Genomic DNA, 57,481 nt, shown 5'->3' on the forward strand with positions numbered 1-57,481 from the left:
CGGCGGGCGGACGCCCGGGGCCTGGTTTCGGTTTGGGGAGCAGGGGCTCAATCACAGCCCATTGTTCGTCTGTCAGCTCATGTCTCGTACTCATACTTCCATTTTACATTGGCAGATCATGTTTTTGAAATAGCTTGTAAACACATTCCATGAACAATTTGACGACCCTACGTTTTTTCCGCCGAGATGATCAAGAACATTGGTCTACGCCATTCGTCTTTCATTTCTGGTAGGCGCATCAACATTTTTTCAGGAGGCACAGGTTCCTTGACGGCACGAATGTTAAATCCTGAACGTATCAAGTCATTGATATACGTTGACACCGTTCGGTGATATTTGATCACGTTTTCAGTTAAGAAGGCAGTCTTGCGCATTCCTTCTGAATGGTAGTGGTCAACTGGCCAGTGCAGACGATTCCCGTGGTCGTCATAATACCAATCCTGTTCCTTGCGACAAGTGAAGATCGGATGTTCCACCGAAAAAACAAACGCGCCTCCGGTTTTTAAACAAGTAAAAACCTTTTGGCAAACCGCTTTGAAGGACTCTACGTAGTGCAGGGCTAAAGAGCTGATTACCACGTCAAATTGTTCTTTGGAGAAATTGATGTCTTCAATCGGCATTCTTATATAGGAAATGTAGGGGTCATTGGTCATTTCACGGGCTCTTTGAAGCATCTTTTCGGAGATGTCCACACCGACCACTTTACTCGCCTTTTGTTCACGGGCGTACCGGCAATGCCAGCCGAAACCGCAACCTAAATCAAGTACACTCTTGTTTCGAAGATCAGGGAGCAATGCTTTAAAGACATGCCATTCACCCGCACCTTCAAGTCCTTTGGCGGATCGAGGCATTTTTTCATATTCAGCAAAGAATTTTGGATCATCATATTTGTTCTGTTTCACCATTGCCCACCTCCTGTAAAAACTCCTACATATAGTTTCTGATTTTTGGCATAATCAAAAGTTCATAACGGTTGGGACGGTCCTGAGGATGATTCAAAAAACCTCGGTAAAATCCAATTTACCGGGGTAAAGGTTATCTGCCTGTTTGATGATGGACCGTCTGGTCACGAGGTTTGATCGTCGGGAGGAATCATTCTGATCCACCCGTTGGCGTTCAAGATCTTGAGGAACTGAACCAGTCTCGGCAGCACGGGTTCCGCCTTGGAGCCGAAGACCTGCTCCAGGGCGTCGGCCAGATCCTGCACGGAGCGGGTTCCGTCGCAACGGGACAGGACGAAGCTGCCCAGTTCATCCAACCGGACCCGGATCGCCTCCGGCTGGCCGAGCCACCGGATGGAGAGGCGTTCCAGCCATCCGGTTCGAGGAACCACCAGGGTGAGGCGCTCCTCCTCGCCGGGGGACGGCTCCAGGAGACAGCCCTCCCTGAGGATCGGTTTCAGGACGAGCATGTTTTTTCGCTTTTTCCTGCTGAACACCGGCATACACCCCATCAAGGGTTTGTGTGAAGGGCAGGGGAGGGGAGCCGTCCGTGGAACTCCTCTCCCTTGTTTTTCCCCGATTCGAAGGCGGAAATCAGCTTCGGCTTGACGCCTTGTCGGAGGATGCCCGGCGGGCGATGTACCACAGGAGCAAGGTGACGGCCAGGAACATGGCACAGGAGATCCATCCCTTTTCGCTGGCGGGACTTTCCGGAATCGGCACGCCGGCGACGATCAGGATGGCGATCACCACGCCGATCAGGGATTCGCCGGCGATCAGCCCGGAGGCGAAGAGGACGCCCGCGTCTTTGCGGAGCCGCCTGAGCCCCTCGTCCTTGGTGAAGAAATCGATCAGCCAGCGGACCGCACCGCCGATGATGATCGGGGTGCTCACGTGGACCGGCAGGTAGACGCCGACGGCCACCACCAGGGAATTGAGCCCCAAAAATTCGATGACGACGGCGATGGCCGCGCCGAGGAAGATCAGATCCCAGGCCATGCTGCCCTGCATCATGCCCTCGATGATGGTTTTCATCAGGACCGCCTTCGGTGCGAGAAGCTCCTTGGAACCCATTTCGTAGGCCTGATCCAGGATGACCAGGACCGCGCCGATCACGAGGCCGGAGGCGACGACGCCGATCATCATGGCCAGCTGCTGTTTCCAGGGCGTTCCGCCGACGAGATATCCCGTCTTCAGATCCTGGGAGATGTCCCCGGCCACGGCCAGGGCGGTGCAAACCACGGCCCCCACCGTCAGGGCGGCCACCATGCCTTCGACCCCGCTCATGCCGGAGATCTTAAACAGGAAGGTGACGATCAGGATGGTGGCGATCGTCATGCCCGAAACCGGCGAGGAGGAACTTCCGACGATCCCGACGATGCGGGAGGCGACGGCCACGAACAGGAAACCGAAAACGGTGATGGACAGGGCGCCGAGGATGCCCACGTTGGTGACGGGGGCGAAGGCCAAAACGATGACGACGACCAATGTGCCCAGTCCCACCCACTTCAGGGGGATATCCTGATCGGTCCGAGCCAGGGTTTGTCCGCTCAGACGGTATTCCCGGGCGCTCCGGGCGGTGTCCCGGATGGAGCGGATCAGGGTGGGCAGCGTTTTCACCATGGTGATCAGGCCCGCCATCGCCACGGCACCGGCTCCGATATAGGTGATGTAGCCCTGCCAGAGGCCCCAGGCATCCAATTCGGCGATGGGGGCCTCAGCGGGGAAAATCGTCTCTTTCGACCCGGCGCCGAAAAAGCTGATCATCGGGATGAGCACCAGCCAGCCGAGCAATCCGCCCGCCAGCATCTGTCCCGCGATGCGGGGACCGATGATGTAACCGACTCCCAAGAGGGCCGGATAGATGTCGATCCCGATCACGGCGTTTTTAAAGTTGGCGATCTGGGTTTCCACTTCCGTTTTGAACAGCTTGAACCCGTCGCCCAGGGCCTTCACCAGTCCTCCCGCCAGGAAGCCGCCGGCCACCAGGCGGGCATTTCTTCCCCCCGTGTCCCCGGTTTTCAACACTTCGGCGCAGGCCGTTCCCTCGGGATACGGCAGGGTGTGATGTTCGTTCACGATCAACAGGCGCCGGAGGGGAACCATCATAAACACGCCCAGAAATCCACCCGTCAGGACGATAAACACGATCATCGCCTGACTGGGAGAAAGGTCCCAGAGGAAGAGAGCGGGCAGGGTGAACACGGCCCCCGCGCCGATCGCTTCCCCGGCGGTGGTCATGGTCTGCACGATGTTGTTCTCCAGGATGGAATTCCGGCGGAAAAGGCCCCGAAGGATTCCCATCGAGATCACTGCGGCGGGGATCGATGCCGACACCGTCATCCCGATTTTCAAACCGAGATAGGCGTTCGCGGCGCCGAACACGATCGCGAGCAGGATTCCCAGGGCGCAGGCCAGCAGGGTCAGCTCCGGCAATGATTTTTCGGGTGATACATAGGGGACGAACTCTGTACTGCGAGGGTTGGATTCTTTCTTCATCGTCTGCTCCCTTCTTTCGAGAATCCGGAAAAACAACACAAAAGGGAAAGTCCACTGCGGCACCCCCAGGAACCGCAGGAACTTCCGCCGACAAATGAAAGGGATTTTTCATAATCAACAATAACTTTTTAAATATTTTAGATGTGAACGCAAACCGGAAAAGGATTTTTTCGAATCTTTTGTTGGTTGTTTTTCCGTGTATTATAGTACTATTCTAAAGGACTGCCGCAGGAGGAACAAATGAATAATTTCCCATATTTATATAACAGATTTAAATAATATGGACACTGGCGACGGGGTATGTCGTGTTCGCTCGCTTTTTTTGGGGAATGAGGGATAAGGAAATGTCAAGGAAAGGAGCGGGTTTCGGATGAAAGGAATTCGAATCGGTGAGGCCGAGATATGGCTGAAACAGGGGGATATCACGAAGGAGGAGGTGGATGCCATCGTCAACGCCGCCAACTCGGGGCTGCTGGGAGGAGGCGGTGTGGATGGCGCGATCCATCGGGCAGGCGGTCCTGAAATCATGGAGGAGTGCCGGCAAATCCGCGCCCGGGAAGGCGGATGTCCCACCGGAGGAGCGGTGGTGACCGGTGCGGGAAAACTGAAGGCACGTTATGTCATCCATGCGGTCGGTCCGGTGTGGCAGGGGGGTGGAAAGGGGGAGGAGGAGCTGCTCCGCAGCGCATACCGCAACAGTCTGCAGCGGGCGGCGGAACGGCGGCTTAGGGCGGTCGCCTTTCCATCGATCAGCACCGGCGCTTACGGATACCCGGTGGAAAAGGCGGCGCCGGCCGCCTTGTCGGAGGTGAAGCGGTTTTTGGAGGAGGAGCCGCATTCCCTTCGGGAAATCCGGTTCGTGCTGTTCAACGAGGAGACCTACCGGGCCTACGAGGAGGCGTTGGACCGCTTGAAGTCATAGCCAGCCGCTTTTTTTCGGAAAACAAACGAAGGTTCCGGGGGGATGCCCCAACCCTTCCCCGAGAAAGCCCCCGCGGAGGGACTACGAAGATGAAAAGGCCGCCGGAAGCATCTCCCGGCGGCCGGTTCGGTCACTCGCTATCGCGCCTCTCCTCCAACCTTCGCACGACGTCTTCGTCCGGTGTGACGTACAGCGTTTTCTGATGGTCGTAAATGACAAATCCGGGACGGGCCCCTGCGGGCTTCCGCACATGTTTGACCAGGGTGTAATCCACCGGCACCTGGCTGGACCGGCGCGCCTTGCTGAAATAAGCCGCCAGGATGGCCGCTTCCCTGAGGGTGGTCTCACCGAAGCGATTGGAGCGGATTACCGTGTGGGAACCGGGAATCTCCTTGGTGTGAAGCCAGGTATCGGTGGCGGAAGCCAACCGGTGGGTCAGATAGTCGTTCTGTTTGTTGTTTTTTCCGACCAGGATGGGGATACCCTCCGACGAACGGTAGACCGCCGGCTTGGGGGGCTCCTTTTTCTTTTTGCGGGGCGCAGCGGGGGAGGGGCGAAGCCACCCCTCTTCCTCCAGTTCCTCCCGGATCTGCGCCACCTCCGAAGGCGAGGCGTTTTCGAGGGAAGCGAGGACGGACTCCAGGTATTGGATGTCGGAGCGGGCCTTGGCGATCTGCTCTTCGCTCCATTTTTGCGCCGCCTTCAGCTTGTTGTATTTCTTGAAAAAGCGCTGGGCGTTCTCCGAGGGGGACAGATGGGGTTCCAGGGGAATGGTGACCGGGGGAGCGTCCGGTTCGTAGTAGTTGATGACCGTCACCGCCTCGTCACCGCTTTTCACCTCATGCATGTAAGCGGTGAGAAGTTCCCCCCAGATCCGGTAGGTGTTCGCCTCCTCGGCTTCCTGCGCCTCCCTTTTTAGGACTTCGATTTTCTTTTCGTTTTTTGCGATCTCGTTTTTCAGTTTGCGGATCAGATCCTGGGCCTGCTGCCGTACCCGGTCCCGTTCCGCCTTTCCGGCGAAGACCGCTTCCAGACACCCGCTGACGGAGGGAAAGGAGGTCCTTTTTCCATCCAGGTGGGTGAGCTCCACCACGGAGAAGAGGGTTTTTCCCTCTTGAACCACCTGATTGGGATGGTAGCGGTGGTTTTGGATGTCGGACATGACCCCGGAAAAGGCTTCCCACAGCCGGTCGCGGCTTCCGATTCCGGCGCGATGGACGATCTCCCGAGCGACGAGGGGGCCGAGGCCGGCGAAGCGTTCCACCAGCTGCTTGTCCATGCGGCCCCGGTTAAAATCGAGGACTTTGAAAAAGGTCTGGCGGTCGATGAAGAGCGGATGCCGCTTTTTCTGTTCGGGAGGCCTCCGGTACCGGGCGCCGGGTACCACCTGGCGGTATTGGCTGACGCTCGGAGTGACGCGGCGGACGGCGTCGAAAACGGTTTCCGCCTCGGGATCGATCAGGATCACATTGCTGTGGCGGCCCATGATTTCCACCACCAGCCGCCGGATCACCTCATCCCCCAGCTCGTTCCGGGTGCGGATGTCCACATGGACGATCCGGTCCATCTCCACCTGCTCCACCCGGTGGATGATGCCTCCCTCCAGGTGTTTGCGGAGGAGCATGCAAAACATGGGCGGCTCCTTGGGATTGTCTGTCCGCTCCCGGGTCAGGTGAAAGCGGGGGTAGGCGGGATGGGCGGACAGGATCAGCCGGTGGGTTTCTCCCTGGGAACGTATATGGAAGAGAAGTTCATATTCACCGGGTTGGTAAATTTTCGTCACCCGGCCGCCCGTCAGGGCGTCTTGCAGTTCGTGCACCACGGCGCGGGTGACCAATCCGTCGAAGGACATGAAAACCACCTCCTTGGGGAAGGCGGCCAGCCCCGGCGCCTCTCCGGGAAGGGGCTTTTCCTGCCCGTCGGAGAAGGTTCGCGGCCGCTGGTGTTTACGATACATGGAACGGGACGCTCGGTCAACCCGGGAGAAGGCCGCTGCGGCCGGATTATCCGTGCCGCTTTTCCATGACGTGGATCCCGATGCCCATCAGAATCACGCCCATGGCGACAAGCATCGTCATCGGTTCCGCCACCTCCCGCCATCCCCAGCCGTAGACGGCGACGCCCTTCAGCATCTCCATCGCATAGGTGATGGGCACCAGCTTGGAGAGAAACAGCAGGACGTCGTTGGAGACGATCTCGATGGGCCAGAAGGCCCCTCCCACCATGGCGGAACTGATCGCCAGCAGGGGGACGGCGGCATCCAGATGTTGAGGGGAACGGATGAAGGCGCACAGGCAGATGCCCAGGGCGATGGTGACGAAGACGTAGGGGATGCACAGCAGGAGCACCATGCCGAAGGATCCGCCGAAATCCATGCGAAACGCGGTCCGGAACAGGGTGAAGATGAGCGCGATCTCTCCGTATCCCAGCAGGAAACCGAAGAGGAGATAGGCGAAAAAGATCCGCGCCCTGCTGACCGGCGTGATGATCATCCGGTCCCAGATCCCCTCCTTTTTCCGCTGCAGAATGCGGCTGACGGTGTAGGTGATGGTGTAGATGGCGTAAAACAGCGTCATGCCGAAGACGGCTTGGGCCTGCGCATCATAGCGGAAGCCTTCTTCGGTGCGGAAGGTGGTGACCGACAGCATCAGGGGAGGTTGCTTCAGATATTCCGCCACCTCTTTTTCCACTTTCTCCGGCGGTTGATTCAGCTGTTCGGCAGCGCGTTTGATCCACCTCTGCTGTTCCAGCGTTCCGCGCACCAGCTGTTCCACCATCGACACATCCGTCGCCCGGTCGGTTGCCAGGAGCCGGTAGCCCTCTTCGGTCAGTTCCAGGGCGATGACCGATTCACCGGCGTCGATTTTCCGCAGGGCCTCGTCGGCTTCCACCGCTTCGAAGGAATCGGGTTTGTATCCGTTCAATCGCTCCACCAGCCGGTCCACTTCCTCCTGGTCCATTTCTTCGCTGAAGACGGGGATCGTCCAGTCCTGTGTCACCTTTTGGCCGAACGCGGCGGCAAAGAGCACGGTCAGAAGGAGCATCAACAGGTACATGGTCGGCCGCCTCAGCACCTGGCGGAACTCGGCCCACAGGATCGCCCTCATGGTACCCTCCCCCTTTCCGGTTTGAAACCGGCCGCTGCCAGGAGGAAAGCCGCCGTCCATCCGATCAGCACCGTCAGGGGCTCGATCAGGTCTTTCGGGGAGGAGCCTTGCATCGCGCCCAGGTAGGCGGTCAGCGCGGCACCGTTGGGGATCCATTCGCCCAGCCGGGCCAGCCACTCCGAAAGGATGTTCATTTTGAAGAAGCTGCCCCCGAGAAATCCGAGGATGACGACGATACTGGTGGAGAAGATTTCCACCACCCAGGACGTGTTGAAACGGAAGCTGAGGGCCATCAGAAACACCGCCAGGCTTCCCGCAACAAAGGCCAAAAGGAAGGTGACGACCAGGAAGGAGGCGGGATTCTTCCAGGTTACATCAAAGGCCAGGGCGGCATATCCGAACAGGGTGAAAAGTTGGATCAAGGCCAGCAGAAACGTGGCCAGCCACTTTCCGGCCCAAAAGCGCCACGCCGGAACTCCGGCCAATGCGATCCGGTCCAGGGCCCGGTTTTCCCTTTCCTCGGAGGCGATACGGGCGGTGAAGGCGGCGGTGTGGAGAAGAAACATGGTGCTTATCCCAACGGTAAAATATTCGAAGGAAGAAAGGGGTTTCCGCCCCTCCAGGGTGGTGATCTCCCCCCGGATGGATGGAGTCGGATCAGGGGCAAAGAAGTCCGGATCCAACTTTTTGGAACCGGCGAGTTCCAAGCTCCGATAAATGGCGCCGGACCGGTTGATCTGCTCCCGGAAGGATTCGACGGCGCTTTTCAGCCATTGTCCCTGAAGGAATCGGCTTTCATTCAGTTCCAATCTCAGGGAGACAGGGCTTTTCTCGCGGAGGAAAAGGGAGCGCCACAGGCTAAGGTCAAAATCCTTCGGGATGGTGAGGATGCCTGCGAAACGCTCGTCCCGAAGGACGGAATCCCGCTCCCCGGGGGAAATTTCCCGGACCGCAAAAGCCCTTTTCCCTTTTTCTCCCTGCAGCACCTTCCGGAGCAGAATATCCGAAGGGACAAAATGTTCCGCCTTATCCACCACCCATAAGCGCTCCTCCGGGGAGAGGGGCGAACGGGCCGCGTCCTTCTTGAATTGTTCCAACTCCTTTTTCACGTTCCCTTCCCGAATCACCGCCACCTGGGCGGTCAGGGGTTTCGGTTCCGGATTCATCACCCCTCCCAGGGCGTATCCCAAAATGGCGATCAAGACGGCCGGCATCACGAGCAGCGTCGACAGTTCCCTTTTCACCCGAATCAAGTGGAGCAAATCTTTCTTGATCAGTGCCCAGAGCATGCTCTCCCCCCCCTTTTTAATCCCGCAGGGCTTTCCCGGTGAGATGCAAAAAGACATCTTCCAGGGAAGGGGATTGAATGTTCACCGAGGTGACGGTGACGCCGTGTTCCCGGGCGAGCCGGAAGAGGTCGTCCAGGAGGTGGGCCGTTTTCGGCGCGATCAGGGTGACGGCTTGTCCCTCCGACGACAGCGAGCGGACGGTCGGCAACCGCCTCAGGGCTTCCACAAAGGAAGGGGGAAGAGATTCCGCTTTCAGTTCGATGGTATGATCCGAACTGAGGATCGATTTCAGCTCTTCCGGTGTTCCCGAGGCGATGATCCGCCCTTGGTCCATGATGTAGATGCGGTGGCAAAGCACTTCCGCCTCCTCCATGTAATGGCTGGTGTAGAGCACCGTCATCCCCTTTTCCCGGTTGAGGCGCCTTACCGTCTCCAGGATGTGGTGCCTGGATTGGGGGTCGATGCCCACCGTCGGTTCGTCCATGATGACAAACCGGGGCTCATGGAGGAGAGCCAGGCCGATGTTGAGCCGCCGCTGCATTCCTCCGGATAAGGTGCTCACCGGGCGGTGGGCTTTCGCTTCCAGCCCGACCAGTTCCAACACTTCGTCCACCCGGACCGCGAGGCTCTTCCCCTTCAGACCGTACAGACGGCCGAAAAATTGCAGATTTTCCCGGGCGGTCAGATCCGGGTACAGGGCCAGCTGTTGGGGGACCATGCCCAGTATTTGCCTTAAGGGAGCGGGGGAGGCGATCACGCTTTTTCCGTAAAGCAGCACCTCGCCCCGCGTCGGCGGTATCAGGGAGGCGATCATGGCGATGGCCGTGGTTTTTCCCGCGCCGTTGGGACCGAGCAGGCCGACAATCTCTCCCCGTTCGATGAACAGATTGATGCTGTCCACCGCTTTGACCTCCTTGAAGTGCTTGGTCAGATCCTGGGTTTCGAGCATGGGGCGCATCCTCCTTTCCGCAGTTTCAACCCCGGTTTTGTTTGGGCCGCGGCCGGAGGCCGGCCATGTGGAGCACATAGACCATGCTCAAGGGAATGACGCTCATGTTTTTCAAAAAGAACAGCAGGGCGTCATGGGCCGCGGAGCGGTCTTCCGTCTGGAGCCCCGGCAGCTGGATGACGGGATCCAGCAGCAGGCGGGTCGCCCACTGGAGGAGGAGGTTCATGAGTCCGTACAGGAGGACGATAAAAACCGCCAGCTGGGCGATGAACACGCCGGGCCAATCCCTGTTGAATTGGACGGAACACCGCTCGCCGAATTCGCTCCAGAAGTCTTTCCGGGAAAATTCCCGCAACGGGCGGTTCAACATCAGCGCGATCATGAGCAGAAACAGAAGGAGTCGGGCCGCCAGCACGGCGACTTCCATCCATGCCGGGGTTTGCAGATGGTTCCACATTTGGTAAAAGCGGAGGGAGGAAGGGACGAGCGAGAGAAGGATCAGGGACGGATGGCGGTAGAAAAAGGCGATGGAGGACGTGAACGTCCGAATTCCTGCCATTGCGAGCTTCATCAAGGGGGCCATCGGGTCATCTCCTCTTTTTTTCCCGTTTATTTTACCTTCCCCCTCCCTTTTTCAGATACTGCCTGCGGTCACAAACGGGGAAACACCCCGTGACTTCGGTCATGGTTCCGACGTCATCAAAAAAGGAAAACCTTGCCCGGGCATCAGGCAAGGTCGTTTTTCAGGGCATAGATGGCCAGTTGGGTCCGGTCGCGAAGTTCCAGTTTCTGCAGGATCTGGCTGATGTGATTTTTCACCGTTCCCACCGAGAGGCCGAGTTCGTCGGAGATTTCCCGATTGGACAGCCCTTCCCCCACCAAGCGGACGATGGTTCGCTCCCTGGGCGTCAGCGGGAGGTCCTGTGTTCGGGTCTCCGCTTTGGGCCGGGTCAGGAGGCGGGGCATCACTTTGGCGGCCACCGTGTCGTGAAGGATCATCCCGCCGCGTAACGCGCTGTGGATGGCGTCGATCAGTTTTCGGGGCTCCGCGTCCTTCAGCAGGTAGCCGCAGGCCCCGAGTTCAAGGGCTTTTAGGGCGTATTCGTCGTCGTTGAAGGTGGTCAGCACCAGGATTTTGGCGTCGGGACGGCGCGACCGGATTCGCCGGATCGCCTCCAGTCCGGAGAGGACCGGCATGCGGATGTCCATCAGGGTGATGTCGATCAGGTGTTTTTCAAACTGTCGAACCGCCTCTTCTCCGTTTTCCGCTTCCGCCGCCACCTTCAGCCGGGGATCCTGTTCAATGATCATCTTCAATCCCTGGCGCACCAAGTGCTGATCTTCCACCAACAGTACGTTGGGCATGGATATCCTCCTTTTCATCGAGGGGAATGATTCCCCGGACCGTGAACCGCTCCCGGGACGGGACGATTTCCACTCTTCCTCCCACTTGTTCCACCCGCTCCCGCAGGGCTTTCAATCCGAACCCTTCCCGGTAGGGCTTTGCTTCCCGGATGCGGTTGCTGACTTCGAAGCGGATGCTTTTTCCGCCGGGGAGGTCCAGGCTGACATCCACTTCCCGGGCAAAGGAGTGGCGCATGGCGTTGGTCAATCCCTCCTGAATGCCGCGGTAGATGGCCACGCATTTGTCAGCGGAGAGGGGGATGGACAGCGCTCCTTGTTTGGCGGTGAAGTTGACCCGGATTTGGCTGTCGGTTTCCAGCCGCCGGATCAGGTGAATGACGGAAGAAAGGCCCTGGATCTCCTTTTCATGCAGAGCCCGCACCGCTGTTCGGATTTCCTCCAGGCTTTTCTTGGCCAACGCCTTGATCAGGGCCAAGCGGTTTTCGTCCCGTCCGGACTGTTGCCGGAGGACCTCGATCTGGATCAGCAGGGCGGTCAAGTGATGTCCGACTGAGTCATGCATGTCCCGGGCGATGCGGTTGCGCTCTTCGATGCGCGCGCTCTGTTCCCCTTCGTAGGCCCGCCGTTTCAGCCGACGGTATTCGCCGGCGAGGCCGACATACATCTCGCGGCGCTCTTCCGCCGTTCTGCGCCATTCACTCCCCTTGATTCCGGCGAAGGCGAGGAGACACAGCAAAAAGAGGTGAAAAGTCAGCGGAAGTGCCTGCACCTTTCCCGCGTAGGGCAGAAGGGAAGCGAGGGCCACCCCGGACGCCGTCGGGGTTTTGTTCCGATCATCGGCCGCAAACAGGCATTCCAGCAGCAAAAGGTAATAGAGGAGAAAAGGGATCACGCTCTCCCCCGATGTGAACCACCGCTGGGCGGAGGCCGCGGCCAGGGCGGAGCCGATCAGGAGCAATCTCCCCCGGGAAAATAGAGGGGTGAGAAAATAAAAAGAGAAATACAGGGCACACGCGGCCAAAAGCCAGGGACGGCTTTCCGCGTTTTCGGCTTCGCTGGTCAAAAGGCCGATCCAGAGGAAAACCTGCGCCCCGATCCGGATCAGGAACCCTGCGATTTCCCTTCCCATCGGTCAGCTCCTTCCGATTTTGTCAATATTATTATACGAGAAATTGAAAAGGAGGGAAGAAGGCGACGAGCCGCCGGAAGGTTTTTGAAAGAAGACGAGGAGGGGCACGCGCAACAGAAGGCGCATGCCCCTTACCTGTTCTGTCGCGCATTTTCCCGGTCTTGTCGGCGGGATTCATCTTTTACGGCCTGTCTGAATAGAAGTAGAGAGGAGAGGTTGGACAAAGGGGGCGTCGATGTGTCGGAGAAAAGTCGCTGGGTGGAGTGGGAAGCCGACCGGGTGGCGGCCCACTTTGAAGTGGATCCCGCCGTCGGCCTGGACAGGGGGGAAGCCGAGAGAAGGCTGAAGGCGGTGGGACCCAACCGGTTGAGCGAGGGGGAGAAGATCTCTCCCTTCATCGTGTTTCTCAATCAGTTCAAGGATTTCATGGTGCTCGTCCTGCTGGCCGCCACCCTCATCTCGGGGCTTCTGGGCGAATATCTGGATGCGGCGGCCATCATCGCCATCGTCTTTTTAAACGCCATCCTCGGCTTTGTGCAGGAGGTGCGGGCGGAGCGGTCCCTGACCGCGCTCAAGGAGCTGTCCGCCCCGACGGCCCGGGTGCTGCGCGGAGGGGTGTGGGAGCGGGTTCCCGCCGCCGACCTGGTGCCGGGGGACATCGTTGCCCTGGAGAGCGGGGATCGCATCCCGGCGGATGTGCGCCTGATCCGGGCCGAAAGTTTGTACGTGGAGGAGTCGGCGCTGACGGGAGAATCCGTTCCCGTGAGCAAATCGGCGGAGCGCCTTCCCCGGGCGGACGTGCCCCTGGGGGACCGGAAGAACATGGGTTACATGGGGACGATGGTGGTCCGGGGGAGCGGAACGGGGATCGTCGTCCACACCGGGATGGGAACGGAGATGGGGAGGATCGCCCACCTGATCCAGACGGCGGAGCAGATGGAGACGCCGCTGCAGCGCCGACTGGAACAGCTGGGGAAAGTGCTGATCGTCGTGGCGCTGTTTTTGACGGGCATGGTGGTGGTGGCCGGAGTGCTCCACGGCCATGAGCTTTATGAGATGTTTTTGGCGGGGGTCAGCCTGGCGGTGGCGGCCATCCCCGAGGGGTTGCCGGCGATCGTGACGATCGCGCTGGCGCTGGGGGTGCAGCGGATGATCCGGCGGAAGGCGATCGTGCGCCGGTTGCCGTCGGTGGAGACCCTGGGCTGCGCTTCGGTGATTTGCTCGGATAAGACGGGGACCTTGACCCAGAACAAGATGACGGTCACCCGGGTGTGGGCGGACGGTCGGCTCTATGAGGTGACGGGAACCGGCTACGACCCGTCGGGAAGGTTCCTGCTGGAGAAGCGGGAGGCGTCCCCCCGCCGGTCGGAGGCCCTGCGGCGGCTGCTGGAGATCGGAGTGTTGTGCAACAACGCCTCCCTGGTGCGGGAGGAGGGAGGCGGCATGCTCCGCCGGAAAAAAGAAGGGTGGCGCATCGACGGAGATCCCACGGAGGGAGCCCTGCTGGTGGTCGGAGCCAAAGGGGGCATCCGTCGGGAGGAGATCGACCGTCGTTGGAAGCGGGTGAAGGAGTACCCCTTCGACTCGGAACGGAAGAGGATGTCCGTCTTGGTGGAAGGGCCGGGGGGCGAGCGGATGCTGCTCGTCAAGGGGGCCCGGATGTGCTGCTGGACCGGTGCACCCACATTCTCCGGAATGGGAAGGCGGTGCCCCTCAGCCAGACGCAGCGGGATGAAGCCCTGCGGATGAACTCGCAGCTGGCGGCGATGGCCCTGCGGAACCTGGCCTTCGCCTACCGGGAATTTCCGGCGGGGAAGGACCCCGGGCCCGAGGAGAGGGCGGAGCGGAATCTGGTGTTCGTCGGCTTGGCGGGAATGATCGATCCGCCGCGGGATGAGGTGAAGGAGGCGATCCGCCTCTGCCGGCAGGCGGGCATCAAGCCGGTGATGATCACCGGGGACCACAAGGGGACGGCGGTGGCCATCGCCCGGCAGCTGGGCATCCTGAACGAAGGGGGTCTGGCCGTCGAAGGGCGGGAGCTGGACCGCATGGGCGAGTCCGAGCTGCAGGAGAAGGTCAGCCGCATCGACGTCTATGCCCGGGTTTCCCCGGAGCACAAGCTGCGCATCGTGAAGGCCCTGCAGAAGGAAGGGCACGTGGTGGCGATGACCGGGGACGGGGTGAACGACGCGCCGGCGATCAAGGCGGCGGACATCGGCATCGCCATGGGGATCACGGGGACCGACGTGTCCAAGGAAGCCTCCTCCCTGGTATTGGCCGACGACAATTTTGCCACGATCGTGGCCGCGGTCGAAGAGGGGAGGAGCATCTACGACAACATCCGCAAGTTCATCAGCTATCTTTTGGCGAGCAACGTGGGAGAGATCCTGGTGATGTTTCTGGCCATGCTGGCGGGCCTGCCCCTGCCGCTGGTGCCGATCCAGATTTTGTGGGTCAATCTGGTGACGGACGGATTGCCGGCGATGGCCCTGGGGGTGGATCCGGCGGAGGAGGATACGATGCGCCGTCCGCCGCGGGACAGCCGGGAGAGCATCTTTGCCCGGGGAGTGGGCTGGAAGATCGTATCCCGGGGGCTGCTGATCGGTCTGGCCACCCTGGGGGCGTTCTGGGTGGCCTACTGGGAGTCGCCCGACGACCTGACGCGGGCCCAGACGGTGGCCTTCAGCACGCTGGTGATGGCGCAGCTGGTCTACGTCTTCGACTGCCGGAGCAGCAAGTCCATCTTCCACCGGAACCCCCTGGAGAACCGCTCCCTGGTGCTGGCGGTGCTGTCTTCCGTCCTTCTCCTGCTCGGCGTGATCTATTACGAGCCCCTGCAGCCCATCTTCCACACCGTGGCCATCGGCGTCCGGGAATGGATGCTGATCATCGCCGCATCTTCCCTGCCGACCCTGCTGGCGGGATGGTTGGATTCGTTGCAGCCGTCGCGCCGCACGGTCCCCGTTCGGTGGTCCGCGTACGGGGAAAAGTGATTCGCAGGCCGGAGGAGCGTTCTCCTCACGGCTTTTTCTTTGTGGCGCTTTTCTGCGATTCCGCAAAAAAATGATGCCGTTCTGACACACTTTTTCCATCGAATGGTATGTTATAGTGAAACCGGGAGCAAGAAAAGGAAGTGGAAGTGCCATCGTACAGAGGATGCGGACCGGATGCGGCAAAGAGGGGGCGTCGATGTGTCGGAGAAGAGTCGCTGGGTGGATTGGGAGGCCGACCGGGTGGCGGCTCACTTTGAGGTGGATCCCGCCGTCGGCCTGGACAAGGGGGAGGCCGAAAGACGGCTGAAGGCGGTGGGCCCCAACCGGTTGAGCGAGGGGGAGAAGATCTCTCCCTTCATCGTGTTTCTCAATCAGTTCAAGGATTTCATGGTGCTCGTCCTGCTGGCCGCCACCCTCATCTCGGGGCTTCTGGGCGAATATCTGGATGCGGCGGCCATCATCGCCATCGTCTTTTTAAACGCCATCCTCGGCTTTGTGCAGGAGGTGCGGGCGGAGCGGTCCCTGACCGCGCTCAAGGAGCTGTCCGCCCCGACGGCCCGGGTGCTGCGCGGAGGGGTGTGGGAGCGGGTTCCCGCCGCCGACCTGGTGCCGGGGGACATCGTTGCCCTGGAGAGCGGGGATCGCATCCCGGCGGATGTGCGCCTGATCCGGGCCGAAAGTTTGTACGTGGAGGAGTCGGCGATGACGGGAGAATCCGTTCCCGTGAGCAAATCGGCGGAGCGCCTTCCCCGGGCGGACGTGCCCCTGGGGGACCGGAAGAACATGGGTTACATGGGGACGATGGTGGTCCGGGGGAGCGGAACGGGGATCGTCGTCCACACCGGGATGGGAACGGAGATGGGGAGGATCGCCCACCTGATCCAGACGGCGGAGCAGATGGAGACGCCGCTGCAGCGCCGACTGGAACAGCTGGGGAAAGTGCTGATCGTCGTGGCGCTGTTTTTGACGGGCATGGTGGTGGTGGCCGGAGTGCTCCACGGCCATGAGCTTTATGAGATGTTTTTGGCGGGGGTCAGCCTGGCGGTGGCGGCCATCCCCGAGGGGTTGCCGGCGATCGTGACGATCGCGCTGGCGCTGGGGGTGCAGCGGATGATCCGGCGGAAGGCGATCGTGCGCCGGTTGCCGTCGGTGGAGACCCTGGGCTGCGCTTCGGTGATTTGCTCGGATAAGACGGGGACCTTGACCCAGAACAAGATGACGGTCACCCGGGTGTGGGCGGACGGTCGGCTCTATGAGGTGACGGGAACCGGCTACGACCCGTCGGGAAGGTTCCTGCTGGAGAAGCGGGAGGCGTCCCCCCGCCGGTCGGAGGCCCTGCGGCGGCTGCTGGAGATCGGAGTGTTGTGCAACAACGCCTCCCTGGTGCGGGAGGAGGGAGGCGGCATGCTCCGCCGGAAAAAAGAAGGGTGGCGCATCGACGGAGATCCCACGGAGGGAGCCCTGCTGGTGGTCGGAGCCAAAGGGGGCATCCGTCGGGAGGAGATCGACCGTCGTTGGAAGCGGGTGAAGGAGTACCCCTTCGACTCGGAACGGAAGAGGATGTCCGTCTTGGTGGAAGGGCCGGGGGGCGAGCGGATGCTGCTCGTCAAGGGGGCCCGGATGTGCTGCTGGACCGGTGCACCCACATTCTCCGGAATGGGAAGGCGGTGCCCCTCAGCCAGACGCAGCGGGATGAAGCCCTGCGGATGAACTCGCAGCTGGCGGCGATGGCCCTGCGGAACCTGGCCTTCGCCTACCGGGAATTTCCGGCGGGGAAGGACCCCGGGCCCGAGGAGAGGGCGGAGCGGAATCTGGTGTTCGTCGGCTTGGCGGGAATGATCGATCCGCCGCGGGATGAGGTGAAGGAGGCGATCCGCCTCTGCCGGCAGGCGGGCATCAAGCCGGTGATGATCACCGGGGACCACAAGGGGACGGCGGTGGCCATCGCCCGGCAGCTGGGCATCCTGAACGAAGGGGGTCTGGCCGTCGAAGGGCGGGAGCTGGACCGCATGGGCGAGTCCGAGCTGCAGGAGAAGGTCAGCCGCATCGACGTCTATGCCCGGGTTTCCCCGGAGCACAAGCTGCGCATCGTGAAGGCCCTGCAGAAGGAAGGGCACGTGGTGGCGATGACCGGGGACGGGGTGAACGACGCGCCGGCGATCAAGGCGGCGGACATCGGCATCGCCATGGGGATCACGGGGACCGACGTGTCCAAGGAAGCCTCCTCCCTGGTATTGGCCGACGACAATTTTGCCACGATCGTGGCCGCGGTCGAAGAGGGGAGGAGCATCTACGACAACATCCGCAAGTTCATCAGCTATCTTTTGGCGAGCAACGTGGGAGAGATCCTGGTGATGTTTCTGGCCATGCTGGCGGGCCTGCCCCTGCCGCTGGTGCCGATCCAGATTTTGTGGGTCAATCTGGTGACGGACGGATTGCCGGCGATGGCCCTGGGGGTGGATCCGGCGGAGGAGGATACGATGCGCCGTCCGCCGCGGGACAGCCGGGAGAGCATCTTTGCCCGGGGAGTGGGCTGGAAGATCGTATCCCGGGGGCTGCTGATCGGTCTGGCCACCCTGGGGGCGTTCTGGGTGGCCTACTGGGAGTCGCCCGACGACCTGACGCGGGCCCAGACGGTGGCCTTCAGCACGCTGGTGATGGCGCAGCTGATCTACGTCTTCGACTGCCGGAGCAGCAAGTCCATCTTCCACCGGAACCCCCTGGAGAACCGCTCCCTGGTGCTGGCGGTGTTGTCTTCCGTCCTGATCCTCTTTATCATAATTTATTGTGCGCCCCTGCAGCCCATCTTCCACACCGTGGCCATCGGCGTCCGGGAATGGATGCTGATCATCGCCGTGTCGACCCTTCCCTTCCTGCTGGCCGGGGGAGTCGATGCCGTCAGAGGGATGAGGCATGCGGTGCGCAAATAGGGAAAAAACGATGTGAGGAGTTTGTGAGATGACCTGGACCTTCACCAAAATGCAGGGGCTGGGCAATGATTTTGTCGTGGTTTCCCGTTCCGCCCTGCCGGAGGATGCGCCGGAAAGGGCCCGCGCTCTCTGCGACCGCCATTTCGGCGTCGGCGCCGACGGGCTGGTCTTCGTGTTGCCCTCGGAAAAGGCCGACGTGGCCATGCGCATCTTCAATCCGGACGGGACGGAGGCGGAACAGTGCGGGAATGCGGTTCGCTGTGTGGCCAGATATTTTTTTGAACGGATCTCGGGAGAGAAACGGGAGCTGACGGTGGAGACGCGGGCGGGACTGCAACGCGTGGAGCTGGAGGTTTCGAAAGGACGTGTAGTCGCCGTTTGCGTCGACATGGGGCGGCCGATTCTGCAGGGGCGGGAGATTCCCACTGCCGTCGACCGGGAGAGGGTGGTGGAGGAGCCGCTGGAGGTGGACGGCGCCCGATTCCGGTTTACCGCCGTTTCCATGGGAAATCCCCACGCCGTCGTCCAGGTGGAGGATGCGCCGTCCTTTCCGGTGGAGGAGTGGGGCCCCCGGTTGGAAACCCATCCGCTCTTTCCCCGGAAAACCAACGTGGAATTTATCACGGTCCGCTCTCCCCGGGAGATCGACATGCGCGTGTGGGAGCGGGGGGTCGGCCAGACGTTGGCCTGCGGCTCCGGCGCCTGCGCCGCCGTGGTGGCCGCCGTCCTGACGGGAAAGGCCGAACGGGAGGCCACCGTCCATCTTCTTGGCGGGGATTTGCACATCCGGTGGGACGAGAAAAGCGATCGTGTCTTCATGACCGGTCCGGCCGAGTTTGTGTTTGAAGGCGAATGGCCCGGCTTTGAATGATAAGGCGTGCCGGGAGGTTCTGATCGGCCGGGAAAAGACGGCTTTTGCGGGTCGTGCCTACGATGCCTCGCCTTCAGGCGCGGTGGGCCGGAGTTTTTCCGAATCTGAAGGCGTCGGCGCCGAAATTTCGGCGCCATTTTCTTTTTTCGCCGACGATCTGAACAGGTCTGTCGGTTTGAGCGGGAAACCCTTTTGGGTGGATGCGCCTTCGTGCTGTTCAGGCCGATTCGAAAAAAATTTTGTTTAATTGTGAGTTCCCATCGAAGGAGTTTGATGGCCTCAATCCCCATTTCCTTGACAAGGATTCGAAAAAATGGGATTAACACAAAAGTTGACGTTTCCGTAAACGTTAAAATAGAATAAAAAAAGAAGATTGCGTCTTGGAGGAGGACGATGTCCGAATATACCATCTCCGACCTGGCTCAGATGTACGATACCACCACCCGAACGATCCGCTACTATGAGGAGTTGGGCCTCCTCCAGCCGAAGCGGATCGGTGCCCGCCGGATCTATTCGGATCGGGACCGGGTGCGGCTGAAGTTGATTTTGAGGGGACGGCGACTCGGTTTTCGCCTGGATGAGATTCGGGAGATGCTGGAATGGTATGACCTCGATCCCACGGAAGTGTATCAGCTGCGGGAGGTGATCCGGAAGGGAGACGAAAAACTGGCCCAGATCGAGGAGCAGATACGGGATTTGCAGGCCGTCCGTGAGGAGCTACTGGAACTTCGCGCGCAGATGCAGCAGCTTCTTGAAGAAAAAACCCGGGGAGGAAGGGAATCATGAAATTTCAATCCTACGCGTACGGTCAAAATCATTGGCTGAAGGACCGCGATTTACAGGTGATCCTTTCCCGCTACTGGCCCGCCTGGCGGGAGCATGCCGAGGAACTGGAATCATACGGCCTGCTTGCCGGAACCGAAATCTATGAAGCCGTGTACCACATCGATCACGATGCGCCGCCGGTGCTGGTGATGCACGACTTGGACGGAAACCGGGTGGATCGCGTCCGATTGAGCCCCGTGGAATCCCGGCTGCTCAAACGGATTGCGCCGATGAACCGGCCTCCCTATGAAGGAGGAAGCTGGCACCACCATTTCGCCCTGGGCTATCTCGTCGCCGATCCGGGGCTGTATTGCGTCATCACCATCACCGGACAGACGGCCTATGCGATTCACAAGTACGCTCCGGAGCACGCGGAATGGAAGGAGAAATTGCTGTCCGGTGAAGCCTTCGGGGCGACCTGGATGACGGAGAGCCAGGGGGGGAGCGACCTCGGTGCCAACCAGACGGTGGCGCGCTTCGACGGGGAGGTGTGGCGCCTCACCGGAGACAAATATTTTGCCAGCGGCGCCGGCCTGACGGATATGGCCATCGTGACGGCCCGGCCGGAAGGCGCGCAGGCGGGTCCCAAGGGATTGGCGCTGTTTCTCGTGCCGCGCCTCAATCGCGGCGGGGAACTGAACTATCGGGTGCGCCGCCTGAAGGACAAGAGCGCCACGCGGGCGGTTCCTTCGGGGGAGGCGGAACTGGAGAACAGCGAGGCTTATCTGGTGGGACGGGCGGAGGAAGGCATCTATTACACCCTGGAAAATCTCACCGTTTCCCGCCTGGCCAATGCCATCGGGGCCATGGGGGTTGCCAAGAAGGCGCATCTGGAAGTGGAGGAGCGGGTTCGCCGGCGCAGTTCCTTCGGACGGAAGCTTGAGGACCATCCCCTGATCCGGAGGGATTTGGTCGATTTGGCGGTGCGGATGGCCGGGGGAACCGCGTTGGCCTTCCACGCCATCGACGCCTTCGACCGCTCCTGGCATGAGCGCCCCCCCTACTCGGCGTCCTATCATTATGCCCGTTTTCTCAGCCATATGGCGAAAAACCGGACCGCTGACCACTCGGCGGAGATCACCCGGATGGCCATGGAATTGTTTGGCGGCCTGGGATTCCTGGAGGAATATGCGGTGGCCAGGTGGCACCGGGAGGCCCTGATCACGCCGATTTGGGAAGGACCGAGCAACATCCAGGCGCTGGATCTGTTGGAAGCGGTGCAGAAGAAGCGGGCCCACGAAGGGTTTTTGGCCGAATTCATCCCTCTCCTGGATCGGATCGGAACCCCTGAAGCGAAGCTGGCGAAGGAGACGATCGAAGGGGTGTTTGAGCAGGCTGCGGGGGTTTCGCCGGAGGCGGCCCAGTGGTACGCGAAACATTGGGTGGTTCGCCTGTCCGATGCCGCCCAGGTGGCCTTGCTCTACGACCTGGCGGATCACGGCGGGGACCGGTACGCCCGATTGGCCGAGCTGTATGCCCGGCGTTTTCTCCGAGGGGAGGAATATCCCGACTGGGCGATGCAGGAGCCTCAAGTATGGGGAGGAGAGATGATCGATGAAAAAGTTCGTCGTGCATGAGCTCTTGCACCACACCCTGATGAACCGGCCGGATTCGGAGATCGTGAGCGGCCCGGTCCGTCTGACCTATGAAAAGATGTATGAGCGGATCCTCCGGCTGGCCGACCGGCTGGGGCGCATGGGGATCGGACGGGGAACGGTGGTGGGGGTGATGGATGTCAACAGCCATCGCTATCTGGAACTCCACTACGCCCTGTCCATGCTCGGTGCCGTGATCCACACCCTCAATTTCCGGCTGTCGGGAGAGGATCTCGCCTATACCATCCGCCACGCCGAAGACGAGTGGCTCTTCGTGTGGGACGGATTTGCGGAGGCGGCAAAGCCGTTGCGGCGGCTGGTGCCCAATTGGGTGTGGCTGTCGGAGGACGCCGAGGGTCCCGAGCCGGGCACTCCCACCTACGAGGGACTGGTGGAGGAGGGAAGGGCCACGGAGCCGCAGTCCGCGGATGATGTGGACGAAACCGCTCCGTATTCCCTCTTTTACACCACGGGCACGACCGGTCGGCCCAAGGGGCTTTTGTACCGCCACCGGGACATCCTGTGGGCTTCCCTGCAGATGGCCCACCACCTTGCCCTGCACCGGACCGGCGCGTCAGTCAGGAGCGATGATGTGTTCATGCCGCTGATTCCCTTTTTCCACATCCACGGCTGGGGCACCACCATGTTTGTCCCGTACCTGGGGGCGAAACTGGTGCTTCCCGGCCGATCGGGGCCACGGGAACAGCTGGAACTGATCCGGAGGGAAGGGGTCACCTGGTGCAACATGGTGCCCACCCAGCTCCAGATGCTGCTCGGGGAGCTCGAGGAAGGGGAAACGCTTCCCCTCAAGGTGCTGACCGGAGGAAGCCCCCTTCCCACGGGACTCGCCCGGAAGGCCCGGGCCAGGGATGTGTCGTACTCCCTGATCTACGGGGGGTCGGACCAGCTGGGGGCGAGCATCGCCGTGGTCCCCGAAGGGATGGACCCTGCATCCCCGGAGGCGGATCAGATCCTGGCCACCCGCATGCGGGCCATGCCGATGGTGGAGATCGAGGTGCGCGACAAAAGCGGGAGCCTGGTGCCCCGGGACGGGAAGACCATCGGGGAAGTCTGGGTGCGGAGCCCGTGGCTGCCTTCGGGTTACTACAAGGATCCGGAGCGGTCCGAGGAAAGCTACGTGGACGGATGGTTCCGGAGCGGGGATCTGGCTGTTCAGCATCCCGACGGCACCCTGTACGTGGCAGACAGGGAAAAGGATGCGGTGAAAAGCGGCGGCGAATGGATTCCCTGCGGGGTTTTGGAAAGCGTTTTGTCGGAGCATCCCAAAGTGGAAGCGGCGGCGGTGGTTGCCAAGCCCGACGAGCGTTGGGGGGCACGGCCGCTCGCGGCGGTAAAGGTCCGGGAGCCAGTGGAGAAGGAGGAACTGGCCCGATATCTCGAAGAACGGGTGAAGGAAGGGCGGATCGCCAAGTTTTGGGTCCCCGACGACTTCGTGTTTGTGCAGGATTTGCCCGTAACCAGCGCGGGGAAGGTGCACAAGGCGGCCCTGCGCGAGAGATTGGGACTGGCATGATGAGGGGCACCAGCGGGGATCTGGCGTCGGCAAAGCCGACGCCATTTTTTGCGTCCGGGTATTGAAGAATCGCCCTGTTGGGCGGAGAATGGAGATGAGAGGGAGCGTTTTTCGATGCGGCGGCGATTTCTCCGCGCGTCTTTTTATCCGGTGAAGGGAGGGTTGGGCCTTGACCGATCGGGTTTCCATCCCCTTGATCGACACCCACGTCCATTTTGACCGCTTTCCCGAGGCTGAAGCGGAGGCGATCATCCGGCACGCCCGGGATGCGGGGGTGTGTCGGGTGTTCGCCGTGGCCATGGGGGAGGCGTCTTGTCATTCGCTTCTCCGATGGAAGGAGCGTTATCCGGACTTTTTGGAGATCGCCTTCGGCGTTCATCCGGAGATGGAGGCCGGTGCGGGAGAGACCGAGCGGGTGTTGCGGCTCATCCGTCGGCATCGCGGGGTGATCCGGGCGGTGGGGGAAGTGGGTCTTCCGCATTATTCTCTGCCGGAGGGAAAGCGCTTGTTTCCGCCGCCTTCCGCGGTCAAGCGGTTGGAGTCTTTTCTCGAGGTCGCCCGGGAACTGGATCTGCCGGTGTCTCTCCACGCCGTCCACGCGATGGCCGCCCCCGCCCTGAGGCTTTTGAAGAAGCACCGGGTGAGACGCGCCGTCTTTCACTGGTTGAAGGCGCCATTTGATGTGGTCGATGCCATCGTGGAGGCTGGGTATCTCGTGTCCGTCACCCCGGACGTGTCGGTTCGGGAGCGGGACCGCGACCTGGTGCGGCGGGTTCCTTTGTCTTCCCTGGTGCTGGAGACGGATGCACCGTGGGAATACGAAAAGGGCCGCCCTTCCGAACCGGCGTGGGTTCGGCGGGTGGCTGAGGAAGTGGCGAGAATCAAAGGGTGTTCCTTGGATGAAGTGGGACGCGTGACGACGAGAAACGCTCTGGCATGGTCGGGGGATTAGCGTGCGGTGCGGAGAAAAGGTCTCTGCATCAGGGCGGTTTGTTCGGAGGAGGGCGGCTTTGCCGCCCTGTTTGCATCACGACGTCCGTTATCTGCGATCCGCGTCTGCCATGATTACGGCACGGAGATCTGGCTCTGGGCCAGGGCGATCAGCCGTTTCACCATCTCGCCGCCCACGGAGCCGTTTGCCCGGGCCGTCGTGTCGGGACCCAGTTCAACCCCGAACTCCTGGGCGACTTCAAATTTCATCCGTTGGAGGGCATCGGCGGCTTCGGGAATGAGCAATCGATTTCTTCTCGGCATGGCTATCATCTCCCTGAAAAAGGGTTTGTGAGCTTTATAGTCTGCAAATTTTGGGGATTTATTCATGAGGAGTGAAAATGAACCATTGGCGGGGGTGGATTTGTTCGCTTCGATCTTCGTCCGCTTTTGATATAATGGATGATCGATATCATCAACGAGCATCGGGAGGGAATCATGAAAAACGTTCTCACCTTTGACGATTCCCAGGCGCGATCCTTTGTCGGGGATCGCGAATTGGAGCAGTTGGAACCCTTTGTCAAGGCGGCCCAGGAGATGCTGCACGAGCGGACCGGAGCGGGAAGCGCCTTTCTCGGATGGGTGGATCTTCCCTTCCATTATGATCGTGAGGAGTTCGCCCGGATTGGGGAGGCGGCCCGACGCATCCGTTCCGATTCAGACGCGCTGGTGGTGATCGGCATCGGCGGTTCCTATTTGGGCGCCCGTTCGGCGCTGGAAATGCTGAACCACAGCTTTTACAACCAACTTCCCAAGGAAAAGCGGAAGGGGCCGGAGATCTATTTTGTCGGCCATCACCTCAGCCCGGTTTACACGGCTCATCTTCTGGAGTTGCTGGAGGAAAAGGAGATCAGCGTCAATGTAATCTCCAAGTCGGGGACGACTACCGAACCGGCGGTCGCCTTCCGGATTGTCAAGGAGATGATGGAGAAGCGTTACGGCAAGGAGGAGGCGCGCCGCCGGATCTACGTCACCACGGATCGCGCCCGGGGCGCCCTCAAGAAGCTGGCGGACGGGGAAGGTTACGAAACGTTCACGGTTCCCGACGATGTGGGCGGGCGCTACTCGGTGTTGACGCCGGTGGGACTGTTGCCCATCGCCGCGGGGGGCGTGGACATCGATGCGGTCATGGCCGGAGCCCGGGACGCCGCCGAAGCTTTCCGGAATCCCGACCTGGCGGAAAATCCGGCGGCCCGGTACGCGGCCCTGCGGAATGCCCTGTACCGCAAGGGAAAAACCGTGGAGCTGTTGGTCACCTACGAGCCCTCGTTTCTCTCCTTTGCCGAGTGGTGGAAGCAGCTTTTCGGCGAGAGCGAGGGGAAGGATCACAAGGGGATTTTTCCCGCTTCGGTCAGCTTCACCACGGACCTGCATTCCATGGGGCAATACATTCAGGAGGGTCTTCGAAACCTGTTTGAAACGGTGATCGCCGTCGACAAACCCCGGACCGACCTGTCCGTGCCTCAGGATCCGGATAATCTCGACGGTCTGAACTATCTGGCGGGAAAGACGATGGATTTTGTGAACAAAAAGGCCTTTGAGGGCACCCTCCTGGCCCACGTGGACGGGGGCGTCCCCAATCTGGTCGTCCGCCTTCCCGAAGTGAGCCCCTACACGTACGGTCAGCTCGTCTATTTCTTTGAAAAGGCATGCGGGATCAGCGGGTACCTGCTGGGGGTCAATCCCTTCGATCAGCCCGGGGTGGAGGCCTACAAGCGGAACATGTTCGCGCTTCTGGGCAAGCCGGGTTTCGAAGCCGAGAGAGAGGCCCTGATCAGGCGGCTTGAAGGTGAAGGCGAGTCTTGATGGCCGCCCTCAGCCGCCGGGTTCATGGAAAATTTCCTGGGGAGATCCGATGTGCGATCTCCCTTTTTCTTGGGCGGAAACGCCGGCGCAACCGTTCGGGCGGACGGGTGGGTGTTGCGGCGGCTTTCCCCCTGGCATCGGGTCTTGCCGGTGGGGGGAAGGTTTCTATCGCAACGCGTCCATCCACCGGGAGATGAAGTTTTTCATCCCCTCCAACTTCTCGTCCGCGGTGGCGGGATCTCGGTCCACGGCGTTCAGATACCATTTCATCTTGGGCTCGGTTCCGGAGGGGCGAACGGCCACCCAGCTTCCGTCGGCCAAAAGGCATTTGATCACTTCGGCGGGAGGGAGTCCGTCGATGCCCCGGGCATAATCCTTGATTTCGGCCACGCCGATGTCTCCGATTTGTTGCGGGGGCGCATGACGGAGCCGATCCAGGATGAGCGCGACGGTTTTCCTTCCCTCGTTCCCGTTCAGCGTGACCGGGAGGACCGACTCCCGGTAGTGTCCGTGCACCCGGTACAGCTCCTCCAGCACCTCCCACAGGGAACGCCCTTCCAGGCGGTGGAACGCGGCCATTTCGCAGGTGAGGGCGGCGGCCTGCACCGCGTCCTTGTCGCGGACGAAAGCGCCGATCAGATAGCCGCAGCTTTCTTCATAGCCGAACAAAAACTCATGGGTGCCGGATCGCTCGTATTCCCCGATCTTTTCTCCGATGTATTTGAAACCCGTCAGCGTTTCGACGGTGGCAACTCCGTAGGAGGCCGCGATGGACCGGCCGAAGTCCGAGGTGACGATGGACTGGATCACCACTCCGTTTTCCGGGAGATCCTCCTTCGCTTTTCGCTGGCTCAAAATGTAGTGGAGGAGGAGGGCGCCGACCTGATTGCCGGTCAGCAGGGACCACCGGCCCGAAGGCTGTTTTACGGCCAGTCCCAGGCGGTCGGCATCGGGATCGGTGGCGACGGCCAGATCGGCGTCGACTTCTTGCGCCCGCTCCAACGCCAGACGGAAGGCCTGCGCCTCTTCCGGATTGGGGGTGGAGACAGTGGGAAAATCGGGATCCGGCACTTCCTGTTCAGCCACCGTGAAAACCCGGGAAAAACCCCATTCCGACAGGGCCCGGCGAACCGGTCCGCTTCCCGTGCCGTGGAGGGGGGTGAAGACGATGCGCAGGGAATCCCCGATCCTTTTTCCCGTTCCGGGATGAAGGGATATCCCGCGGAGGTGCCGGTGATAAGCCTGATCCAGTTCCGTTCCCAGCAGGTGGATCAGCCCGGAAGAGAGGCCGTCTTCCAATGGCATCGCCGGAATGGAAAGCTCATCCCTCACCCGGAGGATTTCTTCCAGGATGAGGCGGGATGTTCGGGGCGGGATCTGGCCGCCGTCGGGGCCGTACACCTTGTAGCCGTTGTATTCCGGTGGATTGTGGCTGGCGGTGATCATGATCCCCCCCGCCGCCTTCAGATGGCGCACGGCAAAGGACAGGACGGGAATGGGGCGCATCTCCCGGAAAAGGCGGACCGGGATGCCGTGGTTGGCGAGCACGCCGGCCGCTTCTTCGGCGAAGGTGCGGGAAAAGCGGCGGGAGTCATAGGCGATGGCGATCCCCTTCCTTCGAGGATTATCCGCGCATTTCAGCAGATAACGGGCGAAACCCTCGGTGGCCCGCCGGATGGTGTACCGGTTCATCCGGTTGGTCCCCGCTCCGATTTTCCCCCTCAGCCCGGCGGTCCCGAAGGTCAGGTGGCCGTCGAACCGGTCGAGGATTTCCTCTTCGTCCGTCAGCGATGCCAGTTCGCTTTTCAATGCGGGATCGAGGTCTTCAAATTCCATCCACCGTCGGTAGTGCTCGTTCATCGGGTGTCCTCCTCCGCTTTTTTTCGCACGCTTTTATCTTACAGCATGTGCCGGAAAGGATGGATCCCTCTGGGGATCCCTTGAGGGGAAAGCGGAAAACTTGGTAAAATGAAGGCATGGAACGAAACGGCATGATCCGAAGCATGACGGGTTACGGAAGAGGTTGCCGGCAGAAGGACGGAATCAGCTACGAAGTGGAGATTCGTTCGGTCAACAACCGGTTTTTGGACATCACGGTCCGCCTTCCCGGCGGATGGGTCTCCCTCGAGGAACGGATCAAGCGGGAGATCCAATCGCTGGTGCGGCGCGGCCGCGTGGATGTGTTCGTCCAGGTCCGGACCGATCAGCTTCCCGGGCGGAATGTGACGATCAATTGGGAGGTCGCCGAGGCTGTGATCCGTGCCGCCCGGGAGATGAAAGAACGCTTCGCCTTGGACGGATCGCTGTCCGTGAGCGATCTTTTTCATGTTCCGGAGGTCGTCGGCGTCGAAGAGGTCCCTCTGGACCCGGAATCCTGCGGCGATCCTCTGCTGGAGGCGGTTCGCCTTGCCTGCATCAATCTGGTTGAGATGCGGAGGAAGGAAGGAAAGGCTCTGGCGGAGGACCTGATCGCCCGAACGGAGGCATTGCGCAAGCGGCTGATCGAGATCCGGGAGCGGGCTCCCAGGGTGGTGGAAGACTATCGGCGGCGCCTGGAAGCCCGTTTGAAAGAGTGGATGGACGGAGTTTCCCTGGATGAAAACCGCTTGATGATGGAAGCGGCCGTCCATGCCGAGAGGTCGGATATCGAGGAAGAGCTCACCCGCTTGGACAGCCATGTGAGCCAGTTCCGTCAACTCCTCTCCAGCGACGAGCCTGTGGGACGCCGCCTCGATTTCCTGTTGCAGGAGATGAACCGGGAGATCAACACGATCGGTTCCAAGGCCAACGACGGATTGATCAGCCTTTGTGTCGTAGATTGCAAGAGCGAGTTGGAAAAAATGAGAGAACAGGTGCAAAACATCGAATGACGCACCCATCCGCCTTCCGGAATTGATTCCTGGGGGGAAAGGGACTACAATATCTACTGAGCAGCGGAGGAATTGCCGGGATGATCGGCTGAAACCGTTTGCCGCCTGCCCCTTATGAACTTTCGGCATGGATCAAAGCGAGGAGGCAAATGCCCTTGAGTATTAAATTGATCAATATCGGATTCGGCAACATCGTGTCTGCCAACCGAATCATTTCCATCGTCAGCCCGGATTCCGCGCCCATCAAGCGGATCATCCAGGAGGCGCGGGAACGCAGCATGTTGATCGATGCTACATACGGGCGCCGCACCCGGGCGGTGATCATCACCGACAGCGACCATGTGATTCTCTCGGCGGTCCAGCCCGAGACCGTCGCCCACCGGTTGGCCAGCAAAGATCAAGGAGAAATGGTTGAATAGGGATGCTCTGTAGAAAGGATGGACCATGGGAATTTTTCAGAGAAATGAAGGACTGTTGATCGTCTTGTCGGGGCCTTCGGGAGCCGGAAAGGGAACGGTGAGCGCCCTTCTGCGGGAGCGCATGCCGGAATTGACCTATTCCGTCTCCGCCACCACCCGCCCGCCGCGGAAGGGGGAGAAGGAAGGGGTCAATTATTTTTTCAAGACCCGTGCCGAATTTGAGCGGATGATCGCCGAAGATCAGCTGCTGGAGTGGGCGGAATACGTCGGAAATTACTACGGAACGCCCCGTCGGCTGGTTGAAGAGCGCTTGTCCGAAGGTAAAGACGTCCTGCTGGAAATCGAGGTGCAGGGCGCCAGGCAGGTGAAAAAGCGGTTTCCTCAGGGGGTGTTCATCTTTTTGATCCCGCCCTCCCTGGAGGAACTGCGCCGGCGGATCGAGCAGCGGGGAACGGAATCGGAAGAGGTTGTCCTCAGTCGCCTCAAGCGGGCCGAGGAGGAGTTGAAAGAGATGAGCCACTACGATTACGTGGTGGTCAATGACCAGGTTGAACGGGCTTGCGAACGGCTTTGTTCCATCATCGCCGCTGAGCATTGCCGCGTCGACCGCTTATTGTCCGGAAAAACCGTAACATGGGGGGAATGACGCCGTGCTGGAGCCATCGATCGACAAACTGGTGGAAAAGGTGGACAGCAAATATTCCTTGGTTGTTCTGGCCGCAAAACGGGCTCGTCAGTTGCTGGATGGGGAGAAGCCGAGAATCGATCCCCGTTCCAACAAATACGTCGGAATCGCACTGGAGGAGATCGCGGCCGATGCGCTGGAGCTGCCCCAGTCGTTCCGGCAATCGGAAAAATGATCTTCTTCCCCGCCTCGGGGGAGGAAATTCGGCAATCCGACGACCGGTCTGGGTTGCTTATTTTTTCATGGGGGGAACGGGATGCGAGGAAAACGGATCGTAGTCGGGGTGACCGGTGGCATCGCCACCTTCAAGGCGGCCGCTTTGGTCAGCCGCCTGTCGCAGCTGGGAGCGGATGTCCGGGTGATCATGACCGAATCGGCGACGCGGTTCGTCACCCCGCTCACCTTTCAAACCCTTTCGCGCAACCGCGTTGCGGTGGACACCTTTGATGAACAGGATCCGTCGGTGGTGTCCCACATCGATTTGGCGGACCACGCGGATCTTTTCGTCATCGCTCCGGCGACGGCCAACATCCTGGCAAAGATGGCTCACGGCCTGGGAGATGAGATGTTATCGACCACGTTGCTTGCGACCCGCGCTCCCGTTTTGGTCGCACCGGCGATGAATGTGAACATGTATCAAAATCCGGTGGTGCAGGAAAACCTGCGGACGTTGAAAGAGCGCGGCGTTTACGTAATTTCCCCCGGCGAGGGCATGCTGGCCTGCGGTTACGAGGGAAAGGGGCGCATGGCCGAACCGGAGGAAATCATCGCCCGGATCGAGGAGATTTTGGGCGCCTCCCTGCCGGATTGGCGGGACAAGCGGGTGTTGGTGACGGCGGGACCCACTCGGGAGCCCTTGGATCCCGTCCGGTTTTTCACCAACCGATCCTCGGGGAAGATGGGATACGCCATCGCGGAGGCGGCTTCCCGCACGGGGGCGGAGGTGGTCCTGATCAGCGGTCCGACGTCCCTTGCGCCGCCTCCGGGCGTCCGGCGGATCAGCGTCGTTCGGGCGGAGGAGATGCTTAAGGCGGTGCTGGAAGAGCTGCCCCGGGCGGACATCATCATCAAAGCCGCGGCGGTGGCCGATTACCGGCCCGTGACGGTGAGCGACCGGAAAATGAAGAAACGGGATGAAACGATCGAGATCCGCATGGAACGGACGCCGGACATCGCCCTGGAGGTCGGAAAGCGCAAGGGAAACCGCTTTTTGGTCGGTTTCGCCGCCGAGACCGACCATGTGGAGGAGAACGCCCGGGAAAAGCTCCGGCGCAAGGGGATGGATCTGATCGTGGCCAACGATGTGACGGCCGAAGGCGCCGGATTTGAAGTGGACACCAACATTGCCGCCGTGTACGATCAGAAGGGGCTGGTGGCCCGGTGGCCGCGGATGTCCAAGGAACGGATGGCGGAACGCTTGATCGCCCTGATCGGGGAGAGGCTGAATGACCGCTGAGAAGTCAATTGCCGCCGTGGTCGTGGATGTCGTCGCCCGGGGAACGGATCGCCCCTTCGATTACCATGTTCCGGAAACCCTTCGGGATGTGATCGAGGTGGGGAGCCGGGTCCGGGTGTCCTTCGGCCACCGGAAAGTGATGGGGTATGTGGTTCGGCTGTCGGGAGAGGCTTCCTACGGCCGGCTGAAGCCGATCCTGGACGTGATGGATCTGGTTCCCCCTCTGACGCCGGAGCTGGTGGATCTGGGCCTGTGGATGGCGGAGACCTGTTTTTGTCATCCCATCACCGCGTTAAACGCCATGGTCCCGGCGGTGTTGAAGGGGCGTTACCGCCGCGTGGTCCGGATACACCCCCGGTTTGCCCCGGGCACCGTGCTCGCTCCGGAAGAGGAAGCCCTGATTGAGCGGCTGCGCCGGGAAGGGGAACGTCCCCTCGAGACGGTTCTCGCCTGGCCCGGCGTGAGCCGGTCCCTCATCCGTCAATTGGTGAGGGAGCGGCGGCTGTTGGTGGAAGAGCGGGTGGGGGACCGGGTGACGCGACGGCGGACGCGCTGGGTGAAACCGGCGGTTTCCGGGCAGGCGCTCCGGCGCGCCCTCGACGCTCTCCCGCCCCGGGCCCTGCGCCAGCGGGAGATCTTGAGCCATTTTCTCGACCGTCCCGAAGCGGTTCCCCTTTCGAGGCTGCTCGCTTCCCTGAAGGCGGGACGATCCTCCGTGGACAGCCTGGTGGAAAAGGGGCTGCTCCAACTGGAGGAGCGCGAGGAGCTGCGGGACCCCTTTGCGGGCCGGTCCTTCGAGCAAACCTCCCCGCCCCCCCTCACGCCGGAACAGGAAAGGGCCTTTCGGGCCATCGTCGGTCCCCTGCGGGAGGGCCGGCATCATCGCATCCTGCTGCACGGCGTGACGGGGAGCGGCAAGACGGAAGTCTACCTGCAGGCGATCGACGAGACCCTGAAACGGGGCCGGCAGGCGATTGTCCTGGTTCCGGAAATCTCCCTCACCCCCCAGATGGTCGCCCGGTTCAAAGGGCGCTTCGGCCCCCGGGTGGCGGTGCTGCACAGCGGGCTTTCCGGCGGGGAACGGTTTGATGAATGGCGCAAGATCCGCTCCGGAGAAGTGCAGGTGGCCATCGGCGCCCGGTCGGCGATCTTTGCTCCCTTTTCCAATCTGGGGCTGATCGTCATCGATGAGGAGCATGAATCCTCCTACAAACAGGAGGAACAGCCCAAGTATCACGCCAGGGAGGTGGCCTTCCGACGGGGGATGGCGCACCGCGCCGTCGTCGTGTTGGGAACGGCCACCCCGGCGGTGGAGACCATCCACCGCGCCGGGCGGGGGGAGCTGGAGCGGGTGGTCCTGTCCCGGCGGGTCCAGGGCCGACCCCTTCCCCGGGTCGACGTGGTGGATATGCGGGAGGAGCTCAGGGAGGGCAACCGCTCGATCTTCAGCCGAATGCTGCAGGAGGCGCTGGAACAATGCGTCTCGCGGGGGGAACAGGCGGTGCTGTTCCTCAACCGGAGGGGCTTCTCCACCTTTGTCCTCTGCCGGGCCTGCGGAAAGGTGCTGGAGTGTTCCCACTGCGACATCTCTCTCACCTTTCACCGGACGAACCGGACGCTTCGGTGCCACTACTGCGGCCACGCCGAGCCGGTGCCGGAAGCCTGTCCCGCTTGCGACAGCACCCACATCCGATATTTCGGAACGGGGACGCAGCGGGTGGAGGAGGAGATCGCCCGTCTCTTCCCGGGCATGCGGGTGATCCGCATGGATGTGGATACCACCAACCGGAAGGGAGCCCATGAGGAGCTGCTGGGCCGTTTTGGCGCGGGGGAAGCGGATGTCCTGCTCGGCACGCAGATGATCGCCAAAGGACTGGATTTTCCCAGGGTGACGTTGGTCGGGGTGATTGCCGCCGACACCATGCTCCATCTGCCCGATTTCCGCGCGGCGGAGCGCACGTTCCAGCTGTTGACCCAAGTGAGCGGACGGGCGGGGCGGCACAACCTTTCCGGGCGGGTGGTGATCCAAACGTACAGTCCGATGCACTATTCCATCGATCTGGCGGCCCGAGCCGACACCGAGTCCTTTTACCGAAAGGAGCTCTTAAGCCGAAAACAGCACCGGTACCCTCCCTTCTGCCGGCTGTTCACCCTCCTGTTCAGCCATCCGGACCGGCAGGCGGTGATGCAGGCCTCCTTCGAGGCGTCCCGGCTCCTGAAACAGACTCTTGCGGGAAGGGCGGAGGTGCTGGGGCCCGTTCCGGCGACCATTCCCCGGATGAAGGATCGGTATCGGCTGCAGGTTTTCATAAAATATACGGATGAAGAAGTGGCGAAAGCGGTGAAGAAGGTCCTTCGACACCTGGAGGAACGGGCGGAGGATCCGGAACTCCGCATCAGTGTGGATCGCGACGGCTGACTTTGACGAAAATTCTCGTGTTCATCATCGTTTGATCCCCCGGCACGGGGGAAAGCAAAGGGGGAGACAAATGGCCATTCGAAGGATTGTCAAATATCCGGATCCGATCTTGCGGGAAAAGGCGCAGCCGGTGAAAAAGTTTCACGCCCGCCTCCACAAGTTGCTGGACGATATGGCGGAAACGATGTATGACGCCAAGGGAGTGGGCTTGGCCGCTCCCCAGGTGGGCATTTTAAAGCGGGTGATCGTCGTCGATCCCGGTGACGGTCTGATCGAGGTGGTCAATCCGGAGCTGGTCGACCTGGAAGGGGAGCAGCTGGCTCCGCCGGAGGGATGCCTCAGCATTCCCGGTCTGCTCGGAGAGGTCCGTCGGGCGAATCGGTTGAAGGTGAAGGGGCAGGACCGTCACGGCGAACCCTTCGAGATGGAGGCCGAAGGCTATCTGGCCCGGATCTTTCAACACGAGGTGGACCACCTGAACGGGATTCTGTTTATCGATCGGGCGGAAAGGGTGTTTCGTCCCGAAGAGGAAGAGGACGGAGAAGAGGAGGATCAGTCGCCGTGACGGAAAATCCGAGGATCGTGTTCATGGGCACGCCGGATTTCTCGGTTCCCTCCCTGGAGGCCCTGATCGATCACGGTTACCGGGTGGTCGGAGTGGTGACGCAGCCGGATCGGCCCCGGGGGCGGAAGCGGGAGCTCACGCCGCCTCCCGTCAAGCGGGCCGCCGAAGGGCGGGGGATTCCCGTTTTTCAGCCGGAGAAATTGCGCGATCCGGAGGCGATTCGCACCGTTCTCGCCATGGAGCCGGATCTGGTGGTGACGGCCGCCTACGGTCAAATCGTTCCCCAGGCGATTCTGGACGGTCCGCGCCATGGCTGCATCAACGTTCACGCGTCCCTGCTCCCGAAATACCGCGGGGGTGCGCCGATTCACAGGGCGGTGATCGACGGGGAGAAAGAGACGGGGATCACCATCATGAAAATGGTGCCCGAGCTGGATGCCGGAGACATTTTGACGCAGAGGGCGATTCCCATCGATGAACGAGACCACGCGGGAAGCCTTCACGACAAGCTGAGCCGGTTGGGGGCGGAATTGCTCATCGAGACCCTCCCGGCCTTCCTGTCCGGCCGGATACAGCCGATCCCCCAGAATGAAGACCTGGCCACCTACGCTCCCAATATCCGGCGGGAGGATGAATGGATCGACTGGAGCCAGCCGGCCCGCAAGGTATACGATCACGTGCGGGGACTTCACCCGTGGCCGGTGGCCAGCACCATCTGGAGGGGGGCGCCCCTCAAAATCTGGTGGGTGGAATGGACGGATGCAGCCAGCGACCGGTCGCCGGGCACGGTGATCGCCGCCGGCCGGGAGGGCATCGAGGTGGCCGCGGGGCAGGGGACCGTCCGCATCACTGAACTGCAGCCCGCCGGAAAGAAGCCGATGAAGGCGGAGGAGTTTCTCCGCGGCCGGCGTATGTCCGTAGGGGAACGGTTGGGTCAGCGATGAACCGGAAGAGAAAAGGTGCCCGTGAGGTCGCACTCGATGTCCTGATCGCCGTCGAGGAGCGGGGAGCCTACAGCAATCTGCTGCTGAACCGCACCCTCGAACGGACTTCCCTTTCCCCCCGGGACCGCCGATTGGCCACCGAGCTGGTTTACGGCACGATACAACGGCTCAACACTCTGGACTGGATTCTCGACCGGTTTGTCAAAAAGGGCGTGCGATCCCTCCAGCCCTGGGTCCGGCAATTGCTCCGGCTGGGCCTTTACCAATTGCACTATCTGGACCGAATACCGCACCGGGCGGCGGTCCATGAGACCGTCAACCTCGCCAAAGGGCGGGGGCACAAGGGGATCGCCGGGCTGGTCAACGGCGTGCTCCGCGCCTATCTCCGGGATGATCGGAACTGGTCCTGGCTGGCCGCGCCGCGGACGGTGGAGGATTGGGCGCTGGCCACTTCCCATCCGGTCTGGATGGTCCGCCGCTTTCAGGAAGTGTTCGGGGAAGAGACGGCGTGGAACATCCTGAGTGCCAACAATGAGCCGCCCCCGCTCTCCCTGCGGGTCAATCCCCTGAAGGCGGACCGGGAACGGTTGCTTCTTGAGATTGCCGAGTCTTCCGGGGGTGAAGCAAGGCCCTCCCTCCTTTCGCCGCAGGGAATCGTGCTCCGCGGGTTCGGCTCGCCCGCGTCTCTCCCGGGATTTCGGGAAGGGATGTTCACGGTGCAGGATGAAAGTTCCATGCTGGTGGCGGAAGCGGTGGCGCCCCGCCCGGGCCAGTTCGGTCTGGATGCGTGTGCCGCACCGGGAGGGAAGACGACCCACCTGGCTGAGAAGATGGGAAATCGCGGCCGAATTGTGGCCTTGGACATCCATCCCCACAAGCTGCGACTGATTGAGGAAAACGCCAGGCGATTGGGGATTTCCATCGTGGAGGCGCGGCAGGCCGACGCCCGGGATTTGACGGGGGCGGTGGAGGAGCCGGCCGATTTCGTGCTCCTGGACGCCCCCTGTTCGGGTTTGGGCGTGATCCGGCGAAAACCGGACATCAAGTGGCGGAAGGAGACCGCGGACATCGACGGAGTGGTCGCCCTCCAGTGGCAGATGCTGATCTCCGTGTCCCGCTGGGTGCGTCCGGGGGGAACGCTGGTGTACAGCACCTGCACGCTGGAGCCGCGGGAAAACGAGGAACAGATCCGCCGCTTCCTCGAAAAGCATCCCGAATTCACCCCCGACGAAGGGCTGAGCGATCTCCTGTCCCCCGCAGTGATCCAAAAGGCTTCCATCGCGCCGGGCATGGTGCGGATCCTTCCCCATCATTTCGGCAGCGACGGTTTTTTCATCGCCCGGCTGGTGAGAAAAAAATAGCGAAAGCCTTACGCTGCGCCCCCGAAAAAACGGGTTGTTCAAATGAGGGAGCGATTGTGCGCCGATCACCCCTGCTCATTGATCCGGGGCGGAAAACCGCGTCTCATCGGAAGCGTTGTGAAACCGCCTCCGATGGAAGGGGGCAGCTTTGTTTTTATTGCGCAACGGCAAAGGCCATCAGTGCCCTCTTTCCCGAAACATTTTTGGAGCTTTGAACACCCCGATTTGCGGGGTGTTCAGATCCTTGACAAATCAGAAGGGAGCGATTTTCCGCCGAGCGACTTTGCCACTGCATGGAGTCGAGGCGGGAAATCGCTTCCGAATCACGGGCCTCGAGGTTTGTCAGCAGTCTCAAACACCCCGATTTCGGGGTGTTTTTGTTTTTGCGCAGAAAATGGGGCAGTGCATTTTTTCCAGTTGTGGGGAGAACCTAAAACCGGAAGGTGATGAAGGGTGAAGCGTTCCTCCCGGTTGATGCGCAGGCGGAAACAACGAAAAGAACAAATGCTTCAGGAGCTCGCCGAGAAGAAGCTCGAGGACAAGTTGGGAGATCGGCAGCTGGTCCCCAGTGTCGATGAGAATGTGCAATTTATCGGGAAGCTGCTGGGAGACGGTTCCGATGTGGTCACCCGTTTTTTCACGATTCAATACACTCCCGACCGCCGGGCGGCGATCATGTACATCGACGGATTGGTGGATGTTTCCCTGATCGATCAGTTTGTTCTTTCTCCCGTGATGACGGAGGCGGAAAAGCTCCGGACGAAGACGGATCTGTGGGAGATGGTGAACGAAAGCCTGATCCAGACCGGGGAGATGAGGATCACCGCCAAGATGAAGGACTTGGTGGAAGGGCTCCTTTCCGGGGATACGATTCTGCTCCTGGACGGAGAGAGCCAGGGGCTGATCATCGGTTCCAAGGGATGGCCCATGCGGAGCGTGGAGGAACCGAAGACGGCCGCCGTCGTCCGCGGCCCCCGGGAGGGCTTTTCCGAAACGATCCGCGTCAACACCGCCCTGATCCGCCGTCGGTTGAGGGATCCCGACCTCCGGATGAAAAGTTTCAAGGTGGGGCGCAGGACCCGCACGGATGTCGTCCTCTGCTATATCGAAGGGGTGTCCGACCCCAAGCTGGTCGAGAAAGTGGAGCGAAGAATCCGGGGGATCGAGTTGGACGGCGTGCTGGAGAGCGGTTATATCGAAGAGATGATACAGGATGACTACTGGACTCCCTTTCCCCTGATCCAGAATACGGAACGCCCCGATTCGGCCGTCAGCCACCTGCTGGAAGGGAAGGTGGTCATCCTCGTCGACGGTACTCCCCACGCGCTGATCGCCCCGGCGGTCTTCGCCCAGTTTTATTACAGCTCGGAGGATTATTACGAGCGCTATATAATCGCCACCTTCCTCCGCTTTCTCCGCTTGCTTTCCCTGATCATCGCCCTGTTGGGGCCGGCTTTCTACATCGCCTTTGTCTCCTTCCACACGGAGATGCTCCCGTCTTCACTGGCCATCGCCATGGCGGCGGGACGGGCGACGGTTCCTTTTCCCTCCATCGTCGAGGCCCTTTTGATGGAGATCAGCGTGGAAATCCTGCGGGAAGCGAGCGTCCGGTTGCCGGGGCCCTTCGGGCCGACGATCGGGATCGTCGGAGCGCTGGTGATCGGGGAGGCGTCGGTGACGGCGGGGCTGGTCAGCCCGCTCATGGTGATCGTGGTCGGGCTCACCACGATCAGCTCCTATGCCAACCCCAGCTACAACGCGGCGATCTCCCTCCGCCTGCTCCGGTTTCCCATCATGATCGTCGCGGCGGGTTTCGGCCTGTACGGAATTGTCCTCAGTATCATGCTTCTGCTGCATCACTTGGTGAAATTGGAGTCCTTCGGGGTTCCGTACATGGCTCCGATGGCGCCCTTGCGCTGGCAGGATGTGAAGGACCTGCTGATTCGGGTCCCCTGGACGATGATGAAAAAGAGGCCATCGATTTTTCGTCCCCGAAACCGGGTGCGGGAAGAGTAAGGAGGTGGTGCCATGGCTTCACACGCGAGCGGAAAATCCTGGCTGCCAAAGGGCTCGATTTCCCCCTATCAGGTCTACGCGCTCATGGTTCACAGCGTCATCGGTGTCGGCGTGCTGCTCTTTCCCCGCTCGATGGCCAAGGAAATGGGCACGGACGGGATTCTGGTGATCCCGCTGGTGGGGATCATAGCCGGAATCATGCTCTTTGTGATCAGCAAATTGGGCAGTCTTTTTCCGGGGATGAGCCTTGCCGCCATCATCGAGGAAGTCCTCGGAATCAGGAGGTATCCCTGGCTTGGGAAAATTTTGGGCGTTGTTTTTCTCGCCATTTTTCTCGTGAACTGGCTGGGAGGCATGGTGGTGGTGACCCGGACCTTCGGACAAGTGCTGGTGACCGCCGTCTTTCAGAGAACGCCGATCGTGGTCGTCATGTTGATGCTGGTCGCCGCCGCCGCCTATGTCAGCTACAGCCGGGTCCAGGTGCTGGCACGGTTCAACGAGTTTCTCCTCCCGCTCATCTATGCCCCGGGGCTCCTGCTGATCGCGGCCCTGATTCAGGCCGGGGAAGTGGAACACCTTCTTCCCCTGTTTCAGGCGGATTGGAAGCAGGTGGTGAAGGGAGCCTCCACGGCTCTGTTTTCTTATACGGGCTTCGAGGTGGCCCTGGTTTTCATGGGCGCCTATCAGGAGCCGAAAAAGGCGTTTCGTTCCTATCTCACGGCCATATTCGTCATCACCTTGTTCGGATACTGGTTTACTTATCTCGTTTGTATGGCCGTCTTCGGAAAGGAGGAGTTGATCCGTCTGGCGTGGCCGGTGCTGGAATTGGTGAAGGCGGTCCACATTCCCGGGATGATTTTCGAACGGCTGGAATCGGCCGTGGTGTCCATCTGGGTGATCGCGGTGTTCACGACACTGACCAATACGATGTTTGCCATTGTCCAGACTTTGCAGGAATTTTTGGGACTGGCGGATCGCCGCCGGAAATGGCTGACCCTCGCCGTCGGCGGGACCATCTACGGCTTGGCCCTGTGGCCCACAAACATTTATGAGATGGGCAAATGGGGGGAATTGATGGGATATTGGTGGTTTTTCAGCATACTGCTGGTTCCGCCGCTATTGTATGTCATCGCCCGCATCCGGAGAAAAAGGGGGGAGGAGGATGAGGCATCTGTCTAGCCTCTTCGCGGAGTTTCCGGTGACGGGGCCTCCCCCGTTTGCCGGGAGGCGGGAAATCGGGGAAGCTCCGCCGGAGCGACGGCGATCCCCTTCCACCCGGGCGGGTGGAAGGGTCCGTACAGATTGTCGCAGCGGGATTTGGCTGATATGGTCCGCAGGAAGAGATTGCCCTTTCGATCGGAGGGATCCTCTACGGGTTGGCTCTGTGGGCTACAAATGCCTATGAGATGGGGAAATGGGGAAGACGGGCCGGGCACTTCCGGCTTTTCAACGCGCTTCTGATTCCGTCGTCGCTTTACATCATCGCCCGAATCCGGGGGAAAAAGGGGGAGAAGAAGGGTGAGTCGCCGTCTGTTTAACCTCTTGGTGTGGGTCCTGGTGATGGGACTTCTTTCCGGTTGCTGGGATCGACGGGAAATCGAACAGCGCTCCTCCGTCTTCGCGATGGCGATCGACGAACATCCGAAAGGGGTGGAGGTGTCCGTTCAGATTCCGATTCCGATCATGATCGTCGGTTCCGGCGGAGGCGGCGGCGGTCAGGGTGGACAGGGGGCGGTTCACAATTTCTCGGCGGTGGGGAAAACGGTGTACGAAGCCCTGGAGAATCTCCAAAACCAGACCAACCACGATCTGTTTCTGGGTCACACCCGCCTGCTTTTTCTGAGCGAAAAGGTTGTCCGGAACAAGGGAATGAAAATCCTGGACGCCCTGCGCCGCCATCCCGAAATCCGCCGCCAGATCTGGCCGTTGATCGTCGACGGGCCGGCGAAGGATGCGCTGATGGTCAAGTTGAGGCTGGCCGAGATCCCGACGGAATATATCCTGGATTTTGTGGAAAACGGATCGAGCCACGGGAGAATGGCGGACACCACGTTGGGTCAATGGTTCATCAATCAGTCGGATCCGACGCGGTCGGCCTATATCAATTATCTGCACGTTGAACCGGGAATGGGCGGCGGCCAAGGGGATTCCGTCGGGCAGGGGAATTCCGACGGGCAAGGGGGTAACGCGGATGGAAAGGTTTTTTGGAAGGGGCTCGCGGTGATGAAGGGGGACCACATGGTGGGCAGCTTGTCGAGGGAAGAGAGCAATCCGATTCTGGAGCTTGTGGAAGAGAAGGCAGGTTATCCTGTGCGATTGAAGTGTTCGGACGGAAAGGGAATGATTACTTTCGAACCGAAGGTGGTCGATCCTTCGGTATCCGTGTCGCACCAGGGCAAAAAAGTAAAAATTCGGGTGAAGGTGGAGGTGTGGGGAGGGGTCGTGGAGAACACCTGTTCCAAACTGGATTTGAGCCAGGAGCAGGTCCTGAACAAGGTGGAGAAATGGCTGGAGCAGGCTTATGAAAAGCAGTTTCGGAAGACCTTGCACCTGGCGCAGAAGAAGTTTCGCACCGACGTGTTTCAGTTTGGATCGTTTCTCCATGCGTACCATCCGCATCTGTGGAATCGGATCGATTGGGAACGGGATTTTCCCAAGGCGGACGTGAAGGCGGATTATCAGGTGACGATCAACACCCTCAGTCTGGAAGCTCACTGATCACACCGGTCCCGTTTGGGACCGGTCTTTTGGTTTTGCAGAATCGGGGATTGAAATATACAATAAATGAGGGGGTCTTTTGGCCTAATCAGGAGTCCTCCCTTTGTATGTCCATCGTTTCCCGGGCGGCCGCGCCTTTTCAATCGGCCTGATCACTGTTATAATAATGAAAGTTTTGGTGGAGGGCGGTTATCCGCCGAACACCGCGGATGGAGATTGAATAATGAAACCTGTTGCTTACGGATTGGATACCGACAATTGGAAAAAATGGATGAACCAACAAGATCAGCCGTCATGGCGTGCGGAACAGGTCATGAACTGGCTTTTTCAAAAACGGAGCACGGATTTCAACGAAATGACCAACCTGCCCCGCGATCTCCGCCTTCGATTGGCGGACACGTTCACCTTGGATCCGCTGGAGCCCCTCGAAGTCCAAACCTCCCGGGACGGCACGGTGAAGTTTTTGTTCGGGCTTCGGGACGGCCATGCGATAGAAACGGTGATCATGCGCCACCGTTATGGAAACAGCGTCTGTGTCACCACTCAGGTCGGGTGCCGCATCGGTTGCACCTTTTGCGCCTCGACGCTGGGTGGGCTGAAACGCAATCTGGAGGCCGGGGAGATCGTCGCCCAGGTGGTGGCCGCCCAGCGCTATCTCGACCAGGAGGGAGAGCGCGTCCGCACGGTCGTTGTCATGGGTTCGGGAGAACCCTTCGAAAATTATGAGGAGACGATGAGGTTCATCCGGGTGATCAACGACCCTGAAGGCCTACGGATCGGACAGCGGCACATCACCGTATCCACGAGCGGCGTGGTACCCAATATCCGCCGGTTTGCCGAAGAAGGGCTGCAGGTGGGATTGGCCGTCTCCCTGCATGCCCCGAACAATGAGCTCCGGTCCAAACTGATGCCGATCAACCGCCGTTATCCCCTGCCGGAACTGATGGATGCTTGTTGGTATTATCTGGACATGACGGGGCGGCGCATCACCTTCGAATACGCCCTGATCGGCGATCGAAACGACGGGGAGGAGCATGCCCATGAGCTGGGCAAACTGCTATCGGGGATGAACTGTCTGGTCAACCTGATTCCCGTCAATTTCGTGCCGGAGCGAAACCTTCAGCGGACTCCGCGGGAGCGGATCTTCCGTTTTCAACAGGTCCTGCAGTCCTACAGGGTCAATACGACCATACGCCGGGAGCACGGAAGCGACATCGATGCGGCCTGTGGCCAGTTGCGGGCCAAGCGGATCGGGGTGCTGTAATATCCCTCTCGAACGCAAGAAGAGGGATGGAGGCGTGGAGAAAGGAGTTACCGGCATGGAAGCAGTATGGCGAACGGACAAAGGGAAGGTACGTCCGCAAAATGAAGATGCCGTTGACTTGTTCAGGTCGGATTTCGGATCGCTGGTTGCGGTGCTCGCCGACGGAATGGGAGGTCACCGGAGCGGCGAAGTGGCCAGCCGGCACGCGGTGCAGGTGATCCGGCGGGAGCTGCGCTCTCTTTCCCCCGACGCCAGCACGGAGGAGCAGAAAAAGCGGCTGTTGGATGCGGTGGTGAAGGCCAACGCGGAAGTGCACCAGTTGGCCGACGGAAACGAAGAGTACCGCGGGATGGGGACGACCGTGATCGCTGCGGTGGTGAGCGAGTCAGAAGTGGTTCTCGCCCACATCGGAGACAGTCGGGCGTATATCCTTCACGACGGGGGTCTGTACCAGCTGACGGAGGATCATTCGCTGGTCAACATGTTGATGAAGCACGGCCAGATTACCGAAGAGGAGGCCCGCACCCATCCGCACCGCAGCATGATCGTCAAAGCCCTGGGAACCAACACCGAAGTGGAGGCGGACATCATTGTCACTCCCTGGGAAAGGGAAGACATTCTCCTGATCTGCTCCGACGGATTGACCGATATCGTGGAGGAACGGGACATCGGTCTGGTCCTGACTTCGGATGTTTCCTTGTCGGAACAGGCGGACCAACTGATCCGGTTGGCTCTGGATGCTGGAGGAACAGACAACATATCCTTGATCCTGATTAAAAACGCGGGCGGGTCGACCCCGTCATCGTAGCTCGGAGGAGGAGCGGGATGACCATGTCAATGGAAGGGAGAAAGCTGGGGGGACGGTACGAAATCCTCTACCGGGTGGGCGGCGGCGGTATGGCCGTGGTATATAAAGCGAAGGATCTGCTGCTCAACCGCTATGTGGCCATCAAGGTGCTGAACGAATCGCTCAGCAATGATTCGGAATTTATAAGGCGTTTCAGCCGAGAGGCGCAAGCGGCCGCCAGTTTATCTCATCCCAACGTGGTAAATGTCTACGATGTAGGTCGGGAAGGGCACATCCACTACATCGTGATGGAATATGTGGAGGGGCCGACGCTGAAAGAATACATCCAGGAGAACGGGCCTCTCCCCCCGGAGGACGCGGTTCACATCGCCGTCCAGATCTGCGACGCTCTGGCCCATGCCCACGACAATCAGATCGTTCACCGGGATATTAAACCCCACAACATTCTTCTCGGATATAACGGGCGGGTCAAGGTGACCGACTTCGGGATCGCCCGGGCGGCCACCTCTTCCACTATCACCCAGACCGGGTCGGTGATGGGATCGGTTCACTATTTCTCGCCGGAACAGGCCCGGGGCGGAGTGATCGGTGAAAAGTCCGACCTCTATTCCCTCGGGATCGTAATGTACGAAATGGTAACGGGAGAGCTTCCCTTTGACGGGGATTCCGCCATCGGCATCGCCCTCAAACATCTGCAGGAACAGGCGGTGGAACCGAAGGAGCTCCGTCCCGATCTGCCGGACAGCGTGAACCGGGCGATCCTGAAGGCGCTGGAGAAGGATCCGGATAAGCGGTTTGCATCCGCCCGGGCGATGATGCAGGAGCTCCAGTACATTCTCCACGGGATGGATTTGCCTCAGCCCGGCTGGGTCCAAAACGCCGCCCGGGCGAGAGAGATGGAGGCACGGCAGCCGAATCGGGTTCCGAACCGGGAATCGGAGGCGGAGGTTGCGTCGAAGGAGCCGGAGGATATTCCTGCGGTGGGCGAGAAAACCCTTTCCCGCCTCGAACGGCTCCGTCATGCGCCGGCGGACAAGGAGAAGACCCTCCTGCAGCGGACGGTCGTCTGGCTGGAAAATGCCCGCGCCAATATGCCCTGGTGGCAGAAGGTGCTTTTCGGAATGTTTACCTTCGCCGTGATCATCACCCTGTCCGTTATCGGGTTCAACGCGGTGATGGGCATTTTCACCGGCGGCGATGACAATCCCCCGGGCGCCGACGCGAAACCCAACGCGATGGAGATGGCGGATTTGACGGGGAAGCAGCTGGCCGAGGCAAAACAATGGCTGAAGGATAACGGCTTCCCGGACCCCTCCGTCAAGGTGGAACAGCACGGAAAGTATAAGCACAACGAAGTGATCAATCAGAGCCCGTCCCCGGGGAAACAGGTGGTCCCGAAGAATACCCAGGTCAGACTCACCGTCAATTCGACGGAGAACATGATCGAAGTAAGGGATTTCCGCGGGATTTATGAGTCGAGAATCCGGGACGACATTAAACCCCAGGTGGATTACAATATCGAGTTCAAGTATTGGCCTTCCAACGAAGTCAGTACCTATCAGGCCTTTACACAGGATCCGGCTCCCGGCGAATATGTGGAACCGGGCGGCACGGTCAACGTATGGATCAACATCCCCAAACGGATAGATCCTCCGCCGGGAAACGATGACGACGACTGAGGACGGGGATCGCTTCATCGGGGGGAAGGCGCCGTCTTTTGTCCACCTGACGGAAGACGTCGCCGGCCCCTGACGTCATCCATTTGAGAACGCATCCGGGATGAAGGAGGTTGTCTATGCCGGAAGGACAGATCGTACGCGCGGTGGGCGGTTTTTTCGACGTGCGCACGCCGGAAGGGGACATCCGGTGCCGGGCGCGCGGGATATTGAAAAAGAAGAACCTGTCGCCCCTGGTGGGGGATTATGTGATCTTTGAGCGGACGGGACCGGAGGAAGGGGTGGTGACGGAGGTCCGGCCGCGCCGCACGCAGCTGGTCCGGCCGCCGATCGCCAACGTGGAGCAGGCAGTGGTTCTCTTCTCCCTTCGGGAACCTCCCCTTCAGCCGGTGCTGTTGGATCGCATTCTCGTCCACTGCGAGCGGGCGGGGCTCCGCGTGTGCATCTGTCTGACCAAACTGGATCTGGCTCCGGATCGGACGGAAGTGGATCGGATCGCCAAACTCTACGCGCCTGCCGGGTACCGGGTGGTCGCCACCAGCATCCGTACCGGCGAAGGCGTGGAGCAGGTGAAGGAATGGTTGAAGGGCACCTTGTCCGTTTTCGCCGGTCCCTCCGGGGTGGGCAAATCCTCCCTGCTCAACGAGATCCTTCCGGGCCTCAAGCTGCGGACGGGGCAAGTGAGCGCCAAATTGGGACGGGGGCGCCATACCACCCGTCGTGTGGAGATCATCGATCTTCCCGACGGCGGTCGTGTGGCGGACTCCCCCGGGTTCAGCAGGTTGGATTTCACCGGGATGGAGGAGACGGATCTGGGGGAATGTTTCCCCGAGATCCGCGAGCACGCCGTCCATTGCGCTTTTCGAGGATGCCTGCACCGGGAGGAACCGAACTGCGCGGTGCGGGAGGCGGCGGACAGAGGGGAGATCGATCCCGGACGCTATCGGCATTATCTTCAATTTCTGCAGGAAATCAGCGAGGATCGGAGGTTCACGAGATGGTAAAAATCGCACCCTCCCTGTTGTCCGCCGATTTTTCCCGCCTGAAGGAGGAGTTGGCCGAGGCGGAAGCGGCGGGCGCTGATTGGATTCATGTGGACGTGATGGACGGGCATTTCGTCCCCAACCTGACCATCGGACCCCTGGTGGTGGAGGCGATCCGGCCTCACACGCGCTTGCCCCTGGATGTGCACCTGATGATCGAGGATCCGGACCGCTATATCCCCGCCTTCGCCAAGAGCGGAGCGGACTGGATCACCATCCACCAGGAGGCCTGTCCTCATCTGCACCGGAGCGTTTCCCTCATCGCGGAGCAGGGGGTCAAAGCGGGGGTGGCGGTCAACCCGGCAACGCCGGTCTCCCTGCTGGAGCCGATCCTTCCCTACATCGATCTGGTGTTGATCATGACGGTCAATCCCGGCTTCGGAGGGCAGAAGCTGATTCCCACCGCCCTGAAGAAGGTGGAACAGGTGAGGAGGATGCTGGAGGAGCTGGGCCGGACCGACGTGGAGATCGAGGTGGACGGAGGGATTCATCCGGGGAACGCCGGGGAGGCGACCGCCCTGGGCACGACGGTTTTGGTCGCCGGATCGGCCGTCTTCGGCGCGCCGGACCGCAGGGAGGCCATCGCCGCGATTCGGTCGGCGGCGGAAGCGGGAACATCGGCCGCCCGGCCTTCCGGTTGAGTTTTTTCGTGGTTGATTGGAAATATAGCGGAGTGAGGGTTTTGTCGAGACAACGAGGGGGGCAAGCCGCATTGGATTGTTGCAAGGGCGGGCTGGCGGCACCCCCCTCTTCCAGTTGGAATGATTTCACCGAAAAGCAGTTTCTTTTTTGGACGGTGAGGTGCGATGCAGTCCGGACGTTCCGAACGGGTGGTGATCGTGACCGGCGGCGGGTTGGATCAGGAGGATTTAAAGGAAATCCGTCCGCGGGATGATTTTTTGATCGGGGTGGATGGCGGAATCGCCGCGCTCCTCGAAACCGGCCTTCTTCCTCACCTGGCGGTGGGGGATTTTGATTCGGCGGGGATGGAGATGCACGAACGGCTTGCGACGATGGGGGTTCCCATCGAGAAGCTGCCCGCCGAAAAGGATGTGACGGATACGCATTTTGCCGTGACGGAAGCCCTCAAACGGCGCCCCGGGACCGTTCTCCTCCTGGGGGCGATCGGCACGAGGTTCGATCACACGCTGGCCAACCTGTTTCTCTTGGAGATGCTGGAAAGGGAAGGTGTGCGGGGAGAGATTCGCAACCGTCACAATCGGATACGTCTCCTGCGGGGCGGGGACGCCTGCCGGGTGCGAAGGAGCCGTTACCGCTATCTTTCCCTGCTCCCTCTTACCGAAACGGCGTCGGGAGTGACCCTCACCGGATTTCGTTATCCCTTGACGGAAGCGGTCCTGCGAAGGAGTGACTCCCTGGGAGTCAGCAACGAGCTGGTGGAGGAGGAGGGGGCGATCGCGATTCGATCGGGGATGCTCTTCGTCGTGGAAAGCCGGGACTGATCATCCCGCGGAAAGCAGGCTTTCGACCGCCCATTCCGCCTTTCCCTACCTTCGGTCAGGGATGACCCGAGTCTCTTTCACCCTCCCGCCATATTCCAGGCACACATCGGCGGATTCCGCATATATATAAGTGAGCGGGTGACGGTCGGGTCGACGACATCTGGCAAGGAGGGGTAGGGGTGAAATTTTACACCATCAAACTCCCGAAGTTTCTCGGCGGGATGATCAGGGCCCTGTTGGGGATCTTCAGCAAGGAAAAGTGAACAGCGGTGTACGACGAGCGAAATCGCCCAGGGAAACGCCCTGCGGTATCCCGTTTGCCGAAGAACCTGAAGGTCCGGCATTAGGAGTGAATAACCTGCGATCTCGGTTGGACCCGCCGGCTGGGGCGCGCTGGGCGATTTTGACATGCTCGGCGAGAAAGTCAGGAAAAACGGAATTATTCCTTGGGTTGTCTTAAAATGGATAACGACTTGGCGCACCGGTGGCGGTGCGTTTTTTTAATGAAAAAAACCCGTCGTCGTCAGACGCGGGTTACTTTTCCCGATTTGAGGGCTTTGGTGCTGACATATACCCGTTTCGGCTTGCCGTCAACGAGAATGCGAACTTTTTGCACGTTTACGCCCCATTTGCGCTTCGTCTTCCGGTTGGAATGGCTCACCTTGTTGCCGGTGTGCCCTTTTTTCCCGGTGATGTAGCAGCGACGCGCCATCCGACTCCACCTCCCGTCCGATAAGTGCAGCAACACCATCATATCTTAACACAGATCCCCATCCCTTGCAAGGATGCGAAACGTTCAGTATGATAGGTGTGGTCATGTTTTTTCTTATGATCCCGTATTGTCAAATCGTCTTACCATGCTCCCACTCCAAGGAGGAATCGCGATGGCGGTTGAAATGTCCACCTCCCTCGGCCGCATTGACGTGTCGGAAGAGGTGATCAGCACCATTGCGGGTGCTGCGGCAATGGATTGTTACGGGCTGGTGGGAATGGCTTCCCGAAGCCAGTTGAAGGACGGAATTACCGATCTGCTCGGATGGGAAAATCTGAACAAAGGGATTGAAGTTCGCACAGAGGACGGAGAGCTGGTGATCGATCTCCACATCATTGTCGGTTACGGTACCAAGATCTCCGAAGTGGCGCATAACGTGCAGTCCAAGGTGAAGTACACCCTGAACCAGATGGTCGGGTTGACGGTGAACAAGGTAAACGTCTTTGTTCAGGGCGTACGCTTGGTGAATGAGGATTGAGGGGGATACGGTTTGACACAGAAGATTGATGCGGCTTGCTTTCATCGGATGATACGCGGAGGTGCCCTCTTCCTCCGGCAAAACGAGGAACGGGTCAACGCGCTGAACGTCTTTCCGGTTCCGGACGGAGATACGGGTACCAACATGAACCTGACGCTCTCCTCGGGAGTGAGAGAGATGGACAAGGTATCCTCTCCCTCTCGGGTGGGCGATTTGGCGGAAGCCCTTTCAAAGGGCCTCCTGATGGGGGCGAGGGGCAATTCGGGAGTGATCCTGTCCCAGCTCTTTCGCGGTTTTTCCAAGGCAGTGGCGGGTAAGGAGACCATCGACGCCCGGGAGCTGGCAGAGGCGTTCAAACGGGGCGTCGATATGGCATACAAGGCGGTCATGAAACCGGTTGAGGGGACGATTCTGACGGTTTCCCGGGAAGCGGCGGATATGGGCATGATCCGTTCCCGGCAGACGGACGACCCGGCGGAAGTCCTGGCGGAAGTACTGTCCGGAGCCCGGAAATCCTTGGAGAGGACGCCCCAACTGCTGCCGATTTTGGCGGAGACGAACGTCGTCGATGCCGGCGGGCAGGGATTGGTGTATATCCTCGAGGGGTTTTTGTCCGCCCTCCGGGGAGAGGCGGTTCCCGAAGAGATGGACGGCGATGCTTCCGCCTTCGGGGAGGATCGCTCCCTCACCGCCGTTGCCCATGGCGAGACGGCCCAGTCCAAAATCGATCCTGCGACGATCGAACATGGGTATTGTACGGAGTTCATCATTCGCCGAAAGGGCGCGGGAACCTTCGATGAAGGAGCATTCCGCGGTGAGATCGGCGCCTTCGGCGATTCTCTGCTGGTGGTTGCCGATGACGAATTGGTCAAGGTACATATCCATTCGGAGCGCCCCGGCGATGTCCTGAATTTCGCCCAGAAGTTCGGCGATCTGACGAACATCAAGATCGAGAACATGCGGGAACAGCATGCCCATTGGGCAGGGACCGACGCGCCCGTGGAGCAAGGGACGGCGGTTCCCGCGGAAACGGCGGCGGAGCGCAAATCCCACGGCATCGTCGCCGTCGCTTCGGGCGAGGGAGTTGTCAGGATGTTCCGCAGCCTGGGCGCCGATGAGGTGATCGAGGGCGGCCAGACGATGAATCCCAGCACGGAGGATATCGTGAAGGCGATTCGGGGATTGTCCGCCGATCACGTGTTTGTCTTGCCGAACAACAAAAACATCGTCATGGCTGCGGAACAGGCGGCGGAGCTGGTGGAAATCCCGGTGACGGTGCTCCCGACCCGTACCGTGCTTCAGGGCCTGACGGCGCTGATCGCCTTTGATCCCGATGCCGATGCGGAAATGAACCGGCAGAAGATGGTGAAGGCGCTTGAGAGTGTGCGCTGCGGCGAGGTCACCTATGCTGTGCGGGATTCCCAGGTGAACGGCCATTCCATCAAGGAAGGGGACTTCATCGGGATTTACGAAGGGAAGATTGAGACGGTCGGCGGCAGCCTGATCGCCACCTCCAGGGATCTTCTGCAGAAGATGCTTGCCCGGGGCGGAGAATTGGTGACCATTTTGTATGGAAAAGACGTGACCGACGCCCAGGTGAAGGAATTGTCCGATTTCCTGGCCAGAAATTATCCGGATGTGGAGAGCGAGATTCATTACGGGGGTCAGCCGCTGTATTTCTTTCTCATCACCATTGAGTAGCGGAGGTGCTCGTTGTGGGCCGAGTAAAAGTGATCACGGACAGCACTGCGGATATTCCCGCCGAACTGATTCAGGAACTGGACATCGGAGTGGTGCCCCTGAAGGTGCATTTGGGGGGGACCTCCTACCTTGACGGTGTGACCATCAAACCGGACGAGTTCTATCGGAAGCTGCGGGAGTCCTCGGATCTTCCGACCACATCCCAGCCGTCGCCGATCGATTTCGTGGAGGTGTACCGGGAAGCGGCCAAGGAGGGAGACACGGACATTTTGTCCATCCACCTTTCTTCGGCCCTGAGCGGCACCTATCAATCGGCTCTCTTGGCTAAGTCGATGGTGGAAAGCGAATTCAAGGTGACGGTGCTGGATTCGAAAAAAGCTTCCTTTGCCATCGGCCTCATCGTCGTGGAAGTGGCCCGGGCGGCCAAGGCCGGGAAGTCGATCGATGAATGCGTCGCTCTGGCCAACCGGATGATCGAGGGAGAACAGGTTCTGTTTCTGGTGGACACGCTGGATTATCTGCAAAAGGGCGGAAGGATCGGAAAGGCATCAGCCCTTGTCGGATCTCTGTTAAATATCAAGCCGATCCTTTCCCTCAGCGATCAGGGAGAAGTTTATCCCGTCGACAAGGTGAGAGGGGCGAGCAAGGCGGAGGCCCGGGTGTTCGAATTGCTTCGCGAGAAGGTGGCGGCCGGCAGCCGGGTGATCGCAGGCGTGGTCCATGCCGAGCGGAAGTCCAAGGCGGAGGAATGGGCCGCCAAATTGCGAGAACAATACGAGGTGGAGGAATTGACGATCACGGACGTGGGCCCGGTGATCGGCACCCATACAGGTCCCGGTGTGCTCGGAGTCATCCTTTATGCGGAATGATTTCGGTCTTGCGGAGATGATCAGGCTCCCGCCAATTTGTTACCGGGGAGTCGGTGGGGAGGGTAACGGATGAAATATCGTTCGGTGTTTGATATTATCGGTCCGGTGATGATCGGTCCTTCCAGCTCCCACACGGCGGGAGCCGCCCGGATCGGCCGGGCAGCCCGTCAATTGTTCGGGCGGAAGCCCGAACGGGTGATGGTGACGCTGTACGGATCCTTTGCCAAGACCTACCGGGGACACGGCACGGACATCGCTCTCATCGGTGGCGTGCTCGATTTTGATACCTTCGACAAGCGGATCGTGAGGTCTCTGGAAATCGCCCGGGAGCAGGGGATCGAAGTGGAGTTTCGGGAGTCGGAGGAGGTGCCCGAGCACCCCAACACGGTTCGGCTTCGCCTGGAAGACGAGCGGGGAGCGACGGAGGTGGTCGGCGTTTCCATCGGAGGCGGCAAGATGGAGATTGTGGAGTTGAACGGTTTCGAACTGAAGATGACCGGCAATTCCCCGACCCTGCTCGTCCCGCACCAAGATCGCTACGGAGCGATTGCCGCCGTCGCCGGCGTTCTCGCCCGGCACCGGATCAACATCGGATATATGCAGGTTTCCCGCAAGGAAAAAGGGTCGGAAGCCTTGATGATCATCGAGACGGATCAGGCGGTGGGGCAGAAGGTGCTGGATGAGATCGCCGCCCAGCCGGGAATCACGGGAGCCACTCTGTTCGCCTGAATGTCGTGTCCGAAAGGAGCCGTATGAATGAGATTTCGAACCGTAGCTGAGCTGGTGGAGATTGCCGAGTCGGAAGGCATTCCCATCTCTGAAGTGATGATTCGCTCCGAAATGGAGGCGACGGGACAGTCGCGGGAGCGGATTGTCGGGAAAATGGAAGAGAGCCTGGACGTCATGGAGAAGGCCATCCGCCGCGGCTTGGAAGAGGAGGTTCGCTCTCGCAGCGGTTTGACCGGAGGGGACGCCCGCCGGATTGACCAATACCGGAAAAACGCCAAGGTATTGCTTTCCGGCCACCATGTATTGGATGCCGTCGCCAAGGCGACCGCCACCTCCGAAGTGAACGCGGCGATGGGAACGATCGTGGCCACACCGACGGCCGGGTCCTGCGGCATTCTCCCGGGGTGCGTGTTCGCCGCAGCGGAACTTTTGGGAAGCGACCGGGAGAAGATGGTGCGCGCCCTGTTTGTCGGCGGGGCTATCGGCTATGTGATCGCCAACAATGCGTTTATCTCCGGAGCGGCGGGGGGTTGCCAGGCGGAAGTGGGTTCCGCGACGGGAATGGCCGCTGCGGCGGTGGTGGAGATGGCCGGGGGAACGCCTTCCATGTCGGCGGAGGCGGTGGCCATCGCATTGAAAAACATGCTCGGGCTTGTGTGCGATCCCGTGGCCACGTTGGTGGAGGCTCCCTGTGTCAAGCGCAACGCCATGGGAGCGGCCATCGCCATGGTGGCGGCCGATATGGCCATGGCCGGCGTCCGGAGCATTATCCCCACGGACGAGGTGATCGAGGCGATGTACCGGATCGGCCGCGATATGCCGGTGTCGTTGAAGGAAACGGCATTGGGAGGGTTGGCGGCCACCCCGACGGGTCGGGCGCTGGAGCGCAAGATCTTCGGGACGCCGTCGAAGGAATGAGGCTGTCGGAAATTCCCGTCACCCAGGTGGCCGGCGTGGGGGAAAAGCGGGCGGAAGATCTGAACCGGTTGGGTATTGAGACGGTGGAGGATCTTTTGACCTATTTTCCCTTTCGGTACGATGACAACCGGTTGACCGATCTGAATCGGGCCGGCCACGGGGAGCGGATCACCGTCCGGGGGGAGGTATTCGGGGAGCCGAGTATCCGCTGGTACGGCAAGAAAAAGTCCCGTCTCACCGGGAAACTGATGGTGGACGGGATTCCGATTACCGTGATCTGGTTCAACCAGGCCTTTCTGAGGGACAAGCTTGTTTCCGGCAAACCGATCATCGTCGCCGGCAAGTGGGATCGCCACCGCTTACAGCTCACTGCGGAACGCACGCTGCTCGACCCCCAGCGGCAGGGGTATGAGGCGGGACGATTGGTTCCCGTTTATTCCGTCTCCGGATCGATCAAGGTGCAGTGGCTTCGGAGAACCATTCATCAAGCCTTTGTCCAATTTGGACGACATATCGAGGAGCCCCTCCCAAAAGCGCTGGTCCGGCGATACCGGCTGATGGATCGGGCGAAAGCCATGTACCTTCTTCATTTTCCACGTGGATGGGAAGAGGGGAAGCAGGCCCGACGCCGGATGGTGTACGAGGAGCTTTTTTTGTACGAGTTGAAGATCATGGCTCTCCGACGCCGGATTCGACGGGAATCCAGAGGGATTGCGCGCCAGTTGGACCGGAAGCGGATTGGAGCGTTCATCGCCTCCCTTTCCTTTCCCTTGACCGGCGCCCAACGCCGTGTGGTGGATGAGATCCTGTCCGACATGGCGAAGGAGGAGCAGATGTACCGCCTCCTGCAAGGGGATGTGGGTTCGGGGAAAACGGTGGTGGCGGCGATCGCCTTGTTTGCCAATCATCTGAGCGGATATCAGGGCGCCCTGATGGTCCCGACGGAAATCCTGGCGGAACAGCATGCCGAAACCCTCGGGAAGTTGCTGGAGCCCTTCGGGGTGCGCGTTGTGACGCTGACGGGCCGTCTTTCCGCCCGACAGAGGCGGGAAGTTCTCCGGGATATCGCCAACGGATCCGCCGATGTGGTGGTGGGAACCCACGCACTGATCCAGGAGGGAGTGGAATACCACCGGTTGGGCTTGGTGATCACCGACGAACAGCACCGTTTCGGCGTGAAACAGCGCGCGCGCCTGCGGGAAAAAGGGGAGTCCCCCGACGTGTTGTTCATGACGGCGACACCCATTCCGCGCACGCTCGCGATCACCGCTTTCGGAGAGATGGATGTCTCCGTAATTGACGAGATGCCCAAAGGAAGACAGCCGGTGGAAACGCACTGGGTTAAGCCCGATGTGTGGCCCCGGCTGATCCGGTTTATCGGACAGCGGTGCCGATCGGGGGAACAGGCCTACGTGATCTGCCCGCTGATCGAAGAGTCGGAAAAGATGGATTTGCAGAACGCCCAGTCGCTCTATGAAGAGCTGACCAAAGAGCTGGCTCCCCTTCGGGTCGGGCTTCTCCACGGCAAAATGGCGCCGGACCACAAGGATGAAGTGATGCGCCGCTTTGCGGCGGGGGATGTGCAGGTGCTGGTTTCCACCACCGTGGTGGAAGTGGGCGTCAATGTTCCCAAGGCGACCGTCATGGTGATCTATGACGCGGACCGCTTCGGGCTGGCCCAGCTGCATCAGCTTCGCGGCCGGGTCGGACGGGGCGGCGGCGAAGCGTTTTGCATCCTCGTGGCCAACCCGAAGTCGGAGACGGGAGTGGAACGCATGCGGATCCTGACGGAAACCGTGGATGGTTTTGAAATCGCCCGAAGGGATTTGGAACTGAGGGGTCCCGGAGAGTTTTTCGGCGTGAAGCAGAGCGGGATGCCGGATTTTCGCATTGCCGATCTGTCCCGGGACGAGCGAGTTTTGGAGGTGGCCCGGGCGGATGCCTGGGAGCTGGTGTCCCGGTCGGACTTTTGGGAGCGGGAGGAATGGGCGCCGCTGCATTCCCTCCTGAAAAGGGAAGGGCTGGACGACCCGAGTCTGGATTAAAGGCGTTTTTTCGGGCCGGTATCCAATCCCCTTCCACCTCTTGTGCATATTGTGCAGGGAGACAAAAAACCAGCTGGGGGCTTGGGAGTGAAACCGGAAGCGAACGCCTTGTACGAAGTAGCGGCACAGCATGTCAACCGGATTTTGGGCCGCAGAGCGGTGAGCGTCCGTCGCATCCATCATGTGATCGAACAGGCGAAGCAGGTTCGCCGGTCCGGCGGGGCTTTTGCCCTGCTTCAGTATTCGACGGAGTTGGTTCATCGCTTGTTTACGCCGGAAGAAGTGGAGAAGTTGAAGCAGTCGCCCCGATACAGGGAGTTGTCCCATCGATTGATTGATTTAATGGTGGAGGAACAGGTCATCACCCGACGGGAAGCGTTGATGTTGAAGCGGGCGGTTCGATGAAGGCGCCGCGCAAAAGTCGGTTGGGTTCCGCGAGATCGGGTGATGATTTTTGCGTTGCGGCGCTGCAAAAGACGGATCCGGAAAGGAGGGAGACGTCTCCCTTGAACAAAAAGGGGAAGGTGGCCCGTCCACGTTCTTCCGGCGCCGACCGCCCTCCTCGGTTCCAAAGGGAGCGGGAAGGCGATCGCTTCTTTCCCCCTCCTCTTTTTCCGGAGGAATTTCCGGACTTGTTCCCGTGGATGGATGAAGCCCCTCCTTTTTATCCCCCGCGGAGACAGTTGGAACCGTCGTGGGATATCCATTTCCGGGAGTTTTGGGAGATGGAGATTCCTCCCTCGGATGATGAGTGGGAAGCGTTTTTCGACTGGGAAGGGGAGGAAGCAGGGGAAGGGCGGAGGAGAAGGAGCTTTCCGGAATCGGATGGCGACAGACGGTTGGGTTCGGGGAATCCCTCTTCGCGCGGGAAGAGTCCCGTTCGACAGATGGAAAGCGTGGAAAAGTTGTCTCCATCCTTCGACGAAACGGAAGTGCTGGACAAAATCCGGACTCGTTCGCGCCATGAAGGAAGGAGCGCGAAAGGTTGAAGCCCGCCGAATACTCGGCGGGTTTTTTTTAAAAAAAATTGGCCCCCGAAAAAATCGGGAGCCCATGGTATCCGCCCGATGGCGGATACGGTATGGGAGAGGAGAAACCGGAGGAAGAGCTTATGGGGAAACTAAGTCTTCTTCGCGGTGACGGCATCCTCCTGTGCCGTCACTTCTATCTTTTCCCATGATCAGGGAATATATACACTGCAATGTTATTTTTCGGTGAAGATGGTGAAACTCTGCCGTTTTCCCCCGGCGGGGCTTTTGTGGTAGGATTAATTATGTTCAATCCGCCGCGGGAGGTGTGAGGATGCGCGTGATCGCCGGTTCGGCCCGCGGCATCCGGTTGAAAATGGTTCCCGGAAATCACGTTCGGCCGACGTCGGACCGGGTGAAGGAAACCCTCTTTCAGGTGATCGGTCCCTACTTCGACGGCGGCTGGGCCCTGGACCTGTTTGCAGGCACGGGCTCCCTCGGCATCGAAGCCCTGAGCCGGGGGTGTGACCGGGTTGTCTTTGTCGACCGATCCCGGGCAAGTGTGTACACCATCAAGGACAATTTGCAAAAAACCGGATTCATCAAGCGTTCGGAGGTGCTTCGGGAGGATGTCCGGAGCGCTTTGCGGAAGCTGGCCCGGCGGGAAACCCGGTTTCGGCTGGTTTTCCTGGATCCCCCCTACCGGGAAAACCTGCTGATGCCGGTGCTGGAGAAAATCGCGGCAGCACCCCTGCTCGGAGAAGGCGGTGTCGTGGTTGCCGAACATGATTTTCGCCATCCCCCGCCGGATCGGGTCGCAACGCTCACGGCCTATCGGCGGATGACCTTCGGCGATGCGGCCATCACTCTGTACGCTCCGGACGCGGATGAATGAAACAAAGGAGTTGGCGAGCATGAGCATCGCGGTGTATCCAGGCAGTTTTGACCCGATTACATACGGTCATCTGGACATCATTCGAAGGGGATGCCGGGTCTTTGACCGGCTCATCGTGGCCGTTTTGCACAACGCCTCCAAGCAGCCTCTCTTCACCGTCGAGGAGCGGATGGCCTTGATCCGCGAGGTGACGAAAGAGATGCCCAACGTGGAGGTGGACAGCTTCGACGGACTGTTGGTGGACTATATCCGCTCCATCAAGGCCGACGTCATCCTGAGGGGGCTCCGGGCGATCTCCGATTTCGAGTACGAACTGCAAATCGCCTCCATCAACCGGGAGATGAACAAGGAGGCGGAGACCCTGTTCATGATGACCAACAACAAATACTCCTTTCTCAGTTCGGGAATTGTCAAGGAATTCGCCAAATACGGAGCCGATGTCGGGGAATTGGTCCCCGACGCGGTGAAAAAGGCTCTGATGGTGAAGTACGGCCATCTGAAGCAGGATTAACCGGCTTTACGAATCGCCGCGACGGATCGCCGGATCCACCGGAAGGCCGTCGCGACGACGATCATCCCGGTGAGCAGGAGGAGCGCTCTGCCTCCGATGTGCAGGAACCGTTCCAGCATGGATGTCCATCCCGCTTCGGGAAC

50 protein-coding genes and 2 pseudogenes (1 of these 52 cut by a window edge) are annotated in these 57,481 nt (G+C 60.4%); 38 read left to right on the forward strand and 14 right to left on the reverse strand.

Annotated elements, in window-relative coordinates:
* Window positions 1–167 precede the first annotated feature (167 nt).
* The 3 genes from CLV97_RS07595 to CLV97_RS07605 form a co-directional block, all read right to left on the reverse strand.
* Window positions 168–902, reverse strand: coding sequence for a class I SAM-dependent methyltransferase (locus tag CLV97_RS07595; protein WP_106345031.1), 735 nt, complete (start codon window positions 900–902; stop codon window positions 168–170).
* A gap of 164 nt (window positions 903–1,066) precedes the next feature.
* Window positions 1,067–1,438: a PqqD family protein gene (locus CLV97_RS07600; RefSeq protein WP_106345032.1), complete on the reverse strand. Its 372-nt coding sequence runs from the start codon at window positions 1,436–1,438 to the stop codon at window positions 1,067–1,069.
* A gap of 97 nt (window positions 1,439–1,535) precedes the next feature.
* Window positions 1,536–3,440, reverse strand: coding sequence for an OPT family oligopeptide transporter (locus CLV97_RS07605; RefSeq protein ID WP_106344932.1), 1,905 nt, complete (start codon window positions 3,438–3,440; stop codon window positions 1,536–1,538).
* Window positions 3,441–3,810: 370 nt separating this feature from the next.
* Between CLV97_RS07605 and CLV97_RS07610 the strand changes: the two genes are divergently transcribed.
* Window positions 3,811–4,362: an O-acetyl-ADP-ribose deacetylase gene (locus CLV97_RS07610; protein ID WP_106344933.1), complete on the forward strand. Its 552-nt coding sequence runs from the start codon at window positions 3,811–3,813 to the stop codon at window positions 4,360–4,362.
* A gap of 130 nt (window positions 4,363–4,492) precedes the next feature.
* On the opposite strand, the gene CLV97_RS07615 is transcribed toward CLV97_RS07610, so the two are convergent.
* From CLV97_RS07615 to CLV97_RS07645, 7 genes are all read right to left on the reverse strand, one after another.
* Window positions 4,493–6,319, reverse strand: coding sequence for an Rqc2 family fibronectin-binding protein (locus CLV97_RS07615; RefSeq protein WP_342749780.1), 1,827 nt, complete (start codon window positions 6,317–6,319; stop codon window positions 4,493–4,495).
* A gap of 46 nt (window positions 6,320–6,365) precedes the next feature.
* Complete coding sequence (locus CLV97_RS07620) at window positions 6,366–7,469, reverse strand: ABC transporter permease (protein ID WP_170070403.1); 1,104 nt, start codon at window positions 7,467–7,469, stop codon at window positions 6,366–6,368.
* A complete protein-coding gene (locus tag CLV97_RS07625) occupies window positions 7,466–8,758 on the reverse strand; it encodes an ABC transporter permease (protein ID WP_170070404.1) in 1,293 nt (430 codons plus the stop codon). Before CLV97_RS07625 ends, CLV97_RS07620 begins: the two co-directional genes overlap by 4 nt.
* A 16-nt stretch (window positions 8,759–8,774) precedes the next feature.
* On the reverse strand, window positions 8,775–9,707 hold the full coding sequence (locus tag CLV97_RS07630; RefSeq protein ID WP_106344936.1) for an ABC transporter ATP-binding protein: 933 nt from the start codon (window positions 9,705–9,707) through the stop codon (window positions 8,775–8,777).
* Window positions 9,708–9,732: 25 nt separating this feature from the next.
* Window positions 9,733–10,290, reverse strand: coding sequence for a hypothetical protein (locus CLV97_RS07635; protein WP_106344937.1), 558 nt, complete (start codon window positions 10,288–10,290; stop codon window positions 9,733–9,735).
* Between the two features lie 143 nt (window positions 10,291–10,433).
* Window positions 10,434–11,072 (reverse strand): response regulator, encoded by a 639-nt coding sequence (locus tag CLV97_RS07640; protein WP_106344938.1) that lies wholly within the window; start codon window positions 11,070–11,072, stop codon window positions 10,434–10,436.
* The gene (locus CLV97_RS07645; protein ID WP_106344939.1) at window positions 11,008–12,201 is read right to left on the reverse strand and encodes a sensor histidine kinase; all 1,194 of its coding nucleotides are present in this window, start codon (window positions 12,199–12,201) and stop codon (window positions 11,008–11,010) included. The genes CLV97_RS07640 and CLV97_RS07645 overlap by 65 nt, the downstream gene beginning before the upstream one ends.
* A 216-nt stretch (window positions 12,202–12,417) precedes the next feature.
* Between CLV97_RS07645 and CLV97_RS07650 the strand changes: the two are divergent.
* The 7 genes and pseudogenes from CLV97_RS07650 to CLV97_RS07685 all read left to right on the forward strand — a co-directional run bounded on the left by CLV97_RS07650 (window position 12,418) and on the right by CLV97_RS07685 (window position 23,901).
* Window positions 12,418–15,194 (forward strand): annotated as a pseudogene (locus CLV97_RS07650) (calcium-translocating P-type ATPase, SERCA-type).
* Window positions 15,195–15,368: 174 nt separating this feature from the next.
* Window positions 15,369–18,124 (forward strand): annotated as a pseudogene (locus CLV97_RS07655) (calcium-translocating P-type ATPase, SERCA-type).
* A gap of 28 nt (window positions 18,125–18,152) precedes the next feature.
* Complete coding sequence (gene dapF, locus CLV97_RS07660; RefSeq protein ID WP_106344940.1) at window positions 18,153–18,995, forward strand: diaminopimelate epimerase; 843 nt, start codon at window positions 18,153–18,155, stop codon at window positions 18,993–18,995.
* Between the two features lie 393 nt (window positions 18,996–19,388).
* A complete protein-coding gene (locus CLV97_RS07670) occupies window positions 19,389–19,781 on the forward strand; it encodes a MerR family transcriptional regulator (RefSeq protein ID WP_106344942.1) in 393 nt (130 codons plus the stop codon).
* Window positions 19,778–21,397 carry an acyl-CoA dehydrogenase family protein gene (locus CLV97_RS07675; RefSeq protein ID WP_106344943.1) on the forward strand — a complete coding sequence of 540 codons (1,620 nt, stop codon included), beginning with the start codon at window positions 19,778–19,780 and terminating at the stop codon, window positions 21,395–21,397. Before CLV97_RS07670 ends, CLV97_RS07675 begins: the two co-directional genes overlap by 4 nt.
* Complete coding sequence (locus tag CLV97_RS07680; RefSeq protein WP_106344944.1) at window positions 21,375–22,949, forward strand: AMP-binding protein; 1,575 nt, start codon at window positions 21,375–21,377, stop codon at window positions 22,947–22,949. Before CLV97_RS07675 ends, CLV97_RS07680 begins: the two co-directional genes overlap by 23 nt.
* A gap of 169 nt (window positions 22,950–23,118) precedes the next feature.
* A complete protein-coding gene (locus CLV97_RS07685) occupies window positions 23,119–23,901 on the forward strand; it encodes a TatD family hydrolase (RefSeq protein ID WP_106344945.1) in 783 nt (260 codons plus the stop codon).
* 113 nt (window positions 23,902–24,014) lie between these two features.
* On the opposite strand, the gene CLV97_RS07690 is transcribed toward CLV97_RS07685, so the two are convergent.
* Window positions 24,015–24,203 (reverse strand): alpha/beta-type small acid-soluble spore protein, encoded by a 189-nt coding sequence (locus CLV97_RS07690; protein ID WP_106344946.1) that lies wholly within the window; start codon window positions 24,201–24,203, stop codon window positions 24,015–24,017.
* 174 nt (window positions 24,204–24,377) lie between these two features.
* Between CLV97_RS07690 and CLV97_RS07695 the strand changes: the two genes are divergently transcribed.
* Entirely contained in the window at window positions 24,378–25,745 is a 1,368-nt protein-coding gene (locus CLV97_RS07695) for a glucose-6-phosphate isomerase (protein WP_106345034.1), read from the forward strand.
* 165 nt (window positions 25,746–25,910) lie between these two features.
* Here CLV97_RS07695 and CLV97_RS07700 read toward each other — a convergent pair whose 3' ends face one another.
* Window positions 25,911–27,605, reverse strand: a complete 1,695-nt coding sequence (locus CLV97_RS07700; RefSeq protein WP_106344947.1) for a phospho-sugar mutase — start codon at window positions 27,603–27,605, stop codon at window positions 25,911–25,913.
* A 116-nt stretch (window positions 27,606–27,721) separates the two neighbouring features.
* On the opposite strand from CLV97_RS07700, the gene CLV97_RS07705 reads away from it, so the two are divergent.
* The 19 genes from CLV97_RS07705 to spoVM all read left to right on the forward strand — a co-directional run bounded on the left by CLV97_RS07705 (window position 27,722) and on the right by spoVM (window position 47,715).
* The gene (locus CLV97_RS07705) at window positions 27,722–28,615 is read left to right on the forward strand and encodes a YicC/YloC family endoribonuclease (RefSeq protein WP_106344948.1); all 894 of its coding nucleotides are present in this window, start codon (window positions 27,722–27,724) and stop codon (window positions 28,613–28,615) included.
* Between the two features lie 155 nt (window positions 28,616–28,770).
* Complete coding sequence (gene remA / locus CLV97_RS07710) at window positions 28,771–29,034, forward strand: extracellular matrix/biofilm regulator RemA (RefSeq protein ID WP_106345035.1); 264 nt, start codon at window positions 28,771–28,773, stop codon at window positions 29,032–29,034.
* Between the two features lie 25 nt (window positions 29,035–29,059).
* On the forward strand, window positions 29,060–29,680 hold the full coding sequence (gene gmk / locus CLV97_RS07715; RefSeq protein ID WP_106344949.1) for a guanylate kinase: 621 nt from the start codon (window positions 29,060–29,062) through the stop codon (window positions 29,678–29,680).
* Window positions 29,681–29,684: 4 nt separating this feature from the next.
* On the forward strand, window positions 29,685–29,894 hold the full coding sequence (gene rpoZ, locus CLV97_RS07720; RefSeq protein WP_106344950.1) for a DNA-directed RNA polymerase subunit omega: 210 nt from the start codon (window positions 29,685–29,687) through the stop codon (window positions 29,892–29,894).
* An 81-nt stretch (window positions 29,895–29,975) separates the two neighbouring features.
* Window positions 29,976–31,175: a bifunctional phosphopantothenoylcysteine decarboxylase/phosphopantothenate--cysteine ligase CoaBC gene (gene coaBC / locus CLV97_RS07725; RefSeq protein ID WP_106344951.1), complete on the forward strand. Its 1,200-nt coding sequence runs from the start codon at window positions 29,976–29,978 to the stop codon at window positions 31,173–31,175.
* A complete protein-coding gene (gene priA / locus CLV97_RS07730; RefSeq protein WP_106344952.1) occupies window positions 31,165–33,594 on the forward strand; it encodes a primosomal protein N' in 2,430 nt (809 codons plus the stop codon). Before coaBC ends, priA begins: the two co-directional genes overlap by 11 nt.
* 70 nt (window positions 33,595–33,664) lie before the next feature.
* Window positions 33,665–34,159 (forward strand): peptide deformylase, encoded by a 495-nt coding sequence (def, locus tag CLV97_RS07735; protein ID WP_106344953.1) that lies wholly within the window; start codon window positions 33,665–33,667, stop codon window positions 34,157–34,159.
* Window positions 34,160–34,182: 23 nt separating this feature from the next.
* Complete coding sequence (gene fmt / locus CLV97_RS07740) at window positions 34,183–35,103, forward strand: methionyl-tRNA formyltransferase (RefSeq protein WP_106345036.1); 921 nt, start codon at window positions 34,183–34,185, stop codon at window positions 35,101–35,103.
* Entirely contained in the window at window positions 35,100–36,464 is a 1,365-nt protein-coding gene (gene rsmB / locus CLV97_RS07745; protein ID WP_106344954.1) for a 16S rRNA (cytosine(967)-C(5))-methyltransferase RsmB, read from the forward strand. The genes fmt and rsmB overlap by 4 nt, the downstream gene beginning before the upstream one ends.
* Window positions 36,465–36,917: 453 nt before the next feature.
* Window positions 36,918–38,480, forward strand: a complete 1,563-nt coding sequence (locus CLV97_RS07755; protein ID WP_245891430.1) for a spore germination protein — start codon at window positions 36,918–36,920, stop codon at window positions 38,478–38,480.
* Window positions 38,481–38,492: 12 nt separating this feature from the next.
* On the forward strand, window positions 38,493–39,659 hold the full coding sequence (locus CLV97_RS07760; RefSeq protein ID WP_106344956.1) for a GerAB/ArcD/ProY family transporter: 1,167 nt from the start codon (window positions 38,493–38,495) through the stop codon (window positions 39,657–39,659).
* Between the two features lie 339 nt (window positions 39,660–39,998).
* On the forward strand, window positions 39,999–41,198 hold the full coding sequence (locus tag CLV97_RS07765; RefSeq protein WP_146130431.1) for a Ger(x)C family spore germination protein: 1,200 nt from the start codon (window positions 39,999–40,001) through the stop codon (window positions 41,196–41,198).
* 223 nt (window positions 41,199–41,421) lie between these two features.
* Window positions 41,422–42,462, forward strand: a complete 1,041-nt coding sequence (gene rlmN, locus CLV97_RS07770) for a dual-specificity RNA methyltransferase RlmN (RefSeq protein WP_106344958.1) — start codon at window positions 41,422–41,424, stop codon at window positions 42,460–42,462.
* A gap of 55 nt (window positions 42,463–42,517) precedes the next feature.
* Window positions 42,518–43,270 (forward strand): Stp1/IreP family PP2C-type Ser/Thr phosphatase, encoded by a 753-nt coding sequence (locus CLV97_RS07775; protein ID WP_170070405.1) that lies wholly within the window; start codon window positions 42,518–42,520, stop codon window positions 43,268–43,270.
* Between the two features lie 29 nt (window positions 43,271–43,299).
* Window positions 43,300–44,949: a Stk1 family PASTA domain-containing Ser/Thr kinase gene (pknB, locus tag CLV97_RS07780; RefSeq protein ID WP_245891436.1), complete on the forward strand. Its 1,650-nt coding sequence runs from the start codon at window positions 43,300–43,302 to the stop codon at window positions 44,947–44,949.
* A gap of 116 nt (window positions 44,950–45,065) precedes the next feature.
* Entirely contained in the window at window positions 45,066–45,950 is an 885-nt protein-coding gene (gene rsgA, locus CLV97_RS07785) for a ribosome small subunit-dependent GTPase A (protein WP_106344961.1), read from the forward strand.
* Window positions 45,944–46,630 (forward strand): ribulose-phosphate 3-epimerase, encoded by a 687-nt coding sequence (gene rpe, locus CLV97_RS07790; RefSeq protein WP_106344962.1) that lies wholly within the window; start codon window positions 45,944–45,946, stop codon window positions 46,628–46,630. Before rsgA ends, rpe begins: the two co-directional genes overlap by 7 nt.
* Window positions 46,631–46,795: 165 nt before the next feature.
* On the forward strand, window positions 46,796–47,452 hold the full coding sequence (locus CLV97_RS07795) for a thiamine diphosphokinase (RefSeq protein WP_106344963.1): 657 nt from the start codon (window positions 46,796–46,798) through the stop codon (window positions 47,450–47,452).
* 179 nt (window positions 47,453–47,631) lie between these two features.
* A complete protein-coding gene (spoVM, locus tag CLV97_RS07800; RefSeq protein WP_106344964.1) occupies window positions 47,632–47,715 on the forward strand; it encodes a stage V sporulation protein SpoVM in 84 nt (27 codons plus the stop codon).
* Between the two features lie 260 nt (window positions 47,716–47,975).
* Here spoVM and rpmB read toward each other — a convergent pair whose 3' ends face one another.
* Window positions 47,976–48,164, reverse strand: a complete 189-nt coding sequence (gene rpmB, locus CLV97_RS07805; protein ID WP_106344965.1) for a 50S ribosomal protein L28 — start codon at window positions 48,162–48,164, stop codon at window positions 47,976–47,978.
* Window positions 48,165–48,336: 172 nt separating this feature from the next.
* Between rpmB and CLV97_RS07810 the strand changes: the two genes are divergently transcribed.
* The 10 genes from CLV97_RS07810 (at window position 48,337) to coaD (ending at window position 57,338) form a co-directional block, all read left to right on the forward strand.
* Entirely contained in the window at window positions 48,337–48,702 is a 366-nt protein-coding gene (locus CLV97_RS07810; RefSeq protein ID WP_106344966.1) for an Asp23/Gls24 family envelope stress response protein, read from the forward strand.
* A 12-nt stretch (window positions 48,703–48,714) separates the two neighbouring features.
* Window positions 48,715–50,403: a DAK2 domain-containing protein gene (locus tag CLV97_RS07815; RefSeq protein WP_425440554.1), complete on the forward strand. Its 1,689-nt coding sequence runs from the start codon at window positions 48,715–48,717 to the stop codon at window positions 50,401–50,403.
* A gap of 14 nt (window positions 50,404–50,417) precedes the next feature.
* Window positions 50,418–51,272: a DegV family protein gene (locus tag CLV97_RS07820; protein ID WP_106344967.1), complete on the forward strand. Its 855-nt coding sequence runs from the start codon at window positions 50,418–50,420 to the stop codon at window positions 51,270–51,272.
* Window positions 51,273–51,341: 69 nt separating this feature from the next.
* The gene (gene sdaAB / locus CLV97_RS07825; RefSeq protein WP_106344968.1) at window positions 51,342–52,001 is read left to right on the forward strand and encodes an L-serine ammonia-lyase, iron-sulfur-dependent subunit beta; all 660 of its coding nucleotides are present in this window, start codon (window positions 51,342–51,344) and stop codon (window positions 51,999–52,001) included.
* Window positions 52,002–52,028: 27 nt separating this feature from the next.
* Window positions 52,029–52,919 carry an L-serine ammonia-lyase, iron-sulfur-dependent, subunit alpha gene (gene sdaAA, locus CLV97_RS07830; RefSeq protein WP_106344969.1) on the forward strand — a complete coding sequence of 297 codons (891 nt, stop codon included), beginning with the start codon at window positions 52,029–52,031 and terminating at the stop codon, window positions 52,917–52,919.
* Window positions 52,916–54,964, forward strand: a complete 2,049-nt coding sequence (gene recG, locus CLV97_RS07835; RefSeq protein WP_106344970.1) for an ATP-dependent DNA helicase RecG — start codon at window positions 52,916–52,918, stop codon at window positions 54,962–54,964. Before sdaAA ends, recG begins: the two co-directional genes overlap by 4 nt.
* An 87-nt stretch (window positions 54,965–55,051) precedes the next feature.
* The gene (locus CLV97_RS07840) at window positions 55,052–55,369 is read left to right on the forward strand and encodes a hypothetical protein (protein ID WP_106344971.1); all 318 of its coding nucleotides are present in this window, start codon (window positions 55,052–55,054) and stop codon (window positions 55,367–55,369) included.
* A gap of 320 nt (window positions 55,370–55,689) precedes the next feature.
* Window positions 55,690–55,953, forward strand: a complete 264-nt coding sequence (locus tag CLV97_RS17860) for a hypothetical protein (RefSeq protein ID WP_170070406.1) — start codon at window positions 55,690–55,692, stop codon at window positions 55,951–55,953.
* 313 nt (window positions 55,954–56,266) lie between these two features.
* Window positions 56,267–56,827 (forward strand): 16S rRNA (guanine(966)-N(2))-methyltransferase RsmD, encoded by a 561-nt coding sequence (gene rsmD / locus CLV97_RS07850; protein ID WP_106344973.1) that lies wholly within the window; start codon window positions 56,267–56,269, stop codon window positions 56,825–56,827.
* A gap of 19 nt (window positions 56,828–56,846) precedes the next feature.
* Window positions 56,847–57,338, forward strand: a complete 492-nt coding sequence (gene coaD / locus CLV97_RS07855; RefSeq protein ID WP_106344974.1) for a pantetheine-phosphate adenylyltransferase — start codon at window positions 56,847–56,849, stop codon at window positions 57,336–57,338.
* Here the strand turns inward: coaD and ylbJ are convergent.
* A protein-coding gene (ylbJ, locus tag CLV97_RS07860; protein WP_245891431.1) for a sporulation integral membrane protein YlbJ crosses the window boundary here: on the reverse strand, window positions 57,335–57,481 show its 3' end. The gene runs 1,110 nt beyond the window's last position; 147 of the gene's 1,257 nt are visible here — the last part of the coding sequence; its start codon lies beyond the right edge, outside the window; its stop codon occupies window positions 57,335–57,337. The two genes, coaD and ylbJ, sit on opposite strands and share 4 nt — an antisense overlap.

This window comes from Planifilum fimeticola (assembly GCF_003001905.1).
Classification (GTDB): domain Bacteria; phylum Bacillota; class Bacilli; order Thermoactinomycetales; family DSM-44946; genus Planifilum; species Planifilum fimeticola.

What these genes read in the sequence shown, in the direction of transcription:
- rsmD (WP_106344973.1), top strand. Translation starts at nt 56,267, where the DNA reads ATGCGCGTGATCGCCGGTTCGGCCCGCGGCATCCGGTTGAAAATGGTT.
- coaBC (WP_106344951.1), top strand. Translation starts at nt 29,976, where the DNA reads ATGCGAGGAAAACGGATCGTAGTCGGGGTGACCGGTGGCATCGCCACC.
- CLV97_RS07625 (WP_170070404.1), bottom strand. Translation starts at nt 8,758, where the DNA reads ATGCTCTGGGCACTGATCAAGAAAGATTTGCTCCACTTGATTCGGGTG.
- CLV97_RS07700 (WP_106344947.1), bottom strand. Translation starts at nt 27,605, where the DNA reads ATGAACGAGCACTACCGACGGTGGATGGAATTTGAAGACCTCGATCCC.
- CLV97_RS07675 (WP_106344943.1), top strand. Translation starts at nt 19,778, where the DNA reads ATGAAATTTCAATCCTACGCGTACGGTCAAAATCATTGGCTGAAGGAC.
- CLV97_RS07645 (WP_106344939.1), bottom strand. Translation starts at nt 12,201, where the DNA reads ATGGGAAGGGAAATCGCAGGGTTCCTGATCCGGATCGGGGCGCAGGTT.
- priA (WP_106344952.1), top strand. Translation starts at nt 31,165, where the DNA reads ATGACCGCTGAGAAGTCAATTGCCGCCGTGGTCGTGGATGTCGTCGCC.
- rsgA (WP_106344961.1), top strand. Translation starts at nt 45,066, where the DNA reads ATGCCGGAAGGACAGATCGTACGCGCGGTGGGCGGTTTTTTCGACGTG.
- CLV97_RS17860 (WP_170070406.1), top strand. Translation starts at nt 55,690, where the DNA reads ATGGAGATTCCTCCCTCGGATGATGAGTGGGAAGCGTTTTTCGACTGG.
- CLV97_RS07775 (WP_170070405.1), top strand. Translation starts at nt 42,518, where the DNA reads ATGGAAGCAGTATGGCGAACGGACAAAGGGAAGGTACGTCCGCAAAAT.
- recG (WP_106344970.1), top strand. Translation starts at nt 52,916, where the DNA reads ATGAGGCTGTCGGAAATTCCCGTCACCCAGGTGGCCGGCGTGGGGGAA.
- dapF (WP_106344940.1), top strand. Translation starts at nt 18,153, where the DNA reads ATGACCTGGACCTTCACCAAAATGCAGGGGCTGGGCAATGATTTTGTC.
- CLV97_RS07760 (WP_106344956.1), top strand. Translation starts at nt 38,493, where the DNA reads ATGGCTTCACACGCGAGCGGAAAATCCTGGCTGCCAAAGGGCTCGATT.
- CLV97_RS07630 (WP_106344936.1), bottom strand. Translation starts at nt 9,707, where the DNA reads ATGCTCGAAACCCAGGATCTGACCAAGCACTTCAAGGAGGTCAAAGCG.
- def (WP_106344953.1), top strand. Translation starts at nt 33,665, where the DNA reads ATGGCCATTCGAAGGATTGTCAAATATCCGGATCCGATCTTGCGGGAA.
- rsmB (WP_106344954.1), top strand. Translation starts at nt 35,100, where the DNA reads ATGAACCGGAAGAGAAAAGGTGCCCGTGAGGTCGCACTCGATGTCCTG.
- rpmB (WP_106344965.1), bottom strand. Translation starts at nt 48,164, where the DNA reads ATGGCGCGTCGCTGCTACATCACCGGGAAAAAAGGGCACACCGGCAAC.
- CLV97_RS07615 (WP_342749780.1), bottom strand. Translation starts at nt 6,319, where the DNA reads ATGTATCGTAAACACCAGCGGCCGCGAACCTTCTCCGACGGGCAGGAA.
- sdaAB (WP_106344968.1), top strand. Translation starts at nt 51,342, where the DNA reads ATGAAATATCGTTCGGTGTTTGATATTATCGGTCCGGTGATGATCGGT.
- CLV97_RS07620 (WP_170070403.1), bottom strand. Translation starts at nt 7,469, where the DNA reads ATGAGGGCGATCCTGTGGGCCGAGTTCCGCCAGGTGCTGAGGCGGCCG.
- CLV97_RS07635 (WP_106344937.1), bottom strand. Translation starts at nt 10,290, where the DNA reads ATGGCCCCCTTGATGAAGCTCGCAATGGCAGGAATTCGGACGTTCACG.
- CLV97_RS07695 (WP_106345034.1), top strand. Translation starts at nt 24,378, where the DNA reads ATGAAAAACGTTCTCACCTTTGACGATTCCCAGGCGCGATCCTTTGTC.
- CLV97_RS07680 (WP_106344944.1), top strand. Translation starts at nt 21,375, where the DNA reads ATGAAAAAGTTCGTCGTGCATGAGCTCTTGCACCACACCCTGATGAAC.
- CLV97_RS07795 (WP_106344963.1), top strand. Translation starts at nt 46,796, where the DNA reads ATGCAGTCCGGACGTTCCGAACGGGTGGTGATCGTGACCGGCGGCGGG.
- fmt (WP_106345036.1), top strand. Translation starts at nt 34,183, where the DNA reads ATGGGCACGCCGGATTTCTCGGTTCCCTCCCTGGAGGCCCTGATCGAT.
- CLV97_RS07670 (WP_106344942.1), top strand. Translation starts at nt 19,389, where the DNA reads ATGTCCGAATATACCATCTCCGACCTGGCTCAGATGTACGATACCACC.
- rlmN (WP_106344958.1), top strand. Translation starts at nt 41,422, where the DNA reads ATGAAACCTGTTGCTTACGGATTGGATACCGACAATTGGAAAAAATGG.
- CLV97_RS07610 (WP_106344933.1), top strand. Translation starts at nt 3,811, where the DNA reads ATGAAAGGAATTCGAATCGGTGAGGCCGAGATATGGCTGAAACAGGGG.
- CLV97_RS07605 (WP_106344932.1), bottom strand. Translation starts at nt 3,440, where the DNA reads ATGAAGAAAGAATCCAACCCTCGCAGTACAGAGTTCGTCCCCTATGTA.
- coaD (WP_106344974.1), top strand. Translation starts at nt 56,847, where the DNA reads ATGAGCATCGCGGTGTATCCAGGCAGTTTTGACCCGATTACATACGGT.
- sdaAA (WP_106344969.1), top strand. Translation starts at nt 52,029, where the DNA reads ATGAGATTTCGAACCGTAGCTGAGCTGGTGGAGATTGCCGAGTCGGAA.
- CLV97_RS07640 (WP_106344938.1), bottom strand. Translation starts at nt 11,072, where the DNA reads ATGCCCAACGTACTGTTGGTGGAAGATCAGCACTTGGTGCGCCAGGGA.
- CLV97_RS07705 (WP_106344948.1), top strand. Translation starts at nt 27,722, where the DNA reads ATGGAACGAAACGGCATGATCCGAAGCATGACGGGTTACGGAAGAGGT.
- CLV97_RS07810 (WP_106344966.1), top strand. Translation starts at nt 48,337, where the DNA reads ATGGCGGTTGAAATGTCCACCTCCCTCGGCCGCATTGACGTGTCGGAA.
- pknB (WP_245891436.1), top strand. Translation starts at nt 43,300, where the DNA reads ATGGAAGGGAGAAAGCTGGGGGGACGGTACGAAATCCTCTACCGGGTG.
- CLV97_RS07690 (WP_106344946.1), bottom strand. Translation starts at nt 24,203, where the DNA reads ATGCCGAGAAGAAATCGATTGCTCATTCCCGAAGCCGCCGATGCCCTC.
- gmk (WP_106344949.1), top strand. Translation starts at nt 29,060, where the DNA reads ATGGGAATTTTTCAGAGAAATGAAGGACTGTTGATCGTCTTGTCGGGG.
- rpe (WP_106344962.1), top strand. Translation starts at nt 45,944, where the DNA reads ATGGTAAAAATCGCACCCTCCCTGTTGTCCGCCGATTTTTCCCGCCTG.